Consider the following 57,671-nt stretch of genomic DNA (forward strand, 5'->3'; position numbering starts at 1 on the left):
GCCGAGCCCGCCCCCCCAAGTCCGCCTGCAGCCGCCGCCCAATCTCCAGCGGAAACACGCAGTCATGCTCCCCCCAGATCAGCAAGGTCTCCTGCCGCACCTTCCCAGGCCGCCCACCAAGCTCCCCAAGCTCCCTCAGCAAGCTAGACAGCAGCTCGACCTTCTCCTCACGAAACTCCCCATACATCGCCCGCAGCACCTGCCCATGCACCCACCGCGGCGTCTTGGGCGGCTTGTGGTACCCGACCTCCAGCAGCGTCTGAACGTCCTCGGGCGTGCGAGGGACCAGCAGCGCCCCGACGTCTGTCACCGCGAAGCGCTCGAGCATCTGCGCGTGATCCTGGGCGGTGTACGAGCGCCCCGGGCTGTCGAGGATCACCAACTTCTGCACGCGCTCGGGGTGCAGCGCCGCGAGCTCGTGCGCGATGATCCCCCCGTACGAGATACCCACGAAGCTGGCCTCCGCGATCCCCAGCTGATCGAGCAGCGCCGTCACGACCTCGAGCTGGTAGTCGACGCTGAAGTCGCGCCGCTTGGACCACGAGCCGCCAAACCACAGCAGGTCGGGGACGATCACCCGGTGGTTGCGCGCGAGCGGAGCGATCTGCTCGTGCCACTGCCACACCGCCGAGGCCCCGAACCCATGCAGCAACACGACCGGCGGACCCTCGCCGCCCTCGAAGTAGCGCACGTTCGCGTCGCCGAGCCGCACGCTCTGCGAGCGGATGCCCTTGCGCTCGAGCTTGTGGTTGAGCCCACGCTCACCCAGCCGGACCACGTTGAAGGCCCCGGCCAGCTCGAGCATCGCCTCGGCGCTCTGCATCAGCAGCGCGCCCGGACGCATGGGCGCCCGCAGCAAGCTCGGCTGCAGCATTCGTCGCAAGCGGTTGGTCGGCGCGCTCACCATCTGCATTGAAGCTAGATCGAGCCGAATCTCCAAAGATGTGCGGTGGATCGCTGCGCAGCGACCCACACACGGCCGACAGGATTGCGCATACCCATTCACCCACGCTGTCGCGAAATCACAACACTTGGGCCAATGCCCCCAAACACAAAGAGCGACGCATCTGCGCCGCCCTTTGGGTTTGCTGTGCCAGTTTCGCGCCTGCGCTAGCTGTTGCGCATCGGCAACTGCGGGGCCCTCAGGTAGCGGACCATGGGCGCCACGAACGGCAGCATCACCAGCATGGTCGCACCTGCGAACACACCCGCCTTGCCGTACAGCGCAGGCAGCGTGTCCGGGCCGAGCACGAAGAACCCGATCGTGGGCGGGCCAAACACGCCAAGCCCGTCGAGCAGGCACGCGGCCCCGGTCGCGCCGAGCAGCATCGGACCCCAGGTCTTGCCGCGGATCAGCGCGACGAAGCCGACCAGGCCAGCCGCGAGCAGGCTCAGCTGCAGCCACTCACCGCGCGGCGCGAGCCCGTAGATGATCAGCAGCGGGAGCGTGCTGCCGGCCGACTTCACGGCCCGCCGCATCAGCGCCATCGAGTCTTCCTGCAGGTTCCAGCGCTCGCTGGCCCGCTCGGAGTACTCGTACTTGGCGGCCATGCCCTCGCCCATCAGGCACAGCACGACCAGCAGGTGGGTCACCCCGAAGAACACGAAGATCGGCTCGGGGCCGATCTTGAGCAGCAACAACAAGAACAGGCAGCCGAAGTTGCCAACCCCCATCGCAAACCACCGCGCCCAGAACCACTCGGCGGCGACCCCGAAGAAGGCCAGGCCGTAGCACAGCGCCAGTCCGAGGTAGAGCGGGTAGAGCTCGTCGGGGCCGAGCCACGCCGTCATCCCGAACTGGATGACGAAAAACGACAAGATCAGCAGGGCGATGGCGCGTCGTGTTCCGATCATGGGCCAGCCAACCCTACTACCAATGCGCCGCGTGGGCACCTGCTCCCGCGCTCGCGGTCACGATTGGTGGAGGGAGGCGGGCGCGGCGGTGTCCGCTGGCGGTCGACGGTCCGGTGGCGCGCCGACGGCCCGCTGGCCCGGCGTTTGCGCCAGTCACGCGCCGACCACGCCCGGTCAGGTGGCGCGCCATGCCCAGGAACCCAGCGGCCCAGCGCCAGCCAGCGATCAGCCAGCCGCCTTGTCGGCCTCCCACTGGTCGAGGATCTCCCGGGCCCGGTTCTTGCTCGGATCCATGCCGTCCTCGTAGCCCTCGGTCTTGATCGTGAGCTCGATGATGTAGCCGTTCGGATCCCGGAAGTAGATCGACTTCAGATACTCGAGCTGGGCCGGCCCGTGGACGCCGATCCCTTCGGCGATGCCCTTGTCGTACATCATCTTCAGCGTGCGCTCGTCGACCTCGAGGGCGATGTGCAGATCGGACGGTTCCTGATCCTTGAAGTCGAACTCGAGATCCGGGACGTCGAAGAACGCGAGGTACGAGCCATCGCGCATCTCGAAGAAGATGTGCAGGAGCGGGGTCTCTTCGCCGGTCTCCGTGACTTCGCGGCGCAGCGAGCAGGCCAGCGGGAGCCCGAGGAAGTCCTCGTAGAACGCGCGCGTCTGCTCCGCGTTGCGGCACCGATAGGCGTTGTGGTGGAGTCCTTGGATGAGCAGTGGTTTCTTCTTCACGGGGCGGTCCTAGTTCGAGAGGTCGTGCCCAGCTGTCGGGCTGGCTCTCGAACGCTACCAGAAGCCGCTGCGCAAAATCTCAGCCACCCGTTGTGCAGAACTCGGACACCCGCGCGTCGCGTTGGCTATTTAGCGACCACCCGCGGCGTCGCGTTGTCCTCTTCGCGGTACTCGTTGAGCCGATACTGAATCTTGCGCGGCGAGATACCGAGGATCCGAGCGGCCTTCGAGGTCGACCCGCCGACGTGCTCGAGCGTCTGCAAGATCGCAAACCGCTCGAGCTCGCGCAGGCTCGCCCCTGGCACGGTCGGCAGCCCGTTGCTCGACCGCCCCGAGTTCATCAGCTCGCGCGGCAGCTCGCGCGGCTCGACCTCTTCACCGCGCGCGAGCACGACCGCGCGCTCGATGCAGTTCTCGAGCTGGGTGATGTTGCCCGGCCAGTCGAAGTTGAGCAGCACCCCCAGCGCCCGCTCGGCGAAGCCCGTGACGGCCTTGCCGCTGGTCCGGGTGTGCCGCTTGAGGAAGTGCATGGCCAGCAGCGGGATGTCGTCCCGACGCTCGCGCAGGGTCGGGACGCGCACGCAGATCACGTTGAGCCGGTAGAACAGATCCTCGCGGAACGCCCCAGCCTGGACTTCGTCGTGGACCTCGCGATCGCTGGCGGCGAGCACCCGCACGTCGATCGGCACGCTCTCGGTTCCGCCCATCCGCTCGATCGAGCCCTCTTGCAGCGCGCGCAAGATCTTGGCCTGGGTCGGCATGGGTAAGTCCGCGACCTCGTCCAGGAACAAGGTGCCGCCCGCGGCCTGCACGAACCGACCCTCGCGCCGCTCGACGGCCCCCGCGAACGCGCCTGCCTCGTAGCCAAACAATTCGCGGTCGAGGGTCTCCTCGCTCATCGCCGCGCAGTGAACCGGCACGAACGGGCCCTTGCCGCGCTTGCTGAGCTCGTGAAGGGTCACGGCCACGCTCTCCTTGCCGGTCCCGTTCTCGCCGATCAGCAGCACCGACGCGTCGGAGCCCGCGACCTGCTCGACGAGGTTCATCATGTCGCGGAACGCCCGCGAGCGGCCGATCAGGTTGTCGTAGTCGCACTCCTCGTCGAGCCCGTCGCGGCGCGCGAGCTCGCTGCGCAGCCGCTCCGCCTCCAGGCGCAGCGCACGGTGCTGCAACACCCGCTCGACCACCACCAGCAGCTGCCCGAGGTGGAGCGGCTTGGTCAGGTAGTCGTCGGCGCCCTGCTGGATCGCTTCGACCGCGCTCTCGACCGTGCCGAACGCGGTCATGACGACGACCGAGACGTCGGGGATCCGCTCGCGCACCTTGTCCATGAGCTGGATGCCGTCCATGCCGGGCATCTTGAGATCGGTGATCACGATCTCTGGCGTCCATCCCTCGATCCGCCCGAGCGCCTTGAAGGCGTCCCCAGCGGACTGCACCTCGTATCCCTCTTCGCGCAAGAGCTCGGTCAGCGCGGATCGTGCAGCGCTCTCGTCGTCGACGACGAGAATTCGGGCAGGCACATTTTTCTTGTCGACCATCCTGTTATCCCTGCCCCGAAAACCGAGAGAAGAGAACGCTCCGTTCGCGCAAATTATGCACATGAATGGCTAGAGCGCACATCTTTCGGGAATTGCGAATTTATTGCGGGGAGTCGCGGGTTTCGCCGACACCGCGGACGAGGTTCAGTACCATTGACCCCGAAAGCCCCCATGACCTCGAGCACGACCTGGACCCTTGGCCTGGACCTCCGCGAAGGCGCGGAAGGCCCTCTCGTTTTCGCTCGCTGGCTACGCGATCAAGCCGACCTCACCCTGGTGCCGATCCACGTGATCGAGCCGGACCAGCATCGGCTGTTGGCCAGCGCCGAGAAACACGAACAAGCGGTCGCGCTGGCCGAGGACGCGCTGGCCCGCACGCTCGAGCGCGTCGGCAGCAGCAGCCCGCTCGAGGATGTCCGCATGATCGAGGTCGGCAGCCCGGAGGACGTGCTCGCCAGCGCGGCGCTCGACTCCGACGGGTTGATCATCGGCCGGCTGGCCCCGCGCGGCAAAGATCGCCTGTTGCGTCTGGGCGGTGTCGCGCGGCGCCTGCTTCGCAGGCTGCCGGCTCCCACGATCGTCGTCCCGCCCGACACCCGCGCGCAGAACATCGGCAAGGGGCCGATCGTGCTGGCCGCCGACACCCACGAAGACTCGGTCGGCGCCGCTCGGTTCGCGCTGCGCATGGCCGAGCTGCTCGGCCGCGAGCTGATCTTGGCCCACGTGGTGCCCATGCCGTACGGCTGGAGCATCGGGTATCTCCCGGCCGAGTCGGTCAAGCAGGTTCGCGCTGATCTGCGCGCAGGCGGCGAGCGCACGCTCGAGCGCTGGGCGAGCCAGCACGGGATCACCGGGCTGCGAGGGGTCGTGACCGAGGGCATCGTCACCGAGGAGCTCGGCCGGCTCGCCAAGGCCGAGGACGCGCTGATGCTCGTCACGGGCTCGCGCAAGCTCAACGCGCTCGAGCGCCTGTTCGTGACCTCCGTCGGCAGCGAGCTGAGCGCCAGCGCCCCCTGCCCCGTCGCCGTCGTCCCCCCGGATTACTCGTGAACGAACCCAGCAGCCTCGATCCCGTCGCCTCGTGGACCCTGCAAAAGCGCAAGGTCCTGGTCCCCTTCGACTTCTCCGACGCGTCCCGCAAGGCCCTGGCCGTCGCCCGCACCTTCGTGGCCGACGCGGGCCTGCCGAACGGCGGCACGGTCTCCGTGATCCACGTGATCACGCCGCCGCCCATGACCGCGCCCGGCCGACTCCTGCGCGGGCCGTTCGACGAGGAGCGGGCGATCGCCCAGGGCTTCACCGCGCTGCGCGAGGCCCTGGTCGACGCGGGCGCACCGGAGTTCGAGCCGCACGTGCGCGTGGCCTCGAACCCGGCCGAAGAGATCGTCAGCTACGCCGACTTCGAGCAGATCGAGCTCATCGTGATCTCCTCCCACGCGCGCAAGGGGTTCGACCGCTGGCTGATCGGCTCGACCGCCGAGCGCGTGGTTCGGCTCGCGCCGTGTCCGGTGTTGGTGTTGCGCGGTCCCAAGCCCCAGTGAGCGCCGCGATGCCTGAACGACCCGAGATGCCTGAACAACCTGAACAACCTGAACAACGACAAGCCATGCGCTGGGTGGTCGGCCTCGACCTGCGACCCCACAGCCACGGCGCCATCAACTTTGCCCAGTGGCTGCGCGCGCACGACCAGCAGCCAGCGCAGCTGCGGATCGACGGCCTCCACGTGGTCGAGGCCCGGATGTTCAAGCTGCCCGGCGGCAAGTCGCGCGCCGAGGTCGTCGGTGAGGCGCTCCGGGCCGCGCGCGTGGCCGTGGCCGTCCGCGACGCCAGCGAGGCGTTCTCGAGCGTCAACGTGGTCGAGTCGATCCCGACCGTCGACGGCGGCGTGGTCGATGTCCTGACCAACGCGGCCGGGCTGTGGATCACCGACGGGATCATCCTCGGGCGTCGCGGCGCCGGGGAGCACGGCGGGCTGATCCGGCTGGGCAAGGTCGCGCGGAATCTGCTGCGGCGGCTCCCGGCGCCCACCTTCATCGTTCCGCCGGACCTCGAGCTGAACCACATTGGGCCAGGACCGATCGTGTGCGCGGTCGAGCTCGACGAGCGCGGCGTCGCGGTCGCCCGCTACGGCGAGCGCCTGGCCAGGCGGCTGGGTCGCAGCGCGCGGTTGGTCCACGTGATCGACAGCGGCGATCCGATCGGCCTGCAGTACCTCCCCGAGGGCAGCTGGGATGATCTGCACGCCCGGCAGCGCGACGAGGCCCAGAGCAAGATCGTCGAGTGGCGCGACCAGGCTGGACTCACGGCCTACACGCTGCTCGCTCAGGGCCAGACGGTGCCCAGGTTGGTGAGCGCGGCCCGAGAGCTGGACGCGTGCATGCTGCTGTGCGGCTCGCGGCGGCTGAGCACGGTCGAGCGGTTCTGGATCTCGAGCGTCGGCTCGAGCCTGGCCGCGGCCGCGCACCTGCCCGTCGGCGTGATCCCCTGAGCTATGCTCCGCCGCATGGCTCTCGCGCCCGGCATCCACTTTCTCGCGCCCACCATCCCGCTGTATGTGTTCGAGGCCGACCAGCCCGGGCCCAGCGCGCTGATCCAGGCGGGGATCCACGGTGACGAGGTCGCGGGCGTGCACGCCTTGCAAGAGCTGCTCGAGGCCGAGCTGCGGCCGACTCACGGGCGGCTGTTGATCTGTCCGATCATGAACCCGCGCGCGTACCGGGAGCGCCAGCGGGCGGCCACCGGTGGCCTGGACCTCAACCGCTGCTTCCCCGGCGACGCGGCGGCCGACGCCTGGGAGCTGCGGCTGGCGCGAACGTTCATGGACCTGGTCGAGGACGAGCGGCCCGCGCTCATGGCCACCCTGCACGAGTCGCACAAGCGCTACGACAAGGCCGCCGATCACCCAACCTTTGGCCAGACCCTGGTCTATGGGGTCGAGCCGATGCCGCCGATCATTGCCCGCACGATCGCGCGGCTCAATCAGCGGTTCCAGCTGCCAGACGAGCGATGGGACCCGCAGTACTTCCCGGTCGCGACCTCGTCGACGGAGGTCATCGTCGATGCGATCGGGTGCGTGGGGATCTGCGTGGAGACCTGGATGGCGTTCGAGGAGCGGCGCCGGATCGCCATGCAAAAGGCGGTCGTCGAGTACTTGCTCGACGAGATCGGCGTGCGCCGGATCTGAGCCGCGGTCGAGCTCAGGGCCCCTGCCCGATCCACTCTCCGCCCGCGCTGTCGATCTCCTTCTTCCAGATCGGCACGTCCTGCTTGAGTCGCTCGATCACCTCGCGGCAGGCTCGAAACGCCTCGTCACGATGTGGCGCGCTGGCGGCGATCACCACCGCGGTCTCGCCGATCTCGAGCCGCCCCACGCGATGCTGCAGGGCCACGCGGGAGCCCGGGATCTCGGCTTCGACGGCCACCGCGATCTCATCCATCTTGGCCACGGCCATCGCTGGATAAGCCTCGTACTCGAGCCACTGAACGACCTTGCCGCGACTGTGCTCGCGCACGTTTCCGGTGAAGGTGGCGACGCCGCCCGCACCGCGGTGCTCGACGGCGGCGATCACCTCGGCGAGCGACAGCGCCGTATCACGCAAGCGCGCGCGCTGACCGACCTGATCGATCGGCGCGCCCCCGCTCACAGGCGGAATCAGCGCGACCTCCTGACCGGCGAGGATCGGCTCGTCGTCGCCGACAAACTCGTGATCCACAGCGACGCGGCAGTGCGCCACGCCGGCCCCAACTTGTGGATGGGTGGCGCGGATCCGATCTCGCAGCTGCCCGACCGTGGCCGGCTCGGACAGCTCGATCTCGACCTGCGCCGCCCCAATTCGCTGCCGCAGCCCGGCAAACACCAACACTGTCACTCGCACGCGTGTCTCCTCGTGGTTCGTCAACCGCACCTTGTCTGGTTCAGATATAGTGGGGTGGTCTGGATCGGGCAAACTCGGCCCAAAGGTCCCCAGCCAGACCCACCCGCTGAACGCAAATTCGAGATGATCATCTCCGTCCCACGCTCGGGAACCGCGAAATTCGATCGCGCGCTAGCGCGCTCTCATACTGATCGCGCCACCCAGGCTCGGCGTCGCCAACCAGCGCCGAGCCGCGTCGGAGACTCACTTGGTACCCACCTCGCCGACCCTGAAACTGGTCTCGCGGACCACCGCTGCGCCCCTCCAGGCGCCCCCCTCGGTCCGCAACACCCCCATCACCCCCCTCACCTGTCTGTACAGCGCTGAAACGATGTCACGATCGAGCGCCGTCAAACGTCAGGCACCCTCCGCGTCTCTTCAGTCGGAGTCAGATGAACAGGCGTGGGCCGACCATGAACTGGTCCATGGGGAGCTGGCCCACGAGCTCACCAGCGAAGTCGAGGCGGGCCTCGAGCTCGAGCTCGCCGACGATCCCTACCCGCAGCTGCCCGCCGACCACCAAGAGGCCCTGCGCGCGGAGCTCCAAGATCGGCTGGGCGCGTATCTCAGCAGCGGCCGCGCCCGGGTGGTGATCACCGACAACCTGCGCACCATGATGTCGGTCAAGCGCGGCCACGGGGTCTACACCTTCCGGCTGCACCACATGTTCGTCGACGCGCCGCCGCTGCTGCTGCGGGCCGTCGTCGCCTACGCCGAGCAGCAAGACCCCGAGGCCTCGGAGCAGCTGCGCAACTTCATTGACGCCAACGAAGACGTGATCCGCCAGCGCGGCGGACCGCGGCCGTTCACCGTCGACGTGGAGGGGCGCTACCACAACCTCCAGACCATCTTCGACACGCTCAACGCCGACTATTTTGGCGGCGCGATCAAAGCCAGGATCACCTGGGGTCCCCGCACCAACCGCAAGCGCGGACGCGCGTCGATCAAGCTCGGCAGCTACACCGTCGAAGACGAGCTGATCCGCGTGCACCCGGTGTTGGACGCCGCCGACGTGCCCCGCCACTATCTGGCCTGGGTCGTCTACCACGAGATGCTCCACGAGGTTCACGACATGCCGATCGTCGACGGCCGCCGCGTGTACCACACCCGCGCGTTTCGCCAGGCCGAGGCCAAGTTCGATCAGTACGCCGAGGCCGTGCTGTGGGAGCGGCAAAACCTCGACAAGCTGCTCAATCGCTAGCGCGGGTCAACCAGCGAGGCTCCGCAGCTCGACGATCGACCGCGTGAGCGGGATCTTGCCCGCGTCGCTCTCGACCGAGATCGAGACCCGCCCGCGCGGGCCCAGCTCGATCCGCAGGATCGCTGCGGCCGCGGCTTCCGGCGCATCGGGGGCAGCCACGCAGGCCTTGTCGAACGCGGCGAACACCTCGTGCTCGTTGAGGCCGATCCTGGTCAAAAGCCGCTTGTCGCCGCGGGTCAGCCAGGTGATCTGCAGCTGCTTGGGCACGGTGTGGAGCTCATCGGGCGGCGGCTCCCGGGCGAAGTCATACACCTCACGCTCGCCGTTGAAGCTGCGCAGTGCCATGTGCAGGGGCACCTGCACGCCCTCGACGAGGATCCGCCAGCGGTAGCGGCCGACGTACTTGGTCCAGGTCGACACGGGCGGGCCGCGCTCGGCGTGGGACTTCAGCTCGACGTCGGTCAGGCGCGACCGCAGCTTGGCGCCGATGAAGCTGGACCTCGAGATGTCCGGGTTATCGAGGACCTTCGACCACTCGAGCTCGGCCGGCTCGAGCTGAGCGCGGACGACCTCACGCACGCGCCCGCTGCCCGCCAGCCACACGCTGCACCAACCACCGAGCCCCATGCCCACGATGATCTTGTCCCAGCCGACAGGCTCGCCCGTGACCGGCTCCTTGAAGCCGGCCCGAAACAGCTGCGTGAGCTCGGCGTGGGGCAGCGCGACGGTGCCCGAAAAAAATTGGTCTTCGGTGTACGAGAACCACGCCACGCTGAGCTGCTCGGGCACGGGCTTGAGCGGCTCACCCACGAGGTGGCGCGAGCCGATCTCGCCCCAGCCGTTGTTGACGATCTTGCCGGCCGGGACCCGCACGCTCTCGGCCCCGCTGCAGGTCAGCTGACCCGAGATCAGCTGCATGGGGTAGCGCTCGTCCGCGCACTCGGTCGGCAGCCACTCGAAGGTCTGCAATTGTGGTGTCGTCATGTCGGCTCTCAACCGGCTTGTACGATCCGCTGACGCTGACCGGTCATCGGCCCGCCCGCGCTGAACTGCGGCTGGTTGACGCTGCCGTAGGACGCGGAGAAGTGCAGGTAATCGTGACGCAGCCGGCGAAACGCCGCGCCCCGCATGCCGATCCAGTGCTGCGCGGTCGAGGTGGTCCCGGCGAGGTGGGCCGCGACGTGGGCGTCGATCGTGCCGCTCACGCCCGCCAGCGCCGCGGGGATCGGGTGGTGAACCGCGGGAGGATCGAAGGTCAGCCCGGTCTGCATCGCAAAGTCGGCCATGTGCTTGAGGGGGATCCGGTTGTAGGTGTTGCGGATCCCTCGTCGGGTGACCCTGAGCTCGTTCCAGAAATTGACGTCGGCGATCTCGGCCGGCAGGTACCAGCCCGAGTCGATCAACCACGCGCGCTCGCGCTCGAACCGGCGCCTCAGCGCCTCGTTCGAGAACTGGTCGAAGTCGAGGATCTGCAGGCCGACCTCCTCGGCGTTGTCTGTATATCCGCCGCCGACGTCGGAGTGGACGCCCGGCAGGTAGATCTCGACCCCGACCCCGGCCCCGATCGCGCTGGCGATGTTGGTGAGCCGGAAGTTCTTGCGGTGCTCTTCGGCGGCGGCCAGCTGCACGACCTTCTTGGCCGAGCGGATCGCGTCGAGGCTGAGATCCGCGGTGTCGTTGCTGTGCTTGACCCCGTACGACGCGACCGTGTCGAACAGCCCGATGAAGTTGACCTCGAGCAGCTCGACGGGGTGACCGAGGGCCTCGATCCTGGGCTTGAGCGGGTTCTCGGTCAGGACGAAGTGGACGAAATTGCGGGCCGCCGCGGCCCCGCGGCTGAACCCGAACGCGTCGAGGTGGATGCGCTCGATGATCTCCCCGCCCGCGATGCCGAGCTCACGAATGCCCCGCAGCAGCTCGTTGACGCCGGCCCTGACCTTGGCCGGGACCCCGGTGTCGCCCAGGCCTGTCCCCATGCCGTAGAGCGAGTCACCCTGGTGATTCTGGGTGCCGATGCCCTCGACATAGATCGAGTACGAGTGATCGAAGGTCGAGTCGCCCGTGCACAGGGTCTCGAGCCGCGACACGTTGGTGAAGTCGTTCTCGAAGCTGCCCTCGCCCTCGTTCGCTCGATAGGTCGCGTTGTTGCGCAGGCGGTCGCGGGTGTTCGCGCGGTTGTTGCCCGTGCCGTCGAAGAACAGGCTGACGCGGATCGTCGTCTTGGCCAGCGGCGGCGCCTCGTCCTCGGGCGCCTCCTCGGCCTCCTCGCGCTGTGGGGCCTCGACCTCGGGCTGCCTGGGGCGGACGACCCGATGGACCTCGGCCTGCTGCGCGCGCATCATCACCAGGTCGCCGCCGCTCGCCGCGATCCCGCCGATCCGACCGAGCGCCTTCGCGGCCACGTCCTCGGCCTCGTTGTCGCGCAGGTTGAGGATCGCGGACAGCTGCCGGATCAGGTCGGGATCCCGGCGGCGCAGCGCAGCTTCGAGCAACGCCCGCGCGCGGCCGGGCTCGACCTGCTCCGCCGCGCTGCCCAGCTTGGTGCCGCCGCGGACCAGAAAGTAGCGCTCTGACCCGTCGAAGATGTGAATGCGGAGCATCGCTGGTGCCTTGGGTAGACTATATGCTTGTTTGGACGGCCTGTGCGCCCAACCTGTCGGCGGGGCGATGGCTCACCCCTGAAACCCCGTCGCGGCGTTCTGGCTGCCGCCACGGTCGAGAACTCGCTCAGACCCCGGTTCCACGCTGAGTGATCCGTCCTCACCGCGCACGCTCCGTGCGATGCTCGACGGGCAGCCGTGCAGACCCTGACGACCAACTCGAACTTCGTGGACGCCGACGCCCGGCGACGCACCGAGGAGATCCTGGCGCTGGTCGTGGTCTGGTGCCGCGAGGCGCCCGAGCGGGTCGGCGAGGTGCTGGTGCCCGACCCCGAGGCCGAGCCCGCCGACGGCTGGCGGTTTGGACGTGGAGACCAGGGCCCGGATCGCCTGGCGCTGGTCCGTCAGCGCGGCGGCCACAATCAGATCGCGGGGCCGCTCGAGCTTCCGCGGGTGTCGCAGGAGCAGCTGCGGATCCGCAGCATCGACCGCGAGACCCTGGAGCTTCGCAACATCGGTCGACGAACCCTGTTGGTCGACGGCGGCGAGGTCAAGGTCTCCCGCCGGATCCGCGAGGGCGCGGTGGTCGAGCTGCGGGGGCAGCTGCTGCTGTTGGCCGCCCGGCGACCGATCGAGCTGCCTGCGCTCGAGCTCCCCGACTCGCTGTGCCCGGAGTTCGGGCGGCCCGACGCGTTTGGGTTGCTCGGCGAGAGCCCGCCAGCCTGGGCGCTGCGCGGGCAGATCTGGTTCATGGCCCAGCGCGACGTTCACGTGCTGATCCAGGGTCCGAGCGGGGTCGGCAAGGAGCTCGTCGCCCAGGCGATCCACTCGCTGTCGAGCCGGGGCGCGCGGCCGTTGGTCGCCCGCAACGCGGCGACGCTGCCCGAGTCGCTGATCGACGCGGAGCTGTTCGGCAACCTCCGCGACTACCCCAACCCCGGAACCCCCGAGCGGCCCGGCCTGGTCGGCGCCGCCGATCGCAGCTCGCTGTTGCTCGACGAGATCGGCGAGCTCTCGCACCAGCTGCAGGCCCACCTCCTGCGGCTGCTCGACTCCGGCGAGTACCAGCGGCTCGGCGAGGCGCAGACCCGCCAGGCCAAGCTCCGGCTGCTCGCGGCGACCAATCGCCCGGTCGCCGAGCTCAAGCACGACCTCGCCGCGCGCCTGCGCCTGCGGGTCAGCGTGCCGCCGCTCGCCGCCCGGCGCGAGGACATCGCGCTGCTGATCCCGCACCTGATCCGGCGGATGGCCGGCGAGGATCCGCTGCTCGCCCGCCGCTTCTTCGAGACCGGCGATCCGAGCGGGCATCCGCGCGTCGACGCGGGCCTGGTCCGCGAGCTGCTCGGCCGCGCGTATCCGACCAACGTCCGCGAGCTCGAGGGCGCGCTGTGGACCGCGATGATGCACAGCGTGGTCGCCGACCACAGCCAGGTTCAGGCGCCCGCGGCCACCGACCTGGCGGCCGGCTCGGAGGTCGATCCGCGCTCGCTGACCCGCGCGCAGATCGAGCTCGCGCTCGCCCACGCCGACGGCGTCCAGGACCGTGCCTGGCGCTTGCTCGGGCTGCGCAACCGCTATCAGCTGCTCCGCCTGCTCAAGAAGCACGGGCTCGGTTGAGCTTGTGCGCGCACAATTGACTGTGTGCGCGAATCAGCGGTGACCGGCTCCCATTCGGCGCCACCGCGGCTGTGGAGGGCTCACGTGGCTGGCATGTCGGTTGCACGATGGGCCGGCGAATGTTTGCCTGGTCCGCGCTATGCTCGAGCCGCGTCGTGGCGCCGCGCCCCTCCCCGAGGGCCCGCGCCGTGGCGACGCGCTCGACGATGGAGACGGTCGAACATGAGCCGCTGACCGAAGACCCAGGCGACGAGGGTGAACGCAGCGAGCGAGTCCGGCGGACTGACCACGAAGCGCGGCTGGCCGCGGCCGTTCGCGCCAACTTGTTTCCGGGCCTGGCCTCGGTCCCCAATCGCGCCACCGCAGTCGCGCCGGACGAGGCGGTGCGGATCGGTCGCTATCCGATCCTGCGCAAGCTCGGCGAGGGCGGCATGGGCGTGGTGTTTGCGGGCTACGACGAGCAGCTCGATCGCAAGGTCGCGATCAAGCTGCTGCGTCGGCGCTATCAGGATCGGGTCGCCGGACTTCGGCTCGAGCGCGAGGGCCAGGCGCTGGCGCGGCTGTCTCATCCCAACGTCGTGCAGATCTACGAGCTCGGCGAGCACCAGGGCGCGGTGTTCGTGGCGATGGAATTCGTGGTCGGCGAGACGTTGCGGGCGTGGCTGGCTGGCAGCACCACTCCCGACGCGGGCCACGACTCGGGTCACGACTGGCGCGCGATCGCAACGGTCCTGCGCCAGGCGGGGGCCGGACTCGCCGCGGCGCATGCGGCCGAGCTGGTCCACCGCGACTTCAAGCCGGACAACGTGATCGTCGGCGCCGACGGGCGCGTGCGGGTGCTCGACTTTGGCCTGGTTCGCGAGGCGGGCGGTCAACCCGACGCGCCTGACGACCCCGCGAGCGCCGAGCAGCTCGACGACATGCGATCGCTGACGCGATCCGGCGCGATCATGGGCACGCCGGGCTACATGGCGCCGGAGCAGTTCCACGCGCACACCTGCGACGCCCTGACCGATCAATTCGCGTTTTGTGTGGTCGCGTTCGAGGGCCTGTTCGGCCACCGACCGTTCGTCGGCGACAACCTGGCGGCGCTCCGCGAGCGGGTCGCGAGCGGGGCGATCGAGCCGATCCGCGACGGCTCGCGGGTCCCGGCCCGGCTGCGGGCGGCGATCCTGCGTGGGCTGTCCGTCGACCCGAGCGCGCGCTGGCCCGACATGCCGACGCTGCTCGCCGAGCTCGATCGTGCGCTGGACCCCGGCCGTCGGCGGCGGCGGCTCGGGTGGGCGGCGGGCGTGGTCGCGGTCATCGCCAGCGCCGCCGTCACGGCCGGAAGCCTGAGCGCGGAGCCAACCCTGTGCGTGTTCACCACGAGCGCGCTCGCGGGCACCTGGGACGACCCGCGCCGCGACGCGCTCGCTGCCGCGTTTGCTGCCCGATCGCTGCCGTCGGCCGAGCGGGCCCTGCCGCTGGTCGAGGGCGCGCTCGATCGCTGGCGCGCGCAGTGGTTGGCGAGCCGGCGCTCGGTCTGCGAGGCGACCCGCGTCGTGGGTGATCAGTCCGAGGCCATGCTCGATCGGCGCAGCGGGTGCCTCGAGCGACAGCGGCGCGAGGTCACGGCGATCGTCGACGTGCTGATCGAGCCCGACGGGGCCGGCGTCGACCGGGCGTTCGAGCTGCTCGATCGGCTGCCTGATCGGCGCGAGTGCGAGGACCCGCAGCTCGGCCAGATCGCCCACCCGCTGCCCTCACAGCCCGAGCGACGCGAGGCGGTGCTCGCTGCCTACACCCAGCTCAGCCGCGCGCGGGCGCTCGGGGCCAACGGACAGCCCGAGCGAGCCGACGCGATCGCCGAGGCCCTGCGCAGCTCGGCGCCCGACTACGTCCCGCTGCAGGTCGAGCTGCGGGCGCTCGCCGCCGAGCAGGCGCTGTGGCGCCAGGCCGTCGACGAGGCGGTGCCGCTGCTGCGTCAGGCGATCCGCGAGGCCGAGGTCGCCGGACTCGACGAGCTCTCGGCCTCGCTGCGGACCACGCTCGCAACCCAGGTGGTCGGTCAGTGGGGACGACCGGAGGTCCAGGCCGTCGTGCTCGACGAGGCCGAGACCGCCGTGACCCGACTCGGCCGGCCCGACGATCTGCGCACGCTCGAGCTCGACCTCGCGCGCGCGGCCTGGCTCGTCGACGCGGGCGATCACGAGGCGGCGCTGGCTGCTTACGCCAGGATCATCGCGGCGGCGTCGACCCTCGAGGCGACGGGCTTGCTCGGTCGGGCCCAGCGACGGCGCGCCCAGCTGCTGCTCTCGCTCGAGCGCCATGAGGCGGCCGAGCAGGCGTTCACGGCGGCCCAGACGTCGCTCGAGACCTGGCGGCCGGGCTCGTTGGTGCTCGCCGACATCGCGCTCGACCTCGGCCGACTCGAGCTCGGCCGCGGCCAGTTCGACGCGGCCGCCGATCAGTTCGCCCGCGCCCGCGAGCTGTACGAGCCTCGCGTCGGTCCCGATTCCGCCAACCTCGGTCGGCTCGAGCTCGCCGATGCCAAGCTCGCGCTGCTCCGCGGCGAGCTCCAGCAGGCCGAGGCTGGGTTTACTCGGGTCACGACCACCGTCACCGATGCGGCCGTGCTCGCCGACGCCTGGGAGGCGCTCGGCGTCGTCCGCTTCTATCGCGCGAACTTCTCCGGGTCGATCGCCGCGTACGAGCGCGCGCTCGACCATCGGCTGGCTATCGTCGGCGCCGAGCACCCCGACGTCGGGCTGCTGCGAGCCAATCTTGGCGAGTCGCTGGCGGCCGTCGGCGATCACCAGGGCGCGCTCGCGGCCTACGCCGAGGCGCTAGAGATCCTGACCACGGCGTGGCCGGCCGACCACTCGGATCTGGCGATCCCCTACAAAGGCCGGGCGCAGTCCCGGCTCGCGCTCGGCGATCCCGCGGGTGCTCGCGTCGACCTCGAGCGGGCGTTGGCGCTGCACGAGGCCAACCCGGGCGAGCCGATCGAGCACGCGGACGTCGAATTCAGCCTCGCCCGCGCGCTGCTCGAGCTCGGCGAGCGCGAGCGCGCCTTGACCCTCGCAGTCGCGGCGCAGCGGCGGTTTGACGGGCTCGGGCAGCCCGAGTCGGTCGCCACGATCGCGGCCTGGCTCGCCGATCACAACTGACAGCTTGCAGCAACGAGACACCGAAACACTGATCATGTCGAATACATACTACATCTCCACTCCCTTCTATCTGCAATGGCACGATCAGGGTCCGCTCGGCGGGCAGTGGAACGGCTCGAGTACGAACAGCGATTATTACGAGCTCGATGCGTGGTCGCTCCCCGCGACCTCGAGCGAGACCACCTTCTACTTCACGGCCAAGCAGAGCTCAGGGCATACCGGCACGTCGCAGCCCCAGGTGTTCGCAACCATGGTCGACCGCGGCGGCGCGCAGGAGATCACCTACGGCGCCAAGATCGACCCAACCGCGCCCGCACAGGCGACCGCGCTGCGGTTCACGCCGCTCGGCACGGAGCTCGAGTTCACGGCCGGTCGGCTGATCTCCGGAGACCCCAAGATCAAGATCAGCGAGACGACCACCGAGCCGACCTGCGCGCTGATCTGGACCGGCAGCCAGTGGCTGTACTCCTACGACGTGAACGCGCCGCTGACCGCCTACCGAGTGTTCGACTGCGTCAGCGACCCCAGCGCGGTCATCACCCTCAGCCGCGGCGCCCACACGATCTACGTCACCGACCAGACCGCCGACGGCTCGGCGCATGTCTGCGCGGTGTTCTACGCCGACGCCGACGCTGCTCCCGGTACCAATGTCGGGTTGGTCCAGAGCGAGACCTCGCTGCTCCGGACGACCGCCACGCCTGTGCCCCTCGCCGGGCCGACCGATCGCGACTGGCAGTGCACGCTCGAGCTGTTCTTCGCGCTGACCAACTACAAGAGCGCGGTCCTGCGCCAGCAATAACCGGTTAGTTCTTCGGCGCGACTCAACGCGCCGGGCTATCTACATTTCGTAGTTCCCCGGGTCGCCGCTTCGGCGGCGGGCCCTGGGCATTCCTTCGCTCACTCATCAAGACAAGGCAGATCCAATGACAGTCGCAATTCAGACCCTCAGCACCCTCCCCAACAAAGAGATCGTGTTCGACTTCGGCAAAGGCACGAACGTGCTCCATTACGTGGTCGGCATCTCGTACTGGAAGTTCAGCTTCGACAACACCGATCAGCGCATTGACACCATCACGCTGAATTTGACCTCCAACTCGGCTGGTTCTCAGGTGACGACCTCGATCGCCGCGCAGCTGCAGGGCGGCGACCACAAGATGGGATACAAGAATTCGTCGGTCACGCTGTCGTGCGTGGCGATCCTCAACGACGACAACCGCAACTACACCTTCGGCAGCGGCCTGGGGATCCCAAATGGCGGGCGCAGCTCGCCGATCACCCTGTGCAGCAGCACGCCGAGCGTCTCGAGTGCGTTCTTGTCGGGCTTCTCGCTCCGCTACTCGGGCAGCAAGCACCACGTACAGACCATTCAGACCACCGCCGGAGTCGCGACCGACGGCTCGACCGGCTACATCACCAGTCAAGCCAACATGAACGATCACAGCAATAACTGGGCCCAGAATCCCACGATCGACGGCGGGCTGATCTACGTGGACAAGAGCCAGACCGGGCTGCTCGCCCAGGCGCTGCCCAATCAACAGGCCGCGTCGCCGGTCTCGGTGAAGTTCCCCGGAACCTCGCTCTCGGCCGCAGCCGTGATGTTGCAGAGCCTGACGGTCAGCTACGGCAGCGGCCACGATCACGACATCAAGCATGTCGGCGGCGGCGCGCCCAACTGGACGGTCGGCGGAGACACGGTCGTGCTCGATTCAGCTCAGGCCTTCATGAGCGACGACTCGCATAATTCACAGCAAAACTCGGACTCGCGGGTCTCGCTGATCGTACTCGGGATCCCCGCCTGAGCGCCGCGCGAGCGGTCCCGGGCGTGCCCCGCCCGGGTCCGCGTTCGCGCCTTCGTCTCACTTCAATTTGTCTCGTACACGCACTCGGATTCACCGTCATGACCAGCCCCTCGACCAGCCCCTCGACCCAGGCCCCCGCGATTCGCACGTTTCAGATGGACAGCAGCGCCGACGGTAATCCGGCGAACGCCGTCAATTTGTTTCGTGGCGACGTCAACCTCACCCAGACCCTGTTCACGCTCGCGGGCCGCTCACAGGACGACCCGTTGCAGGTGTCGGTCGCCCTTCAGTATCAGAGCAACGTCGCCCGTGCGGCGGGGACCTGGAACGCCGACGCCCCGACCGGGCCGCTCGGGCTCGGCTGGAGCTTGCCGGTCACCTACATCGCGGCGACGCCAGGCCAGTCGCCAGTCGCGACCACCCGGCAGTACGCGCTCTATCAGAGCGGCGTGCCCAATCAGCTGGTTCGCCAGCCGATCGTGCCACTGTTGCTGAGCGTCGATGGGACCGTGGCCACGCAGCTGGTCGACGGGCAGACTGTCCCCGAGGTTGTCTGCGAGGCGCTCGCCAGCCATGGCCATCGACTCTCCAGCGCCGCGACGGTGGTTGGTTCCGGGCCCTGGAGCGTGCGTGACGACGCCAATATGCAGCTGCTGGATCTGCAGCTAGTCGGTAGCCAGCTCGAGATCCGCGACGGCGGCGAGCTCTACCAGCTCCAGAATTATCAGTTCTCCAAGATCGTCTACTATCCCGCTTATGAGCGCTGGCTGGTGGTCGGCGCCAGCGGGATCCGCCGCTCGTTTGGCGGCCGCGCGCCCGACCATGGACAGTGCGCGGCCGCGGTCGCCAACAGCATCGTGTGGTCGGTGTGGTCGACCAACGCGAGCGGCCGACCGATCGCAATCAGCTCCGGGATCGAGACGGACGACCAAGTTCAGGTCGCTACCGCGTGGTACCTGACCGAGGCGTCCGACCGGTTCGGCGGCGCGATCCGCTGTCGCTACAATGACTGGCCGCGCGACCCCAATGGCGTGGTCCCGGTCGTCGAGCAACAGGTCGGCGAGGGTGGGCGGCCGTACACCAAGGCCATCTACTTGAGCGAGATCGTCGACGCGCTCGGTCGGGTCGTCCGCTTCAACTACGCCGAGAAGCTGTGGTCGGCCGCGCCCGAGTCGCCGCGCGAGTACGCCGATCCCCACCGCGCAGAGCCGAGCAGCGCGCCCGGGCCCTACCAGGATCGCTACGAGACCTACTATCTGCGCGAGATCACCGTGAGCAGTTCGACCGCCGCGGTGATGTTCAGCTTCGAGTTCAACTATGCCGTCGCCAATGTCACGGGCAACACGGGGAGCCTGCGCGGCGACACCTACAAGCGGCTGTTGACCTCGATCGTCCAGCGCAACGCAGACGGCGTGGCGCTGCCGAGCATGCGCTTCGAGTATGATCTCGCGCCCGACAACCCGCACGGTCAGCCGGGGGCGCTGCTGGCCGTGACCTCGCCGCAGGGCAGCATCACCCGCTATCAGTACACCCGTCACGCGCTCGACCTGTGCGACCGCACGGCGACGATCGAGCGCCCGAGCCAGCTAGCCGCGGGCGCCTCACCGCGGGTGTTCTTTGGGACCGACTATTCGGTGGTGACCTACTATCAGCCCGACTCGGCCAAGCTGAGCCTGCAGATCTTCACCTGGGTTGGCTCGTGGCTGAGCTGGCAGCTGGATCCCGACAGTCCGGTGATCGACACCAAGGGCCTGGACATCGAGACGCTCGAGGTCCTCGCCGCTGACGACTTCGTGGCGTTGACCTTTGCGCGGTCCCAGGGTGGGCGCGCCGTCTATGTGCTGCAGCGCGACACGGCGCGGCCGGGGCAGTGGCAACCAGCGACGATCGGCGAGGTGACCACGGCCTGCGATGTGCCGACCCTGAGCTACGTCGGCCAGGCCAGCTTCGCGGGCGGGGCGAGCTTCTTCGTGGTCGCGCAGATGGACGTCGACCACATGCGGGGTAGCTACGATCGGCTGACCTGGCGGTGGACCCGTCAGTGCTGGACCCGAGAGACGACGACGACCTCGTCCTACGCGTGGGTGACCGCAGGTGCTGAGTATTACGCGGTGCTCGACGCGACCGGTGCGCTGACGCTGCAGGCGCTCGATGGGGAGCAGGCCTGGAGTTGCGTGGCGACCACGAGCCTCGCGGGTCTAAACCACAGCGACGTCGACAATGTGGTCCTGGTGCCGGGGGCCGCCCTGCTGGTCATCGCCAACCTGCAGTCGGGCAATTCGCAGCAGAACACCTACGCGTTGACGATCGTCGAGTGGGACGATCAATATGCGATCGGGACCAGCGCGTTTGGGCCGTTCACCGATGGGTTCGGCGATCGCGGCCAGCCGCTCTCGTGGGTGCCACAGATCGTGTCCGACACGATGATCGGGGCCAACGGCAACCTGATTCGTCGCGCTGGCGGCGGCTGGTCGGTCAACACCGCGCTGAACCTCGGCGAGAACCCTCCAGCGCGCACGGCCCAGCGCTACGCCTATGGAACTGACCACGCGATTCAGGTGATCGATCCGCTCGACGGCGCTGGCGCGCCCACGGCTTCGGTCGTCGCCTACGATCCGACCCGCGAGAATCCCTGGGTCGGTCCGACGAACATCGGCGCGACGCTGCCGAGCGACCGCGCCAACTACCCATCTGTCGCGGGCGGCGACTGGGCGGTGATCGGACCGTTCGTGTATTGCCGCGGGACCGCGACGGACTGGACCGACGTCTTCGCCGGATCCCCACTCGCCGACCTGCGCGAGCTCGCTGGCCAGGCGTTCGTGTCCGAGTCGCTGGTCAACGAGGGGCCAGGCTTCCTGGCCTACTCGGTCGGCGCGCCCGACCAGTCGTCGGCCCAGGCGGTCGTGCTCCACAATGGCGCGCTCGCGCCAGCGCCGACCCGGTTGGACGACGAGCGCATCTACGTCCCCAGCGAGGGCGGGCGCCCCGGACCGGGGATCTCGCCGCAGGGGCCGTCCACCTTCGTCACCTTCCCGGCCGCCGATAGCCGGTTCGACGTCGCCCAGACCGTGCTGCTGCACCGCTACGCGGGCGAGGCGATCGAGGGGCCGATCACCCACTACACCGTCACCTTCGCCGAGCTCGACGACGGCCTCTCGGGTCCGGTGCCGACCGCGTTCGAGCCCGAGCTCGACACCGCTGGCTGCGACCCCAGCGGCGACATCGTCAAGTTCTATCAAACGACGGTCTACCCGGGCGCGCGCAGCTCGGGCGAGGCGACCCAGGGCAAGGTCGTGAGTCGCTACCACAACGGGATCGTGCGCGCGCAGCCGGGCGTGGACGACTTCGACATGCTCGACGGGATGCTGATCTCGACGACGACCTACGCGCAGGACCAAGCCGAGCCGGTCGAGGCCACGAGCACCAGCTGGGCGGTGGTCCAGCAGGTCGCCTCGAGCCCGACCGATCCCGACGCGCCCCCGATCCAGCTGCGCGGTGGCTGGGTGACCCAGTCCCGTCAACAGCAGCTGCGCGACGGGGTCACGACCACGACCGACACCGAGTTTGTCACGCCCGACCTGCGGCTGCCGTACACCGGGAAGCCGACGGTCCAGCGCCGCGCGCAGACCAACGCCTCGGGCGAGCTCGAGACCTTTCAACGGACGACTCGCTACGGCGTCGAGTTCGACAGCGCGCTGGTGGCCATCCACGCGCTCGCGGATGTCGCGTTGGTCACCGATGTCCGCGTGGTTGGGGCGCGGACGACCGTGCTGTCCTCGACCGCGACCAGCTTCTCGAGCTGGGCGACCGCGATCGATCCACGGGTAGTGGCGCCCGCACCCGAGGCGCAGTTCGGCCTGCTGTCCAGCGACGACCCCGCGTTCCCGTTCGCCGACTACCAGCCTGGGACCACGCCGGCTGGCTGGCAGTTGGTCTCCCGCGTTGACGCTCGGGGTCGCTACGGGCTCGAGCGCGAGGTGACCGACGGACGCGGCGTCGCGACGGCGACCTTGTTGGGTGTCGACGAGCGGCTCGCGGTGGCGACGGTCATCAACGCGACAACCTTGGGCTGCGCGTACCTGGGCTTTCAACCCTACGAGGACAGCCGCGGCTGGACCCTCGACCAGGTCGAGCTCGATCCGCAGCTCGCGTTCGCGGGGACCCAGTCGGCGCGACTGCCCGGTGGTGCCTCGATCTCCGTCGCGGTCTCGCCGGGCGATACCCCGACCTACGTGATCGGCTACCGGTACCGAACCGCGTCGGGGTTCGGCGGCGGCGGAGGTGTTCGGGCCTGCGTGACCGTCGACGGCGTCGAGCAGCCCGCGGTCTCGCAGGCCTGGACCGACACCGCGCGGGCCTGGACCTACGCGACCTTGGCGGTGCCGATCCCGGTTGGCTCGCAGCGCTCGCTGGCGGTCGAGGTCCGCAACGTCGCCGACTTGGATGTCCACGTCGACTCGATCCTGATCGTGCCGCTGCCGAGCGGCGCGACCGTGCAGACCTTCGATCCGGACTCGCTGCAGGTGCTCGCGAGCATGGACGCCAGCGGCCGCACCAGCCGCACGGCCTACGACCGCAACCAGCAGCCCACGGTCAGCGTGGGCGTGGCGGGTCGGGTCCGCGAGCTCACCCTCGAGTTCGCGTCGCGGCTCGGCAACGTTGGCGATCGCTTTGATCCGACCTCGCCCAACGCCCAGCTGATCCTCGACGCCGCCGCGGGTGGCGTGCTCGAGCAGTTCCGCGACGGCGGCGGCTGGGCAACCCGCTGGGCCCCCTCCGATCCCAACGCGTGGGTGGCGATCGACGGCGCGCTCGAGCACCGCAGCGCGAGCCCGGGCTCGATCGTCTGGCAGGCCGAGCCGGGCGCCGACAGCTGGGCGCTGTACTTCGAGATCGAGCACACCGACGCGACGCCCAGCGTGACCGTCGGCGACATCCGGATCGCCTGGACGGGCTCGGGCTATCTCGGCGCGCAGGCTGGCGCGAGCTGGACCGCCCTGGCGACCCCACCCAACCTGGCCCAGCGCTGGCTGCTGGTGATCGGCGACGGCGTGGTGCTGTTCTTCGCCGACGGCCAGCTGCTGTTCGCCGAGAAGACGGCTCCGGCCGCCGGCTCGCTGGCGATCACCGCCGCCGAGATCACGCTGCGCAACCTGACGGTGGTCGAGCAGGTCCGGCTTGGCTCGACCTACCTCGACGGCGCCTCGCGCCAGCGCCAGCTCCATCAGCTGCACGGCGCCGACTCGTACGTGCGCGAGCTCGTCTACGACCCGCTCGGCCGCCAGCTGGCGACCACCAAGTGCGCGCCCGGAAGCTTCGGCGCGGGCGCGAGCGTGCCGGTCATGGGCTTTCGGCGAAGCTTCGTCGACCTGCCCGCGTTCGTGGCCGCGACCGCGTCGAGCTGGCGGATGACCGGCGACGTCGCCGACTACCACGCCGACGACGCGGGCTACCCGTACTGGGGCACCCGCTACGAGGCCTCGCCGCGGTCACAGCGGATCGAGCTCGGCCAGCCCGGTCAGCCCGACGCGATCAACCTCGAGCTCGAGCCCGCGCGGCGGCGCACCTTGATGTTCGAGTTTGGACCCAACCCCGGACCCGATCTGGCGGCCGGACAATTCAACCAGACGCGGGTGACCAGCGCGATCAAGGGCCGTGGGATCCGCGACACCGATCGGTTCGGCCAGGCCGTCGCGGGCAGCTGGCAGAGCGCGAGCGGTGAGCTGATCAGCCAGGCCGAGGGCCTGCGCAGCTACGACGATCCGAGCTCTGGCGCGACGACGACCCTCGAGGTTCGGCTGCCCAACGCGCTGATCCCCGGGCCGCAGTCCGGCGACAACGGCTACACCTCCACGTCGATCACCAACCCGCTGCAGCAGACCGTCGCGATGTCCGACGCCGACACGGGCGAGACCCGGTTCGTGTTCGACTCGGCCGGCAACCTCCGGTTCGTGCAGCCGGCCCTCGACGACGGCGAGGCATGGTTCATCTACTCCAAGTACGACGCGCTCAGCCGGGTCGTGGAGCAGGGCACGGTCGAGGGCAGCTGGGATCCAGACGAGCTCGCCCAGCTCGCTGATCAGCCGAGCTACCCGAGCGACGGTCGGCCAACGACCACGACCGCGTACGACGGCGACGGCGGCGAGCCGAGCCTGATTGGCATGAAGTGGCGGGCCACGTCCTCGAACCGGGCGCCGGATCAGGCCCCGGACGCCGGCGAGTGCAGCGTGGTCGAGACCTTCGCCTATGACGAGGGCGGCAACGTCGAGTCGGTCGCGCAGACGCTCGCGGGCGCGGTCACGGCCGCGGCCACGATCGGCTACGCCTCCAACACGCTCGGCGAGGTCGTGCGGGTCGACCTGCCCGACGGCGCACCGATCCGCGCGATCTGCTACGCGCGCGACGATCAGGGTCAGGTCATCGCGATCGGCACCAACCCCGGCGCCGAGGATCTCGGCGGCTTCGACTACGATCCCGACGGACAGGTCTGCACCCAGCGCTACGGCGGCGGCGCGTGGCAGCGCAGCTTCGACTACGCCTCGACCGGCTGGGTGCTGGGCTCGCAGACCCGCACGACCAGCGGCCAGCAATGCCTGACGCTCAGCATGGAGTACGAGGCCGACGGGCAGATGCGGTCACGCACCGTCGAGTCCGAATTTCAGGAGTCGTCGAGCTACGCCGATCGGTTCAGCTACGACGACCTGCGCCGCCTGACCGCCGCCGAGGGCAGCTCGGCGGTCAGCTACCCACGCTACGACGGCAACGGCAACCTGTGGACGGCGATCGAGGCCGGCCAGACCTCGACCTTCGAGTGCGCGCCCGGCAGCAACCGCCCGCGCACCGTCACGATCGCCGACGGCGATCCGCAAGTGCTCGACTACAACGCCCGCGGACAGCTGCGCGCGGGCCTGGGCCGGCGCCTGTCCTACGAGCGCAGCACCGCGATGACCACCGCGATCGCGAGCGGCGACAACCACATTCGGCTCGGCTACGGCAGCTCACAGCAGCGGGTGCTCAAGCAGATCATCGCGGGCGCGGGCGAGCAGCGGATCTACTTCAGCGGCGCCGGGCTGGTGCCGATCGCGACCCTGGTCGGCGATCAATGGGCGATCGACGTGCAAGGCCCGACTGGGTTGCTGGCTCGCGTGTCGGATCGGGCATACTTTCCGCTGACCGACACGACCGGCTCGATCTGGGCCGTGGTCGACGACACCAGCCTGGTCGGGGCCTCGAGCTACCGCCCGTTCGGTGAGCTGTCCGGCACCACCGGCTCGCCCGAGCGGATCCCCTACCGCTACCAGGGCCAGGAGTGGGACGGCGAGGTCCAGCTCTACAACTTCCGCGCGCGGATCTACGACCCGGTCTTGCGTCGGTTCGTGAGCCCCGACCCGCGTCGGCAATTCTTCAGCCCCTACGTGTTCGCTGCCGACGCGCCGTTGACCGCCGTCGATCCCACCGGTGAGTCGGCGACCTGGGCGGTGTACCTGGGCCTGGCCGCGCTGACCGTGGCGGGCGTGGCCTTGACCCTCGTGACGGCTGGGGCCTCCGACGCGCTGCTGTTGGCGGTGGATTCTTCGGTGCTGGCCGGGGAGGTCGCCTCCGGTGTCGCCGTCGAGGCGGGCGTGGAGGCGGCCGCGGGGGCGACGGTCGGATCCGTCGCGGGCGGGCTGGCTGGCAGCGCAGCCATGACGGCCGGGTTCAACGGCATCTGCTATGAGCACGCGCAGGGCGGCGACATCACGGCCGGCGGCATGTTCAAGACGCTCGGGATCGGGGCGGCGCAAGGGCTGGCCACCGGGCTGGTCGGCGGCATGCTCGGACCGCTCGCCGACGCCGCCAACGCCCGGGTCGCGGAGTCGTCCGTGTCCGCGTTCGCCAAGGCGGCCGGGCGGGCGGCGAGTGGGACGATCGCCGGGGTGGTCGGTCGGGACCTGCAACAGGTCTTGACCAACATCAGCAGTCAGCAACCCTGGTATCAGGGGCTGCTGCGCAGCTCCGGGACCGGTGCCATGTCGGGCGCCATGTCGGGCGGCGGCGGATCGCTGGCCGGCTCTGCGTGGGGCGAGGTCAAGCCGGTCGTCATGAACCCGGGGCCGACCTGGACCGCGATCACCGACTCGCTCGCCAGCCGGTACACGACGATCTTGAACCGGAGCGCGAGCGCGGTGCCATCGGCGTTCTCGAACGCGAGCCCGTACTGGGTCTTCTCGAGCCGCTGACGCGGGCCCAACCCTCGCGCCGGGCACGAGCCCGGCGCGAGGGCTTCACGTGCACGAGGCCCCGCGAGTCGGGTATCGTCGCCCGCCGGTCCACCGAGGATCGCGGGCGCCCGCGATGGACAGCGAGACCCAACAGTACGCGACGACCGATCCGACGGAAGAGCCACCCGATCTGGAGCCGGGACTCGAGCCGGGACCCGCGTGGACAGGCGAGCCCAAGCCCGATCACGACGGGGTCCTGCGAGTCGGCCGCTACCCGATCATCCGCAAGATCGGCGAGGGCGGCATGGGCGTCGTCTATGCCTGCTACGACGAAGCCCTCGATCGGCGCGTGGCGATCAAGCTGCTCAACTCGCGGGTGCGGTCGAGCTCGGCCCAGACTCGATTCGAGCGCGAGGCCCAGGGCCTGGCTCGCCTCTCGCACCCCAACGTGGTCCAGATCTACGAGATCGGCGCCCACCAAGACGCGCTGTACCTGGCGATGGAGTACATCGATGGCCAGACCCTGGGCGCGTGGCTGACCGAGGCGGAGCGAAGCTGGCAGGCGATCATCGAGATCCTGTTGGGGGCGGGGCGCGGGCTCGCGGCGGCCCACGCCGCCGGCTTGATCCATCGCGACTTCAAGCCCGACAACCTGATGGTCGGCGCTGACGGGCGGGTCCGCGTGCTCGACTTCGGCCTGGTCCGCGGCGTCTCGGAGGCGGGCTCGCTCGACCAGACCGACGACGACGCGCTGCTCGACCCCGAGTCCCGCGGACTCCTCGACCAGCCGGTGACCCGCGCAGGCACGATCCTCGGGACCCCGGCCTACATGGCGCCCGAGCAGCTCCAGGGCCGGCCCAGCGACGCCAAGACCGATCAGTTCGCCCTGTGCGCGGTCGCGTACGAGGCGCTGTTTGGGATCCGACCGTTTCCCGGCAACACCACCGAGGCGATCACCGCGGCCATGCTCAGCGGCCAGATCGCACCGGGTGAGGACCACCGCGGGGTCCCCCGTCGGGTCCGAGCGGCGATCGTCCACGGACTCGCCCGCGACCCTGATCACCGCTGGGCGAGCGTCGACGCGCTCCTCGACCAACTCAGGCGGGCGCTGGCGGGCCCCAGGCGGCGCCGGGCGGCGGTCGGTGTCGCGGCGGTGCTCGGGGCCGCGATCGCCGGGCCGTGGCTGCTCGCCGAGCCGGCCGTACCCGGGCCCAGGTGCAGCCTCGATGACACAGCCCTCGCCGGAGTCTGGGACGAGCCCCGCCGAGCGTCGGTCCGCGCGGCCTGGAGTCGGGGTGCGTCCGATCCCGCGCCCACCACCGCGTTCGTCGAAGCCAGCCTCGACGCCTGGGCCGAAGACTGGGTCCGCAGCCAACAGCACGCCTGCCAGGCCACGTGGGTCGAGGGCCGGCAGTCCGAAGCGATGCTCGACAAGCGCACCAGCTGCCTCGATCGTCAGCTGCGGGCGTTCGGGGCGGTGACCGAGCTGTTCGCCGACGCCGATCCCGAGCTGATCGCCCGCAGCCCCGAGCTGCTCGCCCGCTTGCCCGATCTCCACGCGTGCGCGAGCGCGGACCTGGTCGAGCTTCGCTACCCCCCGCCCGAGAACCCGGAGCGGGCCGCCGCGATCGGCCGCGGGTTCGAGACGCTCGCCCGCGCCCGCGCGCTGGCCGACGCCGGACGGCTGATCGACGCAGACGCGAGCGTCGACGCCCTGGCCGAGCTGGGCTCCGACTACCCGCCCTTGGCGATCGAGATCCAGGCGCTCGCGGGTGAGCGCCTGCTGTGGAACGGCGACCGCGATCGAGGGCTGCCCGCGGTGCTCGACGCGGCCCGGGCCGCCGAAGCGCTGCACCTCGACGACCAGGCCGCGAGCCTTCGTGCCCGGGTCGCGATCGACGCAGCCGGGACCTGGGGTCGCCCCGAGCTCGAGCAGTGGCTGGTGGCCGACGCCCGCGCGGCCGTCGATCGGGTCGGTCGCGCCAACGATCCTCGTCGGGTCGACCTGCACGTCGCCCACGGCTGGCTGCTGGATGCCCACGGCGAATACGAGGCCGCGCTCGGCGAATTTCAGGCCGCCGTGGCGACCGCGACGACGAACGGTCAGACGGTTCGCGCCGAGCTCCTGCGCGTCAACGTCGCCCGCATGCTCGCCAACCTCGGTCGCCATGATCAGGCGGCGCTCGAGTTCGAGGCGACCCGGGCGGCCGCCGCCCAACACCTCGGCCCAGGCTCGCTGCGACTCGCCGAGATCGAGCTCGACCTTGGCCTGTTCGCCGGCCAGCGCGGCGACTTCGAGGATGCCCATGTGCACCTCGACCGGGCCCGGGCGATCGCGGTCGCGGCGTTTGGGACCGACGCCACCCGCGTGACGCGGATCGATCTCGCCCGTGGCAAGCTCGCGCTCACGACCGGGGATCTCGACCGGGCGCGGGGCTTGTACGAAGACGTGCTCGCCGCCGGGGTCGGACCGCCCGAGTGGCGCGCCGACGCCCACGAGGCGATCGGTGTGCTGGAGTTCTACGCTGGAAACTACCCGGCCTCGCTCGCCGCCTATGGAGAGGCCCTCGCCCTGAGGTCGCCGATCCTCGCCGCCGACCACCCGACCCTCGCGATCTTGCACAGCAACATCGGCGAGTCGAAGGCCGCCCTCGGTGATCACGCCGGCGCGCTCGCGGCCTACACCCAGGCGATCGAAGCGATCGAGCGTCGGCTCTCCGCTGACCACTTCGATCTTGCGTTTCCGCTCAAGGGTCGTGGCCAGTCCCGGCTCGCGCTCGGCGATGCCGCGAGCGCCCAGGCCGATCTCGAGCGGGCCCTCTCCCTTCACCATGCCACCCCCGGAGAGCCGCTCGAGCAGGCCGACGTCGAGTTCAGCGCGGCCCGTGCCCTCGCTCAGCAGGGGGATCACGCCGCGGCCCGAGCCCTCGCTCAGCAGGCCCACGCCCACTACGGAGCCTTCGGACAAGCTGATCGAGCTGCGGCGATCAATCATTGGCTGATTGAGCTTCACCCCGCCGCCACCGGTTCCCATGTGCAGAGCTCACCATGACCCACTCATTTCGCATCCAATGGCACGACCCCAACTCCAACAACAGCGGCTCGCTGCGTGGTCGTCACGCCCGCCATGACGACTGGGAGTCGCTCGACGAATTCACCCTCTCCGCCGGCTCGAGCTACGACTTTTACCTGTCCGTGGTCGAAGGCGTGGACTACACGACCTTCGTCACGATCGAAGTTGGGGGCCAGATCTTCGGAGCCAAGGTCGCTCCGTTCATCCATGACGATCAAGGCAGCGGCAACCAGGACGCGATCCACCTCGGCCCGCTCGCGCTCAGCAGCACCGCGCTCACGGTCAAGGCGAGCGTGCTGGTCAGCGACGATCCCAAAGTCCACGTGACCTGGGGGAAGGGCGGCAGCAGCAACAACGCGACCGTCAGCCTGATCTGGACCGGCTCGGGCGGCTGGACCGACGGCGCCGGCCGTCCGATCCCCGATCCGATCGAGGTCGAGACCTACAACCTCGTCGTGATCCAGGTCAGTGATCAGAGCCACAGCGTCAGCACCGTGGCGATCTACGAGGCCCAGGCGCTGGTCGGCGAGCTGATCGACAACGGCCTCGGCCAGGCGTCCGCGACCCTGGTCCAGCCCACCGGGGCGTCCGACTCCACCTATACAGTCAACGTGTTCAACGTGCTCTCCGACTCCGGCATCCTCGCGGTCAACTGACGGCCACTCGCCCCCGTCACGAGCCGTCCGGCTGGTCGAGCTTGTGCTTCTTGATCAGGCGGAGCAGCTGAAACCGGTTGCGCAGCCCCAGCAGCCGCCAGGCTCGCTCCCGAACCCCGCCTGCCTGCTCGAGCGCGGCGCTGATCTGCGCGGCGGTCAGGCTCGCGTGATCGACCCTGGCGATCGGCGCAGGCGTGGGCTCGACCGTGGCTGCGGCCGCTGGATCGAGGTCGAGCTGGCTGCGACCTTCGACGGCGCTGCGCATCAGGGCGGTCCACAGCAACCCGTCGAGCTCGCGGACGTGGGTCTTGTAGCTGCGCCCGATCAGGTCGCGGATCAAGCTCGATTCGATCGCCGGAAACGCGTGGGCGGGATCGCGGCCGCCAAACAAGCGTCGCGCAGCGCTCGCGTCATCGCTGGCCAGGCGGCGCAGGAGCTCGACGATCAACAGCGCGATGTCCTCGCGCCGCTCGGGCAGGCCCGGGACCGCGATCTGAAGCCGGAACCGGGCCGCGAAGTCGTGCTTGAGCTGATTGAACCGGCGATTGGTCGCGGCGATCAAGCGCAGGTCCGCGCGCTGGGCTCGGGCGTCGCCAAGCCGTTGATACTCGCCACGATCGAGCACCCGCAACAAGTGGGCTTGCAGCTCGTGGCTGAGCTCGCCGATCTCGTCGAGGAACAGCGAGCCGTCGTGGGCCGCGCCGATCAACCCAGTCCGCGCGGGCATCCCTGGGTTGGGGTAGTCGCGGATGTTGCCGAACAGCTCGGCGTCGATCAGCCCCTCGGGGAAGGTCGCCGCGTTGCGCGAGACCAGGGCTTGGCGCGCCCGGCCCGACAACGCGTGCACCGCCTGCGCGACCAGCTCCTTGCCGACCCCGCTCGGACCGCCGACCAGCACGTGGACGTCGCGCTGGGCCGCGAACCAGATCTGCCCGCGCAAGGCCCACGCGGGCGGACTCTCGCCGACCATCCCGAACGCATCGGCGCGCCCGAAGCTGGGCAGCAGCTGCTCCGGTAGCTCGATCACAGGCAGCTCGGCCGGACGCTGGGCGACCAGCAAGACCAGCTCACCGCGCAGCTCGACGACCGCGCCCACCCGAACTGGAACTGGCCGCGTGGCGACCCTTCCGTCGATCTCGAGGGTTCGGCGGCCGAGGTTCTCGATCGTCAGCGAGTCGGCCTGGCTCGCGCGGATCCGCAGCTGGACCCGCGAGATCCGCGAGCTGGTCAGCGCGCCCGTCACCTGGTTGCTGCCCGGTCGCTGGCGGATCAGCGCCAGGCGCTCTTCCGAAGCCTCACCGGGACCCTCCCCGCGACCGAAGATCCAGCCACCGTCGGGCTCGCGCGCGGGGTCCGTGAGCAAGACCTCGCCGATCCGCTCGGGCTCGTCACGGCTCCAGACCACGACCAACGCGGGAAATTCGGGCACCCGTCGGACCGCGTCGGCCGAGCTCTGATCCGCGCTGATCGTAACCGTCTCCACCGCCGTTGAACGCTACACGCCGACGCTCTAGCTGTCGACGTGCGCGCACGTGCGGCGAGCGTGCGCGCACCAAGGCGAGCGTCAACCAGCGTCGTTGCGTGCGGTCTGAGCCCGAGTTGGACTGGCACGTGCGCTGCACCAGGTCTGGGCGAGCGCGAGGCCGCGTCGAGTTCGTCCCGAACCGAAGGTCTGCGCCACACCCGACAAGGAACCTATCGATGGCACTCAAAGCAATCTGGAAACGCACCAAACTCTCCGCTCTTCGCACCAACTCGACGGTCAACTTCGACTTTGGCCAAGCGGTGACCCCGGTGATGTTCGGCCTCAGCGGCTACTCACTCTCGTTCACCAAGGGCAAGGGCCACAACGTCGCCAGGATTCAGGCCTCGGCCGCCCTCGGGACCGGGGCCACCGGCGTGGTCCCCCTCGCGATGACCGCCCAGATGTACGACAACGGCGGCAACCAAGCCGACCCGGAGACCTCGTACGTCGACTTCACCGTGCTCGGCTGGACCGGCTCGAACACGGGGACGGTCAGCCTCAGCACCGGTGTGCTGCAAGCCAGCGGGAGCACCTACGAGCCCCGCTCGATCCCGTCGACCGTCTACTCCTCGGGGCCCGCGCTCGGCGGATTCGAAGCCCACTACAGCGAGGGCGACAATCAGGTCATGACGATCAGCATGGGCGCGACCCTCAGCGGGACCAACATCGCGCTCAGCGGTGACATGGTCGACAACAAGCGCCAACACGTCGCCGAGGTCGAGCTGATCGGCGGCGCGGTCCTGACCGGCGTCTCGACCCCCGGGTTCGCAATCAAGACCATCAGCAACCAACAGAGCGGCTCGAACGTGACGGTCTCGTTCGCGGACGCGATCCCGGCCAACACCAACCTGATCGACTGCGCGGCGTTCTTGAGCGGGTTCACGGCCACCTACCCGAGCGGCAAGGCCCACGACGTCGCCACGCTTCAAATTGGGCCCCAGACCGGCACCGGTCAGCCCTACGTGTCGGGGACCAACGTGATCGTGCCGGGCCCGAAAGCCTACATGACCGACAAGGGCCACCCGAGCCACGATCAGGACGACGACGTCAGCGGCATCAATATGACGATCATCGGAATCTACGCATAGTCACCCCGATCGCCGACCTCCCCTTCAATCCCCACATCACAGTCCATTGTCACGAGTCACGTGAGTTCGTGGCGCGAATGGTCGCGCCACGAGCTCACGTGCTGATTCGCTCTTTGCCCTCCGCTTTGGTGCTCCAATGTCAAAACAGGCCTCGTCCCCTTCGGTCCCCTCCATTCGCTCGTTCCAGTTCAACGCGACCACCGCCGGCAGCGTGAAGGACAGCGTCAACTTGTTTCGTGGCGATGTGAACCTCGAGCAGCCGCTGTTCACGATGCCCGGCCGCACCGAGGCCACCGACGTCAAGGTCTCGCTGCTGTACCAGAGCAACGTCTATCACGACGCCATGACCTTCAATCGCGGGGCACCCACGAGCGTCGTGGGCCTGGGCTGGAGCTGCCCCGGTGACGCGATTGAGCTTCAGGGCAGCCCGGCCGAACCCGCCGGGGCCCGCCGCTACGCGCTGGTCCGCAATGGTGGCTCGAATCTCTTGGTCCGCGAGCCCGAGCAGCCGAGGTTGTTCGATCTGAGCGCGGCCGAGGCCGGCTCGCTGCTCCCCGGACAGCCGGTATCCCAGGCGCTGATCAGCAGCTTTGGCCAGCGCGGGCTGGCCGTCGATCCAAGCGCGACCGTGGCCGCCGCGCCCGAGCTCGAGGGCGGGCTGCGGATCATCGACGCGGCCGAGCAGCGCGAGTTTGTCTTGGCTCCCGCCGGGAGTGGCTGGACCGCGTTCGACGGCGGCGAGGCGTATCAGCTCGTCCAGTTTCAATTCAGCAAGGTGCTCTATTACCCGACCTGGGAGCGGTGGGTGGTGATCGATGACGCCGGCCAAGTGTCGTCCTACGGCGGGCTCGCCGACCCCGCGGTCCAGGGATTCTCGCGCTCGGTCGGCGACAGCGTCGAGTGGGCGGTGGTCTGGAGCTCGGCGTCAGGCGGGGCCGCGCGGTGGTCGGGTGCGTCCTCGCAGCCCAACGGCCAACGCCAGGTCGCGCGCGCCTGGAACCTCGCGAGTCGCACCAATCTGTGGGGGGATCAGATCCGCTATGCCTACAATGAGCAATGGCCGGCCGACCCCAACACTGGCGTTCGCCCGGTCGTCGAGCAATTGGTGTGCAGCGGCGGGCAGCCCTACACCAAGGCCTGCTACCTGACCAGCATCACCGACGTGTTCGGCCGCCGCGCCGCGTTCAGCTACGCCGACAAGCTGTGGACCAGCGGCACGGGCAGCCCCCGCGAGTACGCCGATCCGCACAAACAGACGCCCGACAACGTCGCCAACGGCTGGCAGGATCGCTACGAGACCCAGTATCTCGCGTCGATCGAGGTCGTGGATCCCGAGGGCGAGCGGCTCTACGGGATCGCGTTTGGCTATGAGCCGCGACCGGGCAACGGCTCGGCCAGCGCGGTCGCCAACGTCAACCCGTCGCCGACCAACGGCGATTCTGGTGACTTCTACAAGCGCTACCTGACCTCGGTGACCCTGAGCAACGAGTTTGGCGCGGCCCAGCCACCGATCTGCTTCAACTACTATCTCGACGCCACGCAGGAGTCCGGCTACAGCCCCGGCGCGCTGGCCTCGGCGACCTCGGCCGTCGGTGGGACCAGCCGCTGGCGCTACACCGAGCAGCAGCTCGATCTTTGTGATCGGACCCTCGCGGTCGTGCCCCCGGCGGAGCTTGGTACCTCCGTGACGCCGCGGACCTGGTTTGGTGACGACTACGCGGTGACCATGTGGTTCGACCTGCTCGGCAACAAGGCCTCGCTGGCGATCCACACCTGGCAAGGCCGCTGGGACGCGTGGGCGCCCGCGTGGGGGCCGATCCTCGCGACCGAGGCGGCGGGCTTCGACCTCGACTCGCTCGAGGTCGTGACCGGGACCGACTTTGTTGCGATCTCCTACGTCAGCGCCGAGCAGCGCAAGGTCTACGTGTTCAACAAAGATCCGCGGACGACCGGCAATTGGTTGCCAGCCGAGATCGCCGACATCGAGACGGGACCCAGCACCCCGTGTCTGAGCTACTCGACCAGCTACGGGCCCGCCACCCTCGCCGCGGGCGGGACCTTCTTCCTGGTCCACTACGCCCCCGCGCTGCAGAGCTACGCCTATGATCGCTTGACGTGGCGGTGGTCGACGCGCGAGTGGTCGAACACGACCGACACGCTCGGCGATGGCGCCCAAGTCGTGGCCCGGGGTGAGTACTGCCTGACCCTCGACGCCCAGGGTCGCTACGCGCTGAGCTACCTCGACCCCCGCCTGATCTGGCGATCCGGGACCAGCGGGACTCTGTCCAACCTCAACGATCCCAGCAAGGCGGTGCTGATCCCCGGGGCCTCGGTGGTCGTGGTCGGCCAGCTCCTGAGCGCGGGCTCGACCAGCCTCAGCTACAGCGTGACGATGCTGCAGTGGGACGCCGACTACCAGGTCCAGGTCACCAGCTTCAGCGCCACCGACTCGGCGCAGATCGACTGGGTCCCGCAGCTCATCGCCGACACCATGGTCGCCGTCGGCGGTCGGCTGTGGCGGTTTGACGGGCTCGTGTGGCTCCTCAACGAGGCCCTGGTCATCGCAACGCCGAGCTCGGGCTGGAACCAGCGCTACGCCTACGGGCCCGACTACGCGGTCCAGATCTATGTCGACGCCAACGAGCACGTGGCCCCCGACGGGGCCCGGGTGGTCGGCTACGACGCGGGCGTGGTCGGTGCGTGGAACGGCGCCCGGGCGATCCCCAGCAGCGCGTCGTTTGGCAGCACCGACGCGTGGCCCTCGGCCGGCACCAGCGACTATCTGACGCTCGGTGAGTACCTCTACTACCGCAATGACGCGGCCGACTGGAGCACCGTGATTCAGGCGGGCCCGACCGAGAACCTCGCCGACCTGATCCCTGCTGGCGAGGCGCTCGAGACCGCCGCGACCATCAATCAAGGCCCGGCGTTCATCGCCTTCAACGCCACGGTCACCGCGACCGGCGCCCGTGCTCCGACCGCCGCGTTCGTGCTCGGCAACGGTCAGGCGCTGGCCGAGACCGACGTCGGCGCGGGCATGCGGATGATCGCCAGCAGCGATCCCGACTACGGACAGCCCGGGGTCAGCCCAGCCGGCCCGGCGACCTTGCTGCTGGTCCCCGACACCGCGATCTCGTTCACCCAGGCGCCCAGCTACGCGCTGTACCGCTACGTCGGCAACGAGCTCGACGGCAAGATCCGCCACTATCAGGTCTCGACCTTCGAGACCGACAACGGCTTCGGCCACCCGCTCGCCACCGCGATCAGCATTGACCCGACGACCGCGGCCTGTGACCCGAGCGGGCAGTTCATCAAGTACTACCGCTCCGTGGTCGCCCCGGGGGTCGCGACGCTCGTGCTCGATCCGGCGACCGAGGCCCCGGCCAGCGGCGACGCGCCCTACGGCTTCGTCGCTGTCCGCTATCTCAACGGGGTCGAGCAGGTCGTCGGCCAGGAGCTCGGCGCGTCGGCCCTCGATGGGATGATGTTGGCGCTCGAGGCCCACGACAGCCAGGGCCTGCAGCTGTCGGCGGCCGAGCTCGCGTGGGAGGTCTACCAGGACATCGCGCCCGACCCGAGCGACGCTAGCGTCCCCTCGCGACCGCTCCGGGGCGGCTTCGCGGTCCAGTCCGGCGGCAGCCTGGTCCAGGACGGAGTCAGCTCGACGCGGACCAGCAGCTACCGCGCCGCGGGCTTCGACGCGCCGTTCTCGACCACGCCGCTGAGCACGACCACCTCGGGCATGGGCTCGTCGGGGGTGATCGAGAGCCAGACCAGCGGCAGCTACCTGGCGATCCAGCTCGACGACGCGGTCAGCCAGGGAGTGTTCCGCACCCTCAACCTGCGCGCGCAGGCGGTCCAGACCACGACGCAGTGGCAGCGGGCCGGCGAGAATGCGCTGACGACCGCCGCGACGGCGACGACCTGGAAGGCGTGGGCCTCGCAGCTGGGCGCGAGCGTGGTGGTGCCGGCCAAGCAGGCCAGCTTTGCGTGGCTCGGCGACCCTGACCGCGCCGAGTTTCCGTTCGCCAGCTATCAGCCCAGCAGCTCGGTCCAGGGCTGGCGGCGGACCGAGTGCGTGAACGTTCGCAACGCACGTGGCCTGAGCATCGAGAGCCTCGACGCGATGGATGTGGCGTCCTCGGTGCTCTACGACAAGAGCGGCTCGCTACCGATCGCGGGCCTCGACAACGGCTCGATCACGGACGGTCAGTGGGCGTACCTCGGGTTCGAGGCCTACGAGGTCGACGCTGGCTGGACCCTGGCCGGGACCCGCGAGGTCGTCGGTGACGCCTACTTCGGCGGCCAGTCCGTGGGGCTCGGCGCGGCCGCGAGCGTGACCACCTCCGTCGAGGTGCTCCCGGGCGCCAACGGCTACGTGCTGGGCTTTGCGATCAAGACCCCGGTCGGCTTCGAGCCCGGCGCGGGCACCAGCTGGACGATCCGCTACTCGGGCGGTGGCACAGCCCCCGAGCCGATCCCGCTGACCGCGACCGACGGGACCTGGGCGTTCCGCTCGATCGGCCTGCCCTTCGAGGCCAACGCTCGCCCGAGCTCGATCACGATCGCCGCCAGCAACTCCACGAGCGTCGAGATCCTGCTCGACAGCGTCTACCTGATCCCGCTTGGCGCGACCTTCTCGGCCCAGGCCTACGAGCCTCGCTACAACCAGACCGTCAGCGGGATGACCATGAGTGGGCTTGCGACTCGCTCGCTCTACGACCCCTTCCGGCAGGTCACCGGGGCGATCGACGAGCGCGGGATCCTGCGCAAGGCCGGGGGCAAGAGCCTCTCGCGGGCCAACTCCAGCGACGGCCAGTTCTCGACCAGCGCCCCCAACGGTGCGCTTCAGGTGGTGCTGGCGGAGGCTGGGATCTGCGACGACTTTCGGCGCGGCGGCGAGTGGCGAGCTCGCTGGTCCCCCAACAACGCCTCAGCCTGGACCCAAGCGCCGGGCCTGCTGAGCACGACCGACGGCGGCTCGCTCAGCTGGATCCCAGGTCCGGACAGCCTGACCAGCGCGGCCGTCGTCGTCGGCATCGCGTCCCCCAGCGGGCCGAGCAAGTCGATCTCACTCGACTTCGCCGACAACCACACGATCGCGTGGGAGCCCGGCCTCGGGTGGACCGCGTCGGGACCGGCCTGGTCCCCGCGCGCGCTCGCCCAGCCGCCGAGCATGGCCGGCGACTGGCTGTTGGTGTTCGGTGACGGCCAGCTGCTGTTCTTCGCCGGCAACCAGCTGATCTACAGCAGCCCGTGGACCGAAGGGGTGCCCAGCGACATCACGCTGATCGCCACAGGCCCGCTCGCGCTGCGCTACCTCGGGGTCGGCGGTGGCCCGCGGGTCAGCCTCGACTACAGCGACGGCAACGGGGTCGCGCTTCAGTCGCAGACCCTCAGTGGCGGCGACGCTGCGGTCGCGGCCACCATCACCGACGCCCTCGGTCGGACCGTGGCCTCGACCAAGTTCGCGCCCGCGAGCTTCGAGAAGCCGACCGACCTGCCGATCCTCGCCTACCTGAACGGGTTCGTCGATCGTCAGGCGTTCCTGGCCGCGATGGCCGACAGCTGGGTGCTGACCGGGACCGTCGCCGACTACTACCGCGGTCAGACGATCGACGGCTACACCCCGTCCGACGACGGCGGCTACCCCTACACGGGGACCCGCTACGAGCTCGCCCCCCGCGGGCGCAAGCTCGAGAGCGGTCTGCCCGGGACCAGCACGGCGATCCACGACGTCAGCCAGCCGCCCTCGACCCGCCAGACCACGTGGAGCAGCTACGGCTGCAACGCGGCGATCAACCTCGGTGGCGTCGAGATCGCCGCGGGCAGCTACTACGAGGAGCTCACGACCGGGCCGCTCGGCAACGCGACCAAGCGCTGGCGGGCGTTCAACCGCAACCAGGTCGCCGCCGAGCTTGTCGACGCCTCGGCCGACGTCCTGACCCAGACCAAGTGTCTGCGAGAGTGGCTCGAGCAGCGCGGTCACGTGGTCGGCAAGACCCAGGCGCTGACACCCAACCACTTCACCAACACCCAGATCAACAACGCGGTCGGCGAGACCGTGGTCACCGAGAGCCCCGGAATCGCCGCGGGCTGGACGGTCCGCGATCCCGCCGGGCGGACCCGGATCGCGGGCATCGGCGACGCGACCACCGTCGCCTACTTCGTGTACGACGCGATCGGCCGCCCGCTCGAGTATGGCCGGGTCGAGGTCGACCGCGACACCCTCCCGCAGATGATTTCGGATCCAAGCTGGCCGCTCGCGGACTCGAGCCGGGTCGTCACCCGCAGCTTCGGCTACGACGGTGATGGCAGCGATCCGTCGATGCTCGGCCAGTGCGAGACGGTCACGACCACGACCGCCGCCGCGACCACCGTCGACCCCGCCGCCACGCCGGTCAGCGTGACCGAGACCTACAGCTACGATCGCCGGGGTCGGACCACGTCGATGACCCAGATGGTCGTCGATCAGCCGAGCCTGCCGAGCGCCTGCTTCCGCTACGCCTACAACAACACCGACGAGATCGTGTGCCTCAGCTACCCCGAGGGCTCCCCGATCCCCGAGGTCCACTATGGCTACGACGACAACGGCCGGCTGCTCGCGGTCGGTCGCGCGGCCGGGGCCACCGACCTGGCGAGCTACACCTACTCGCCCAGCGGTGACCTCATCCATGAGCAAGTCGGCGCCGGGGTCCTGGACATCGACAACGGCTACGGATCCCAGGGCTGGCTCGCCACGACTTCGGTCGCGATCAACGGCGGGGCCCCGTGCTGGGAGCAAGCCTACGTCTACAACCCCGACTCCACGATCCACGCACGAACCGACACCAGCGCCGCGCCCTTGCCCGCTGGCGTCACCACCCACGCGTTCGAGTACGACCCCCGCAAGCAGCTCGGCAGCGCCTCGGCCAGCGGCGCGCTCGAGTGGAGCGAGTCACTGTCGAGCACCGACCAAAGCGGCAATATCCTCGGCGCCGAGCTCGACGGCGTGACCATGCAGGCGACTCGGGCCCCCGACTCGGATCAGATCCTGTCCTTGCAAGTCGGTGAGCAGCAGCCCGTGGCGCTCGGCTACGACCAGTTCGGAAACCTCAGCTCGGTCGGCTCGACGATCACCGACTACGACCCGGTCTTGCTGCTGCCCTCCGGCTTCTCGGGCTCTGGCGGCGCGGCGGTGATCGGCTACGGCTCCGCCAACCAACGGCTGATCAAGCAGACCCTCGGGGCCAACGCGTCGACCCGGCTGTACTTCGGTGGGCTCTCGACGCGGCCGCTCGCGGTCTGGGAGAACGGTCGCTGGAGCGCGGCCGTCCAGGGCGCGACGGGCTTGCTCGCCACCATCGGGGAGCAGGTCTGCTACCCGATCAAGGACGCGCTCCAGAGCGTCCGCCACCTGATCGACGAGCAGGGCAACCCGGTCGCAAGCCTGGCCTACTCGGCGTTTGGCAGCGTGGTCGCCGAGTCCGGTGACACCGGGGCCCTGCTGTCGCGGTTCATGGGCCAGGAGCTCGACGGCGAGACCGGCTACTACGCGTTCCCGGCTCGGCTCTACGATCCGGTCCTGCGCCGGTTCCACGCCGTCGATCCCCAGCACCAGTTCCCCAGCCCCTACGTGTTCGTCGGCAACCAGCCGATCAGCAACGTCGATCCGACCGGCGAGGTGTCATGGTTCGGCCTGGTGGCGATGAGCGTGGTGTTCGCGGCCGGGTTTGCGCTGTCGCTCGCGAGCGCCGGACTCAGCGACGTCGCGGCCGCCGCTGTCGACTCGCTGCTCGGCGGCGCCGAGGTGGCCGACGTCGTCGAGGATACCGTCGTCGTCGGCAACACCGTGTCAAAGGTGGTGAAGACGGGCGAGCGGCTCGAGCAGATTGAGGGGCTCGAGGAGGTCAAGGACGAGACCACCGCGCTCGTCCGCACCGGTGAACAGAGCTATGGCAGCACGGGCTCGGTCGAGCCCGGTGTCGGCTCGGGGGCCCCGCTCCCCGAGGCCTCAGTCGGGTCGATCGCGGCATCGACCGAGACTGCCGCTTCTTGCCTGGGACCGAAAGCCATCACCGCGCTGACGACCGTCGGCCACATCGGCGCCCGCACGCTCGGGGGCGCAGTCATGGGCGCAGCCGAGAACGGCGCGCTCTACATGCTCAACCCCAGGAACAACTTCGACCCGAGCGACAGCGGCTCGCGCCAGTCGCTGCTGAAGGCGATGTTCGTGGGGGCGATCTGCGGCGCGGTGACTGGCTCCGCGGCCTCGCTGGTGGACATGCCCGTGAGCAAGGGGCTCATGCGCAAGTTCGTGACCGAGTCGCTGAAGAAGCAGTCCTTGATGGTGGTCGCGGGCAAGGGGGTGGTCGGCGTCGGCACCTCCGACATCAACCACCTGATCAGCGCCGGGTTTGCGCACGAGAAGCCGACCGTGCTCGGCATGGTGGTCAGCGCCGCCTGGGGTGGCGTGTCCGGGGCCGCATCGAGTGCGATGGGTGAGAGCTTCTCGATGGGCTTCGCCGCGCTGCCGAGCCGCGGCAAGATCCTGGCCGTATCGGCCGGGAGCGCGCTGGCGATCGGTGCCGAGCTGCAGATGGTCCAGCTCGGGATCATGAAGGCCGCGCGCAGCTAGACGCTCGACCCAAACGGGGGCCAGCCACCGTGACCGCGCTGCGCTCGGGTCAACCGAGCGCACGCGGTCGCGTCGCTACTGCGGGTTCGGGTTGATGACGCCGGTCCCGGTCCCGCCCAGGTACGCGTAGCTGTCGTACGAGTCGTAGCCAACCACCACGACCGCGAACTTCTGAATGCCGCCGTCGATCACGTGGACGCCGTCGGCGACCATGACCCGCGCGACCTCATAGTCGCTGTCGGCCACGGGCACGAACGCGTTGTCCGGCACCGGTTGCCCGTCGAGCACGATCTCCGCGTCCATCTCCCGCGTGATCACCAAGAAGTCATTGACCCAAGTCCCCGGCACCAACACCACATAGCGCGGCAGGTACTGCTCGACCGGGCTGAGCTGGACCATGGCGGGGTCACCCTGGTTGAAGTTGTTCTGCACGTTCAGCGCACCGGTCATGTAGTTGACCACCGCGATCGGCCGGTTGGCGACCACCTCGAAGTCACCGGGCACCGCGTTGACGCCGGTCGCGTAGAACTGCACGAGCTGGCCCGCGCTCATGTTGAACGGGCTGTTGGGCAGGCCGGTGACCTCCATGTCGGCGTTGAGGGTGACGGTGGTGCCGTCCTCGGACGCGTAGATCTGCCAGAGCGTGGTCTCGGGCGAGTTGGGGACCCGCGGTGGCATCCGCGAGGCGACGAAGTGCTCCCCCCACAGGCGCTTGCCCGAGAGCTGATCCTCGAGGTGATCGCACGCGAACACGTTGGCTGGAATGAACGCGCACTCCTGGCCCGAGAACACGCCGATCGGGTGGTCCTGGTCCGAGTTGATCCGCGTGCCCGTGAGCCCCACGTTCTGGGTCTTGGTCATGACCTCGGCGATGTCGCCCTCGTTGAGCATGATCTGAAACGGCACGTTTGGCTGACCAGCCGGGACCCCGTTGCCGCCGAGCGTCGCCACGCTGGGCGTGACTTCGACGACCGTCCCGTCGTGGGCCGCGACGATCGTCGCGTAGGCGCCCTGCTGCTGACCATCGTTGGTCGAGACCCAGCCAACGACGTCGTTGAGGTGATCCCAGGCGCTGACCGGGTACAGCATCGAGGCGTCCGACAAGAATGAGGTCGAGCCGTCGACCGGGTTGAACTGGTACGCGATGATCGGCACGTCCGAAGTCACCCGATAGGCCCCACCCACCAGCTTGCCGCTGTCGTCGTGGTGGAGGTCAGGCAGCGGGAAGGTGTGCAGCGCCAGGGCCCCAACCGCGACCGGACCGGCGGCGTTGACCCAATTGTTGTTCTGCTTGCGCTCGACCACCACGTTGGCGTCTTGGTCTTGCTGCACGTTGGAGACCGCGATCGCGAACTGGCTGTTCTCGACCTGGTCGTGGGTGTCGAGATCGACGCCAAAGAACAGACAGCCGACCGTGCTCACCCCCGCCTGCGCGAGCTCGCAGGTCGACGGGATCGGATCGCCGTCGCCGTCGCCATCTCCATCTCCATCTCCATCGCCGTCTCCATCGCCGTCCCCGTCTCCGTCCCCGTCTCCGCTGGGATCGCCATCGCCGTCGCCATCACCCGAGGGATCGCCGTCGCCGTCGCCCGGGTCACCATCGCCGTCGCCCGGGTCACCGTCGCCGTCGCCATCACCGGAGTTGCTGTCGCTGGACTCGTTGGTGTCGCCGTCGCCATCACCCGCGGTCGTGGTGTCGGTCGTCAGGGTGTCGACGGTGGTGTCACCGACTTGGTCGTCGGCGCAGGCGGTGAAGATCAACAGGTAAACTAGGCTCGAGATTGCGTAACGGTTCATATCGGTAGTCCTCAGCAACGGCAGCATAGCGCGCGCGCGCGACCAGACGGCAGCGCCCGAACCCTGCACCGACCCCTCGACGAGCGCCGCCAGTGTGCGGGATGCCGCGCAGCCCAGATCGCGGCGTAACGGCGTGCACGGGCCCTGATCCCCGGGTCTGTCCGCACACCAACCCGGGTCGACCCGCGCTGCCGCCCGCGAACCCGGCCTGATAGACTGCGCCGCGGATGGCCAAGCTCACCCGCAAGGAAGCCCTCGACTACCACACGCAAGGACGGCCCGGAAAGATCGCCGTCGTCCCGACCAAGCCGCTGACGAGTCAGCGCGACCTGTCGCTCGCGTACTCGCCCGGCGTGGCCGAGCCCTGCCTCGAGATCGCGAAGGACCCGAGCAAGGTCAACCTCTACACCGCGCGGGGCAACCTGGTCGCGGTGATCTCCGACGGCACCGCGGTGCTCGGGCTCGGCGACATCGGCCCGCTCGCGTCGAAGCCGGTGATGGAGGGCAAGGGCGTGCTGTTCAAGAAGTTCGCCGACATCGACGTGTTCGACCTCGAGATCGACGCGAAGAAGGACCCCGACGCCTTCATCGCGTGCGTCGCCGCGCTCGAGCCCACGTTCGGCGGCATCAACCTCGAGGACATCGGCGCGCCCGAGTGCTTCTACATCGAGCAAGAGCTCAAGCGGCGCATGAAGATCCCCGTGTTCCACGATGATCAGCACGGCACCGCGATCATCTCTGGCGCCGCGCTGCTCAACGCCGCGGAGCTGACCGGGCGCAAGCTCGGGGACATCAAGATCGTCGTCAGCGGGGCCGGGGCCTCGGCCGTGTCTTGCTCGCGCTTTTACGTCTCGCTTGGGGTCGACCCCAAGAACCTGATGATGTGCGACAGCAAGGGGGTCATTCACACCGGCCGCGAGAACCTCGACGCGACCAAGCAGGAGTTCGCCCGCGAGACCGACAAGCGGACCCTGGCCGAGGCGCTCGACGGCGCCGACATGCTGCTTGGCCTCTCGGTCGGCGGGCTCGTCAAGCCCGAGATGCTGGCCGGCATGAACAAGGACCCGATCATCTTCGCGCTGGCCAACCCCGAGCCCGAGATCCCCTACGACGAGGCCCGCAAGGCCCGGCCCGACGCGATCGTGGCCACCGGTCGCAGCGACCACGACAACCAGGTCAACAACGTGCTCGGTTTCCCCGGCATCTTCCGTGGCGCGCTCGACGTCCAGGCCACCTCGATCACCGAAGAGATGAAGCTGGCGGCCGCCCACGCGCTCGCCGACCTCGCCCGCAAAGACGTCCCCGAGGTCGTCAGCCGCGCCTACAACGAGGACTTCAGCTTCGGCCGCAACTACATCATCCCCAAGCCGTTTGATCCGCGCGTGATCCAGTGGGTCGCGCCCGCCGTGGCCAAGGCCGCCGTCGAGTGCGGCGTCGCCCAGATCCCGTTTGACGAGCCCGCCTACCGCGAGCGCATGCGAACGTTGCTGGGTGGCTCGACCGCCGTCATGCGCCGCTTCATTCGCCGCGCCCAGCAGAACCCCAAGACCCTGGTGTTCCCCGAGGGCGAGGATCCGCGGGTCCTCGAGGCCTGTCGGATCATGATCGACGAGCGCATGGGTCGGCCGATCTTGCTCGGCGACATCGACAAGATCCGCGAGATCATGGCCAAGCAGGACATCGAGCTCGAGGACGGCGCCTACGAGCTCATCAACCCGCAGACAGACTCACGCCTGCAAGCCTACGCCACGCAGTTCTACGAGCGGCGCCAACGCAAGGGCGTGGACCCCCACTTCGCGCTCAACGTCATGCGCCGCAACAACTTCTTTGGGACCATGATGGTCGAGCGCGGCGACGCCGACGGTCTGGTCTCGGGGATTCAGTACTCCTACCCGGAGACCATTCGCCCCGCGCTGCAGATCATCGGGCTCGCGCCCGGGGTTCGTCGGGTCGCGGGCATGTACCTGATGCTGCACAAGCGCGGCTTGTTGTTCTTCGCCGACACCACCGTCAACTTGCACACCAACGCCGAGCAGCTCGCCGACATCGCCGAGATCGTCGCCGACTCGGCCAAGAACACCTTTGATGTGACGCCCCGGGTGGCGATGCTGAGCTACTCCAACTTTGGCTCGGCGGAGGGTGAGACCAGCGACAAGGTCGCCCACGCTACCCGGCTGCTGAGTGAGCGGCGGCCCGATCTGAAGGTCGAGGGCGATCTGCAGGCCAACGTGGCGCTGGACTACAACATGCAAAAGCACAGCTACCCGTTCACGCGGTTGGACGGGCCGGCGAATGTGTTGATCTTTCCGACGCTCGAGGCCGGGAATGTGGCGTACAAGCTGATCCGCGAGCTCGGCGACGTGCCGGCGGTCGGGCCGGTGCTGCTGGGGATGGCCAAGCCGATCTCGGTGCTGGAGCGGGACTGCTCGATCGACGCGATCGTGCACATGGTCGCGCTGACGGTCGTGCAGGCGCAGATGAAGGGGTAGCCGCGCAAAACGGGTGGGGCCGCGAGGGTCTCACCAATGCAGCCCTCGAGCACCGCGGCGAGCACCGCGACCGCTCGGGGGCCGACATACTCCGAGCGCCGAGTCGACAACGGCAGGAGCGGCCCCAGCTGTGCCTGGAGGCTTGAATTCAAGCTGATTGGTGCTCTAGAAACGGGGTAGCACCCCCGCAAAAAACACGTCGAGGTCCGGTGGACGAAGAGGACGACCCATCCGACCATGCGTGGGTGCCAAGCAGCGAACAACCACCGCCCTTCAAGTGGGCGATCGGCGTCGAACTCGACGAAGACCACCTCGGGCCGCTGCGATTTGCGGCCGTGCTGGCCCGCGCCGATCCCCGCGACGTCACGCTTGGGCTCCACGTGCTGCCCAGCCACGAGCTGCTGCACCCATTGGTCACCCACGCCGAGGCCGCGCAGATCAACGAAAAGGTCGCCAACCGAGTTGCGGGGCTCATGGCCCGCGAGGGGCTGGCCGAGTCCCAGGTCCGCGTCGAGCTAGTCGAAGATGACGAGGTCGAGCATGGGCTGGCCGAGGTCAGCAGGCGGCTCGGTGTCGACGCGCTGATCGTCGGTCGCCGGGCCAAGCGCGACGAGGATCCAATCGTGCGCCTCGGTGAGGTCACGCGCAGGCTCCTGCGCAAGCTCCCGGTTCCGATCATCGTCACCCCACCGGACTTCGGCAGCGCGGACGAACCTGACATCGGGAGCGGACCGGTGATCGTTGGCGTCGATCTGAGCGAGCACTGCGACGCCGCTGTCGCGTTCGCCAACACGCTGGCCGCGAAGCTCGGGCGCCCGCTGCTGTTGGCCCACGGCACCCCCGCGTTCAGCTGGGGTGTGTCGTACATCCCGACCGCCAGCATGGAGCAGCTGCAAGCGCAGACCCGCGAGGCGGCGGCGGACAAGCTGCGCGCGTGGGCGCTGTCGAGGGGGATCAGCGCCGACCAGCACGTGTTCATGGGCGACCCCGCGAAGATGCTGCTCGCGCTCGCGCGCAGCAACGACGCGGCGGTGTTGGTTACCGGTTCGCGTCTGCTCGGTCCGGTCGAGCGATTGTTCTTGTCGAGCGTCAGCAGCGAACTCGCGGCCGCGGCCAGGTGCCCGGTCGCGGTGGTGCCGGGCGACTGACCGCGCAGGCGCATGCCGTCCGTCCGGCGATCGCGGCGTGGCTGCCGCTGCCGTGGGTGGCCGCGTGGCGATCCCAATCCGGACGAAGTTCTGGATGAGCGCTCGTGCTGAGCAGCCCTGCTAGACTGACCACATGAGCGCGCGTGCCTCAGTCCAACAGATGACCTACGCCGACTATTGCGAGCTCGAGCGCGCCGCGACCGTGAAGCACGAGTACCTGCGCGGTGAAGTGTTCGCCATGACGGGGGGGACGCTCGAGCATGCTCGGCTGATCGGCCGGGTCATCCACCTGCTCAGCCGCGAGCTCGCCAGCGGGCCGTGTCGCGTGTTCTCGTCCGACGCTCGAGTGCGCGTCGAGGAGACCGACCTCGACACCTACCCCGATGTGTCCGTGGTCTGCGGAGAGCCCGAGACCTCCGAGCGGAGCGAGCTCGCCCTCGTCAATCCGGTGTTGCTCGTGGAGGTCTTGTCCGACTCGACCGAGGCGTACGACCGGGGCCAGAAGGCTGCGCACTACCGCAGGATTCCGTCGCTGCGGGGCTACCTGCTGGTCTCGCAGCACGAGCCTCGGCTCGAGCTCTTCGTCCGGCGAGATGACGGTGGTTGGTCGCTGTTCGAGGCGAGCACGGGCGAGCGGTTGAGCATCGAATTTCTCGCCGTCTCAATCGCTGTGGATGAGGTCTATCAGGCTGCACTGCCCCGGTGACACGCTCAGGACGAAGGCCGCTCTCCCTCCCGCGAACCGACCAGACCCAGATCCGCGAGCAGCACGTACGCCGCAGGCAGCAACACCAGCACCAACACCGTGCTGGCCAGCAACCCAAACACGATGCTCGTCGCAACCGGGATCAACATCTGCGCCTGGCGACTGGTCTCGAACATCAACGGCACCAGACCGGCAATGGTCGTGGCCGAGGTCAACAGCACGGCGCGAAAGCGGTCGCGGCTCGCTGTTCGGGCGGCGTCAATAACCGACATTCCCTCGGCCCGCGCCTTCTTGATGAACAGCATCAGCAAGATCGAGTCATTGACAACAATACCGGCCAACGACACGAACCCCATGATCGACTGCGAGCTGAGCGGCGCGCCGATTGCCAGACTCCCAACAACGACCCCCACGAACGCGAACGGAATGGCGAGCATGACCAAGACCGGCTCGACCAAGGTGCGCAGCTGCAGGCTCAACACCACGAAGATCGCAAGCATGCCGAGCACGGTCCCGCGGGCCATTGACCCGAGCGTGGCCTCGGAGTCCTCGGTCTCGCCGCCGACCACGAAGTCGAGGTCGGGAAACTCAGCCTCGAGCTCGGGCGCACCTTGCTCGCGGAACTGGGCCATGAGCGCGGCGAGGTTCTGCTGCTCGCGGTCGAGCCCGCCGGTCACGGTCACGGTCCGCATGCCAGCCTGACGACTGACGCTGCCGTAGCTGCGGCTTTGCTCGACGATTGCGACGGACCCGAGCGGGACCCGAGTTCCGTCGGCGAGGAGGATCGGCAGCACCTCGAGATCAGCGACGGTGTCCCGATTGTGCCGCTCGAGCTCGGCGAACACTTCGTACTCCTCGCCATCTTCGTAGAGGGTCTCGACCGACACGCCAGCGAGCGCGGCCTTGACCTGACTCGCAACGCTGGCGCCGGTCAGGCCCGGCGTCCCGACGCCGGGCCGCAGCCGAACCCGGACCTGCGCGGTGCCAAGCTCGAGGTTGTCGCTCAGATCGGTCACGCCCGAGAACCCTGCGAACCACGCTTCGACGCGCTCGGCCGCCTCGTCGAGCCGCTCGAGATCCTGACCCAGGACCCGGACTTCGATCGCGTTGCCGCCCGGTCCGCGGCGGCCGCCCGCGCCAAAGCTGGCCCCGATCGCGTTGGGGATCGGACCCAGCTCTTCGCGCCAGGCCTCGGTGAACTCGGCGAGCGTGGTCGCGCGGACCTCCACCCCGAGCAGGTCGATGGTCACCGTCGCAACGTGCGGTCCGGTGGTGTCGACGCTCGAATTGTAGTTGAACCGAACGGAGGTGTTCAGGACCAGGTCCTGCTCGTCGGGTTGCTCGGGGCGCAGCCGATCCGACACCCGCTGGGCGGCCGCGATCACGCGCTCGGTCTCCCGCTTGGTCGCGTCGAGGGCGGTACCCGGCGGCAGCTCCAGGCGAAATTCGACGACGTCTCCCTCGGTGTCCGGGAACGCCTGGTAGCGGAGCTTGCCACCTTGGACCGCGCCGACCGACGCGAGGAATGCAGCCAGCGCCAATCCGACCGCGACGTAGCGCAGACGAATCGCGCCGTCGACGAGCCAGCCGAGGCCGCGCTCGCGCAGGGCCGCGAACCCTGCGTCAAACCGAACGCGCAGCCGGTTTGGTTTCGACTGGGGCCCAGTCCCGTGGCCCAACGCGTGACCGAGGTGATTGGGCAGGATCAAGAACGCCTCGATCAAGCTCATCGCCAGCACCGCGATCAGCACGGCCGGGATCACCTGCAAGGTCCGCCCGATTCGACCGTCGATCGCCGACAGCGGGACGAACACGCAGATCGTGGTCACGAACGAGGACACGACCCCACCGGCGACTTCCTTGACCCCCTCGATCGCGGCCTCGAGCGCGGGCTTGCCGGCCTGCCGGTGGGTGGCGACGTTCTCGGCGAGGACGATGGCGTCGTCCATCAGCAGCCCGAGCGCGACCAGCAGGCCCATCATCGTCATCATGTTGAGGCTCTGGCCAGTGATCGACATGACCCAGAGCGCGCTGAGGAACGAGACCGGGACCCCCGCCGCGACCCAGAACGCGAGCCGCAGATCGAAGAACACCCACAGCGTGAAGAACACCAAGATCAGGCCCATCACGCCGTTCTCGATCAGCAGCCCGAGCCGGTCTTCGATGACCGAGGTGCTGTCGTTGGTGATCGAGAACTCGACGCCATCGGGCTTGACCAGCTCCTGCTCGGCGATGAAGCGCTCGATCGCGGCGAACACCTCGAGGCTGTCTTCGCTGCTGGCCTTGCTGACCACCAGCATCCCCGCCCGCTCACCGTTGAAGTAGGTCTGCTCCGCTTCGACCGAGAACGCGTCTTTGACCGTCGCCAGCTCACCAAGCAGGATCTCGGCGCCGCTGTCTCCGGTCGCAACGACGATCGTCCGCAGCTGGGCCGGCGTCACCCGCTTGTCTTGGTAGCGGACCAGCAGCGTGCGGCCACGCATCTGCAGCTCACCCAGGGGGCTGTCGAGGCTCTGGACCGCGATCGCATCCGCGACCGCAGAGATGTCCAGGCCATAGCGGGCCAGCGCGGCCTGGTCGAGCGAGACCTGCAGGCGATGCGGCGAGAACCCGGCGATGCTGACCTGTGAGACGTCGGGGTCGGTGAGCAGCCGCCGCTTCAGTCGCTCGAGGTAGAGCTTGAGGTCCTGGCCCGACATCGGCCCGGTCACGGCGATCGTGGCGACGCTGCGCGAGCGCGACTGGGCGGTGACCGTCGGCTCGTCCATGTCGGTCGGGAAGTCATTGATCGTGTCGACGGCCGACTTGACCTCGGTCAGGACCGCGTCGATGTCAGCCCCGTCCGCGAGCTCGACGGTGACCGTGGCCGAGCCCTCGCGCGCGCTGGCGTTGACCGAGGCGACCCCTTCCATGCCGCCGAGCACGTCCTCGACTCGCGCGACCACGGTCTCGTCCATGGTCTCGGCGTCGGCGCCCGGGTACGAGGCGCGAACCTGGATCGCGTCGGCCTCGAACTCGGGATAGGTCTCGCGGCGCAGGTCCGGCAGCGCGAGGACGCCGAGCAGCAGCAAGATCCCCATCAACAGATTGGCGGCCGTGGGGTGCCGGGCGAAATACGCGATCACGACGGGTCCTCGCTGGATCCAACCAGACCGGCGAGGCGCTCGGTCTCGAAGCGATCGACGGTCGGGACCACCCGCATGCCATCGACGGCCGGGGACACGTCGCTGATGATCACCTGGTCGCCCGGGCTGAGGCCCGAGCCGACGCATACGAAGTCCTCTTGCGCCCAGTCGATCTCGAGCGTGCGCAGCTCGAGGTGGTCGTCGTCGACCACCACGTAGGCGACGCCGTCGTGGACAGCCTCGATCGGGACCGCCAGACAGCCGGGCTTGGGCGCCCCGAAGAACTCGACCGCCACGTGCATGCCCGAGGACAAGCGCACGTCGTTGGAGCCCGACCGTCGCTGGCTGCGATCGAGCTCGACCACCACACCGGTCGTGCGCGACAAGGGATCGACGCCCGCAAACCGACTAAAGCGCGCAGGCCAGGTCGCGTCGACGCCAGCCATGCGCAGCCGAACCACAGGAGTGACCGCGTCAGCGATGCGCTCGAACCAGCCGCCGCCGGTCCGCGCGACGGGAGGCGGCGCCGGCTCGGGGTCGCTCGGCGAGTCGGGCTTCGAATCGGGCTCGGGATCGGGCTCCGCATCGGGCTCCGAATTGGGCTCTGAATCGGGCTCCGAGTCGGGCTCCGCATCGGGCTCGGGATCGGGTGGCGGACGCTCGGGTCGCTCGGGCAGCAGCGGATCGATGCCGCCGATCGGAAGTCGCGCGGTCACCTCGAGGACGTCGAGCCCCTCACCGACCACCACGATCTGGCCGCTCGACACACTCTGGCCGGTGGTCACGTTGAGCTCGCGCAGGCGCATCGTGAAGGGCGCGACGATCTTGGTGCGCGCGAGCACGATCTCGGCCCCGGTCACGCCGGCGTTGACCTCCTCGAGCTGGGCCCGCAGGACCCGTCGCGCGGCGGGCAGCTCCTCGAGCGTGTTCTTCAGCGCCACGACTGACTTCTCGGCCCCGAGCACGGCCCCCTCGGCGGTCTCGACTTCGCTCTGCGCGGCGTTGCCTTGCCGGTAGAGCACCTGGGTTCGCTCGAGCTCTTTTTCGGCCAGGGCCAGGACCTTGGCTTCGACCGCGAGGCTGGCCCGCGTGCTCTGCTCGCGGGTCTCGAGCTCGGCGATCTGCGCCCGCACGCCCTTGGCGCTGGCGACCGTCCGCAGCTTCTCGAGCTCGAGCTCCTCGGGGTCGATCTCGAACAGCACGGTGCCCTCGCGGATGATGCGACCGACCTGCACGTCGGCGTGCATCTCGATCACCGTGCCTCCGACCTCGGCGACGCCCTGCCAGCTGCGCGAAGCTGCGACCTCGCCGTAGCCGGTGACACGGGGTACGGCCGCGACCTCGTTGACGACCACGACCCGCACGGGCTGGCCGCGCTCGCCCTTGGTCCTCGCCCGCGGCGACTCGCCCGATGCGGTCAGCCAGACATACACGCCGACGCCCAGCCCGGTGAGCCCGAGGAATGTGACAGCGCGACCAAGGAACGGCTTGAGCTTCGACATCCGGTGGGTCGAGTGTCCGCTGGAACACGGGCGAACGGCTCAGCGACCGGTAAACCTAGTGTAAAGTGCCCGAGTCGCTCGACCTCGCCGACGTGGCTGCCAGATCGCGGACAGCGTGGAGTTCGTCGTGTCCCCGAGCGATCTGATAGAATTACTGGATGGCGAAGAAATTTGGTTGGGGCGCCTGGGCTGCCGCGGGGCTGGCTGTGGGAGGCATCGGCGCGTGTTCCGACGACCTGGTCAGCTCGACCACGACCGACAACGCGCAGACCAGCACCGACACTGCCATCGGGACCAGCGGTGATGGCGATGGCGATGGCGATGGCGACGGTGACGGTGACGGCAATGGTGACGGCGATGGCGATGGCGATGGCGACGGCGATGGCGATGGCGAACCGGCATTCGACAACAAGCCCGATCTACGCATTCGGCTTCGGTCCCCCAACTTCGAGCTGATGACCCAGGAGTACGCCCCGGGCACCGAGCTGCGAGTCTTCGGCCACGCCTGGGCCTGTGGCGAGAACCCGATCGGGTGCTGGAATCGCTGGTCAGTCATCCGGCGAGCGAGCGACGCGACGATGCTCGCGGCCCACGTCGAGAAGGACTTCGAGGTCACCGAGGACGCGCTCGCAACCTTCGGCGAGTCGCTCGACACCTGGCTGGCGCCCTTGACCCTGGACATCACTGATCAGGGTTACTGCGAGCCCTACGACACATTCTGCGAGGACCGCCCCGACGCCTGGGCCCAGTCCGCGACCCTCGATCTGATCCACGCGGACGACGGCGTCGCGCGCTTCATCGATCAATCAATCGGAACGGCCGGCGGTGGCTATGCCGTGAGCGTCCCTCGCTGGCAACATGGTGAGGCGTCCTGCGTGTACGCGCTGTCCGGTAACCTCTACGTGTTCAATACGGACTGCGGCGAAGACTGTCCGGCGCCGACCTTCATCGACTCGTGCGTCGACGATCCGCCTATTAGCTACGATCACTATGATGTCACGTTCATCAATGAGGACGTGGTCTTCCCCGACGTTTGGGACCCCAGCGGGCTCTACGACGCCGACTGCCGGGTGCTCACCTTCGAGCAGAACATGCAGAGCGGCATCGACCGGGTCGAGCTCGACTGCGTGTTCAGCATCATGCCCGAATTCTGAGTTGGCCAGGGTCGACTTCGCAGAATCAGCACGGAGCAGTCGTCCTCATCGAGGTCGTCACGCGCGATTGGGACCCGGCTGGCAGGTCGTTGGGGTTGATGTCCCTGGCGCGAAGCGCTCGAACCCGACCTGATGACTGGGTGGTTATCGCTGGAAATCGCCATGAGCGATAGCGGCGCAGTGACGTCGACGCTCGCAGCCTCGGCGACCGCCGTTGCCGCGGTTTCCCGCTGGATACGTGCTCGGCCATGGCCAGCGCAGACAGGTTCTGGTCGTCGAGTTGGATGGAGCCAACCGACGGTCGCAGAGATTTTTTGGCGAAGTGTTGGTAGGTGGTTCGCGCACTCACTAAAATGGCGGCAATGAAACGATATTGCGTAACAACCGCCGTGCTCGCGACTCTGGGTCTTTGTTGGGTGCCAGCGTGTACCGACGACGCCACCACCGATGTCGGCGGCGCCACCGGGACTGAAACCGGGGACGGGGACGGCGACGGCGACGGCGACGGCGACGGCGACGGCGACGGCGATCCCGGAGACGGGGACGGCGATCCTGGAGACGGGGACGGCGATGGAGACGGCGACGGCGATGGAGACGGCGACGGCGACGGGGACGGCGACGGCGACGGCGACGGCGATGGGGACGGCGACGGCGACGGGGACGGCGACGGCGACGGCGATCTCGACGCAGACATGGACGGCATTTTCGACGACGTCGACAACTGCATCGACACACCCAACCCCGAGCAGCTCGACGGCGACCTCGATGGGTCGGGCGATCTCTGCGACAACTGCGAGTTCGTCGCCAACCCGAACCAGGGCGACGTCGACAACGACATGGTCGGCGATTGGTGCGACGAAGAGGCGATCACGGAAGGCATCCTGTACGTGCCCGAGGGCGTCGAGGTCGAGCTCGACGGGGACCTGTGCTTCGACGAAGTTCGGATCTACGGCGGCGTGACCGTCACGCCCTTCGACGGCATGATCGGCGGGGTGCTCAGCATCAAGGCGGTGGGTTCAATTCTCGTCGCCGACACTGGTTGGATCAACGGCGACGCAGCCGGACAACCCGGGGGTGCGCCGAGCGGGGCCGCCAACACGGGTGGGTTCGGCGGCGGTGGCATGGGGCCCGGTTGCGGTGGCGGCCCTGGGCAATCGGTCGGTCAAGGTGGCACGGGTGCTGCGTATGCGGGCATGGGCGGCACCCCCAACAACAGCTGGGGCAACGACAACGCCTGTGGCCTGTGCTCCCAAGCGGTGTTGGGCCACTGTGAGGGCGCCTCGGGGCCAGGCTATGGCACCGACGACGGACCCGACGCCGACATGGGCTCCGGCGGCGGCGCGGGCGGGAACTCGTCTGGCTGCACCAACGCTGGGGCGTTCGGCGGCGCGGGTGGTGCTGCGATCATCCTCGCAGCCAACGACACCGTCACCGTTGACGGGACGATCTCCGCCGCCGGCCAGCAGCCGGATCCGGACGCGAGCAATTGCGGCTACCGGCCCGGCGGAGGTGGTGGCTCCGGTGGCTCGATCGTGATCGCGGGCGGCATGATCGAGGGCGCCGATTCGGGGACGCTGGTGGCCACTGGTGGTCACGGCGGCGAGGCGCTCGGCTTCCAGGGCGACAACACCTGGGGCTGGGCCGGTGGCGGTGGCGGTGGCGGCCGCGTCAAGCTGTTTGGCGTGGAGGCGTTCGCCGGTACGGTCGAGGTGCTTGGTGGTGCTGGCGGCGTCGCGCCGATGACTGGCCAGAGCTTCGCGGGTGATCCGGGAACGGACGGCGTGGTCGGTGGCGCTGACGAGGTGCCGCTCGAGTACAGCGATCTCGTGTGTGAGTAACTGCGACTAGCTGATGCCCACGGTGTGTCCGGCCCGGATTGGATCGGACCACCGTGGATTTTACGTCTTGTGAGCCGCGCCGCAGTCCAGGCTGCTAGACTCTGGCCATGGCATGGCGTCCTCACTGGTGCGCGTGGCTCCCCGTCTGGGCGCTCGCGCTCAGCTGCAAGCTCGACAACCCGGCCTTCGACGAGGCGCGCAACAGCGTGGGTGAGGCCAGCGACGGCGACCCGACGGACGCCGAGACCGACAGCAACGATCTCGACGCGGGCGACGACGACCCAGGCGACGGCGACCCGGGCGACGGCGACGGCGACACCACCAGCGACAGCGACTCGGGCGACGGTGACGGCGACGGCGGCAGCACCGAGACGGACACCGGCTCGACGGACACCGGCAACGACATGCCATGCATGGGACTCGGCCCCGCGAAGTGCGAGACCACCGACGGCTGCATACCGGTCTACTACGAGCCACTGCAGCAACTACCCAATGACGGGTACTGCATCGAGCCACCGACCTACGACGGCTGCCTGCCAGAGTTCGAGTGCGACCCGCCCGCGAGCCCCTATTGGTGCAGCGGAGAGTTCTACATCAAGGCCGATGTCAACGGATGCCTCCCGAGCGTCGTCGCCGAGATGAACCTCGACACCTGCAATCAGCCTGGCAACGGCCTGGCCGCCTGCATGCCGTGACAACCACCGCGCACCATGGCGTCGGCCTGATCGTCAGCAACCACGCCCGCACCCGCTTCTACGTCCAGCAAAAGGACGCGAGCTACCCCCACTACCCCAGGGCCTACAGCCTGTTCGGCGGCTCGTGTGAGCCCGATGAGGCGCCCGCGCTCGCGCTCGCGCGCGAGCTGGTCGAGGAGCTCGAGCACGCGGCCCGGGCTCTACTCGCGGCCGGCCCGTGCTTGGTCGGCCAACACACCGTCGGTCCGACCCGCTTCGCCTACTCGCTGTTCGAGGTCGCGATCACCGACGCGCAGCTCGAGGAGCTCGGGCGCGCGCCGGTGTTCGAGGGTGAGCGTGGCGCGGTGGTCACCCGGGCGCAGCTGCGATCGCTGCCGTTCATCTGGGGGCTGGAGGTGGTGATCATCGCGTACCTCGAGCGTCGCTGAGCTCGTCAGTCAACCAACGCTCACTCTTCGCCGTAGAGCGTCCAGATCTCCCGGCCAGTCTTGAGCACCTTCTTCTCGATCCGCGCGCTGCCTGCCCCCTCGGCCTGAGCGATCGCCTCGAGCTCCGCGAGGTCGGCGGCCGTGCCGTCACAAAACCCCATCGGCCGCGGATTGTTGGGGAGGTTGAGCTGGACCTTGTAGTCGCCGCGATCCCAGCGGGTCTGTGTCTCGTTGGTGTGGGGGTAGATCATCGCTGGCCGCAACCTACCCGGCGCCCGCTACAAACGCGACCTGTCAGTCGCACCACGTGGGCACCGCGCCGCCCAGATTGACCCGCTCACGCACCGCCCTCATGGCAAAATCGCCAGCATGGTTCGCCCTCAGCTTTCCCTAGCCACCGTCCTCGCCCTCGCGCTCGCCTGCACCCCTGCCGCCGAACCTGGCGGGACCTTCGGAGAGTTCACGACCGCCGAGACCGGCGACGGCGATGGCGACACAGGTGACGGCGACACAGGCGACGGCGACACAGGTGACGGCGACACAGGCGACGGCGACGGCGACACCAGCTGCGGCGACGGCATCGTCCAGGCCGGCGAGCAGTGCGACCTTGGCCCCGGCAACTCGGCGGACGGCCAGTGCACCCCCGAGTGCAACATTGCGACCTGCGGCGACGGCTACGTGTACGTCAACTTCGAAGAGTGCGACGACGGCAACGCGTTGAACACCGACGACTGCGTGGATGGCTGCCTGGCCGCGACCTGCGGCGACGGCTTCGTGCACGAGGGCGTCGAAGACTGCGACGACGGCAACGACGACGACGCCGACGCGTGCAACAGCATGTGCATGCCCGGCAGCTGCGGCGACGGAGTCGTGCAGGCCGGCGAGCAGTGTGATGACGGCAACGCCGACACGACCGACAACTGCCCGGCCTGCGAGCTCGCGTATTGTGGCGACGGCTACCTGCAAGCGGGCGTGGAGCAGTGCGACGACGGCAACGAGCTCGCCACCGACGCGTGCCTACCGACCGTGTGCGTGCCCAACGTGTGCGGCGACGGGCACGTCTATGACGGGATGGAGACCTGCGACGACGGCAACGATCTCGACGACGACGCGTGCCCGAGCAGCTGCGAGCCAGCGTACTGCGGCGACGGGTTCACGCTCGCCGACGTCGAAGAGTGCGACGACGGCAACGACGTCGACGACGACGGCTGCACCAACGATT

Annotated in this window: 34 protein-coding genes (1 of these 34 running past the window's edge); 22 read left to right on the forward strand and 12 right to left on the reverse strand. The window is 68.9% G+C overall.

Going from position 1 to position 57,671, the window contains the following annotated elements; all coding sequences use genetic code 11:
• From ENSA7_RS02245 to ENSA7_RS02260, 4 genes are all read right to left on the reverse strand, one after another.
• Positions 1 to 904 (reverse strand): alpha/beta fold hydrolase (locus tag ENSA7_RS02245; RefSeq protein ID WP_181232971.1); only part of this gene is annotated, 904 nt, incomplete at its 3' end.
• A gap of 206 nt (positions 905 to 1,110) precedes the next feature.
• Positions 1,111 to 1,854 carry a hypothetical protein gene (locus ENSA7_RS02250; RefSeq protein WP_106087536.1) on the reverse strand — a complete coding sequence of 248 codons (744 nt, stop codon included), beginning with the start codon at positions 1,852 to 1,854 and terminating at the stop codon, positions 1,111 to 1,113.
• 225 nt (positions 1,855 to 2,079) lie between these two features.
• On the reverse strand, positions 2,080 to 2,583 hold the full coding sequence (locus ENSA7_RS02255) for a VOC family protein (protein ID WP_219907896.1): 504 nt from the start codon (positions 2,581 to 2,583) through the stop codon (positions 2,080 to 2,082).
• A gap of 125 nt (positions 2,584 to 2,708) precedes the next feature.
• Entirely contained in the window at positions 2,709 to 4,124 is a 1,416-nt protein-coding gene (locus ENSA7_RS02260; RefSeq protein WP_106087537.1) for a sigma-54-dependent transcriptional regulator, read from the reverse strand.
• A 171-nt stretch (positions 4,125 to 4,295) separates the two neighbouring features.
• Between ENSA7_RS02260 and ENSA7_RS02265 the strand changes: the two genes are divergently transcribed.
• The 4 genes from ENSA7_RS02265 to ENSA7_RS02280 are packed head-to-tail and all read left to right on the forward strand — an operon-like array spanning position 4,296 to position 7,308.
• Entirely contained in the window at positions 4,296 to 5,174 is an 879-nt protein-coding gene (locus ENSA7_RS02265) for a universal stress protein (protein WP_106087538.1), read from the forward strand.
• A complete protein-coding gene (locus ENSA7_RS02270) occupies positions 5,171 to 5,665 on the forward strand; it encodes a universal stress protein (protein ID WP_181232973.1) in 495 nt (164 codons plus the stop codon). Before ENSA7_RS02265 ends, ENSA7_RS02270 begins: the two co-directional genes overlap by 4 nt.
• An 8-nt stretch (positions 5,666 to 5,673) precedes the next feature.
• Positions 5,674 to 6,612 carry a universal stress protein gene (locus tag ENSA7_RS02275; protein ID WP_146157238.1) on the forward strand — a complete coding sequence of 313 codons (939 nt, stop codon included), beginning with the start codon at positions 5,674 to 5,676 and terminating at the stop codon, positions 6,610 to 6,612.
• 15 nt (positions 6,613 to 6,627) lie between these two features.
• The gene (locus ENSA7_RS02280) at positions 6,628 to 7,308 is read left to right on the forward strand and encodes a M14 family metallopeptidase (RefSeq protein ID WP_181232975.1); all 681 of its coding nucleotides are present in this window, start codon (positions 6,628 to 6,630) and stop codon (positions 7,306 to 7,308) included.
• A gap of 13 nt (positions 7,309 to 7,321) precedes the next feature.
• Here ENSA7_RS02280 and ENSA7_RS02285 read toward each other — a convergent pair whose 3' ends face one another.
• Positions 7,322 to 7,999: a molybdenum cofactor biosynthesis protein gene (locus ENSA7_RS02285; protein WP_106087660.1), complete on the reverse strand. Its 678-nt coding sequence runs from the start codon at positions 7,997 to 7,999 to the stop codon at positions 7,322 to 7,324.
• Positions 8,000 to 8,369: 370 nt separating this feature from the next.
• Between ENSA7_RS02285 and ENSA7_RS02290 the strand changes: the two genes are divergently transcribed.
• Positions 8,370 to 9,239 carry a SprT-like domain-containing protein gene (locus ENSA7_RS02290; RefSeq protein WP_106087542.1) on the forward strand — a complete coding sequence of 290 codons (870 nt, stop codon included), beginning with the start codon at positions 8,370 to 8,372 and terminating at the stop codon, positions 9,237 to 9,239.
• Positions 9,240 to 9,245: 6 nt separating this feature from the next.
• On the opposite strand, the gene ENSA7_RS02295 is transcribed toward ENSA7_RS02290, so the two are convergent.
• Together ENSA7_RS02295 and ENSA7_RS02300 are read right to left on the reverse strand one after the other, a co-directional pair.
• Positions 9,246 to 10,223 carry a DUF2931 family protein gene (locus ENSA7_RS02295; protein WP_106087543.1) on the reverse strand — a complete coding sequence of 326 codons (978 nt, stop codon included), beginning with the start codon at positions 10,221 to 10,223 and terminating at the stop codon, positions 9,246 to 9,248.
• 8 nt (positions 10,224 to 10,231) lie between these two features.
• On the reverse strand, positions 10,232 to 11,839 hold the full coding sequence (locus ENSA7_RS02300) for a phospholipase effector Tle1 domain-containing protein (RefSeq protein WP_106087544.1): 1,608 nt from the start codon (positions 11,837 to 11,839) through the stop codon (positions 10,232 to 10,234).
• 198 nt (positions 11,840 to 12,037) lie between these two features.
• Here ENSA7_RS02300 and ENSA7_RS02305 point away from each other — a divergent pair, with 198 nt between their 5' ends.
• From ENSA7_RS02305 to ENSA7_RS02335, 7 genes are all read left to right on the forward strand, one after another.
• Positions 12,038 to 13,456, forward strand: coding sequence for a sigma-54-dependent transcriptional regulator (locus tag ENSA7_RS02305; protein ID WP_106087545.1), 1,419 nt, complete (start codon positions 12,038 to 12,040; stop codon positions 13,454 to 13,456).
• Positions 13,457 to 13,644: 188 nt separating this feature from the next.
• Positions 13,645 to 16,608, forward strand: coding sequence for a serine/threonine-protein kinase (locus ENSA7_RS02310; protein ID WP_181232977.1), 2,964 nt, complete (start codon positions 13,645 to 13,647; stop codon positions 16,606 to 16,608).
• Positions 16,609 to 16,642: 34 nt separating this feature from the next.
• Positions 16,643 to 17,407, forward strand: coding sequence for a hypothetical protein (locus tag ENSA7_RS02315; RefSeq protein ID WP_146157239.1), 765 nt, complete (start codon positions 16,643 to 16,645; stop codon positions 17,405 to 17,407).
• A 124-nt stretch (positions 17,408 to 17,531) separates the two neighbouring features.
• Positions 17,532 to 18,407, forward strand: a complete 876-nt coding sequence (locus ENSA7_RS02320; protein ID WP_106087548.1) for a hypothetical protein — start codon at positions 17,532 to 17,534, stop codon at positions 18,405 to 18,407.
• A 98-nt stretch (positions 18,408 to 18,505) separates the two neighbouring features.
• Positions 18,506 to 26,626 carry an RHS repeat-associated core domain-containing protein gene (locus ENSA7_RS02325; RefSeq protein WP_106087549.1) on the forward strand — a complete coding sequence of 2,707 codons (8,121 nt, stop codon included), beginning with the start codon at positions 18,506 to 18,508 and terminating at the stop codon, positions 26,624 to 26,626.
• A 115-nt stretch (positions 26,627 to 26,741) separates the two neighbouring features.
• Complete coding sequence (locus ENSA7_RS02330; RefSeq protein WP_106087550.1) at positions 26,742 to 29,660, forward strand: serine/threonine-protein kinase; 2,919 nt, start codon at positions 26,742 to 26,744, stop codon at positions 29,658 to 29,660.
• On the forward strand, positions 29,657 to 30,337 hold the full coding sequence (locus ENSA7_RS02335; protein ID WP_106087551.1) for a hypothetical protein: 681 nt from the start codon (positions 29,657 to 29,659) through the stop codon (positions 30,335 to 30,337). The genes ENSA7_RS02330 and ENSA7_RS02335 overlap by 4 nt, the downstream gene beginning before the upstream one ends.
• A gap of 16 nt (positions 30,338 to 30,353) precedes the next feature.
• On the opposite strand, the gene ENSA7_RS02340 is transcribed toward ENSA7_RS02335, so the two are convergent.
• Complete coding sequence (locus ENSA7_RS02340) at positions 30,354 to 31,820, reverse strand: sigma-54-dependent transcriptional regulator (RefSeq protein WP_106087552.1); 1,467 nt, start codon at positions 31,818 to 31,820, stop codon at positions 30,354 to 30,356.
• Positions 31,821 to 32,038: 218 nt separating this feature from the next.
• Here ENSA7_RS02340 and ENSA7_RS02345 point away from each other — a divergent pair, with 218 nt between their 5' ends.
• Positions 32,039 to 32,950 (forward strand): hypothetical protein, encoded by a 912-nt coding sequence (locus ENSA7_RS02345; protein WP_106087553.1) that lies wholly within the window; start codon positions 32,039 to 32,041, stop codon positions 32,948 to 32,950.
• Positions 32,951 to 33,086: 136 nt separating this feature from the next.
• Complete coding sequence (locus ENSA7_RS02350) at positions 33,087 to 41,567, forward strand: RHS repeat domain-containing protein (RefSeq protein WP_106087554.1); 8,481 nt, start codon at positions 33,087 to 33,089, stop codon at positions 41,565 to 41,567.
• A 75-nt stretch (positions 41,568 to 41,642) separates the two neighbouring features.
• On the opposite strand, the gene ENSA7_RS43045 is transcribed toward ENSA7_RS02350, so the two are convergent.
• A complete protein-coding gene (locus ENSA7_RS43045) occupies positions 41,643 to 43,364 on the reverse strand; it encodes an IgGFc-binding protein (protein WP_181232979.1) in 1,722 nt (573 codons plus the stop codon).
• A gap of 227 nt (positions 43,365 to 43,591) precedes the next feature.
• Between ENSA7_RS43045 and ENSA7_RS46295 the strand changes: the two genes are divergently transcribed.
• The 3 genes from ENSA7_RS46295 to ENSA7_RS02370 all read left to right on the forward strand — a co-directional run bounded on the left by ENSA7_RS46295 (position 43,592) and on the right by ENSA7_RS02370 (position 47,707).
• Positions 43,592 to 45,853, forward strand: a complete 2,262-nt coding sequence (locus tag ENSA7_RS46295; protein WP_106087555.1) for an NADP-dependent malic enzyme — start codon at positions 43,592 to 43,594, stop codon at positions 45,851 to 45,853.
• Positions 45,854 to 46,098: 245 nt separating this feature from the next.
• Positions 46,099 to 47,001, forward strand: coding sequence for a universal stress protein (locus ENSA7_RS02365; RefSeq protein WP_146157240.1), 903 nt, complete (start codon positions 46,099 to 46,101; stop codon positions 46,999 to 47,001).
• A 133-nt stretch (positions 47,002 to 47,134) separates the two neighbouring features.
• Complete coding sequence (locus ENSA7_RS02370) at positions 47,135 to 47,707, forward strand: Uma2 family endonuclease (RefSeq protein ID WP_106087557.1); 573 nt, start codon at positions 47,135 to 47,137, stop codon at positions 47,705 to 47,707.
• 5 nt (positions 47,708 to 47,712) lie between these two features.
• Here ENSA7_RS02370 and ENSA7_RS02375 read toward each other — a convergent pair whose 3' ends face one another.
• Positions 47,713 to 50,832 carry an efflux RND transporter permease subunit gene (locus tag ENSA7_RS02375; RefSeq protein ID WP_181232981.1) on the reverse strand — a complete coding sequence of 1,040 codons (3,120 nt, stop codon included), beginning with the start codon at positions 50,830 to 50,832 and terminating at the stop codon, positions 47,713 to 47,715.
• On the reverse strand, positions 50,829 to 52,334 hold the full coding sequence (locus ENSA7_RS43050; protein ID WP_181232983.1) for an efflux RND transporter periplasmic adaptor subunit: 1,506 nt from the start codon (positions 52,332 to 52,334) through the stop codon (positions 50,829 to 50,831). Before ENSA7_RS43050 ends, ENSA7_RS02375 begins: the two co-directional genes overlap by 4 nt.
• Before the next feature lie 158 nt (positions 52,335 to 52,492).
• Between ENSA7_RS43050 and ENSA7_RS02385 the strand changes: the two genes are divergently transcribed.
• The 4 genes from ENSA7_RS02385 (at position 52,493) to ENSA7_RS02405 (ending at position 56,449) form a co-directional block, all read left to right on the forward strand.
• Positions 52,493 to 53,488: a hypothetical protein gene (locus ENSA7_RS02385; protein ID WP_106087559.1), complete on the forward strand. Its 996-nt coding sequence runs from the start codon at positions 52,493 to 52,495 to the stop codon at positions 53,486 to 53,488.
• A 389-nt stretch (positions 53,489 to 53,877) separates the two neighbouring features.
• Positions 53,878 to 55,326: a hypothetical protein gene (locus ENSA7_RS02395; RefSeq protein WP_181232985.1), complete on the forward strand. Its 1,449-nt coding sequence runs from the start codon at positions 53,878 to 53,880 to the stop codon at positions 55,324 to 55,326.
• 107 nt (positions 55,327 to 55,433) lie between these two features.
• Entirely contained in the window at positions 55,434 to 56,021 is a 588-nt protein-coding gene (locus ENSA7_RS02400) for a hypothetical protein (RefSeq protein WP_106087561.1), read from the forward strand.
• Positions 56,018 to 56,449, forward strand: coding sequence for an NUDIX domain-containing protein (locus ENSA7_RS02405; protein ID WP_106087562.1), 432 nt, complete (start codon positions 56,018 to 56,020; stop codon positions 56,447 to 56,449). The genes ENSA7_RS02400 and ENSA7_RS02405 overlap by 4 nt, the downstream gene beginning before the upstream one ends.
• Positions 56,450 to 56,469: 20 nt before the next feature.
• Here ENSA7_RS02405 and ENSA7_RS02410 read toward each other — a convergent pair whose 3' ends face one another.
• Positions 56,470 to 56,700, reverse strand: a complete 231-nt coding sequence (locus ENSA7_RS02410; protein WP_146157241.1) for a hypothetical protein — start codon at positions 56,698 to 56,700, stop codon at positions 56,470 to 56,472.
• 118 nt (positions 56,701 to 56,818) lie between these two features.
• On the opposite strand from ENSA7_RS02410, the gene ENSA7_RS02415 reads away from it, so the two are divergent.
• Positions 56,819 to 57,671, forward strand: the 5' portion of a protein-coding gene (locus tag ENSA7_RS02415) for a DUF4215 domain-containing protein (protein ID WP_106087564.1). 314 nt of this gene lie beyond the right edge of the window; 853 of the gene's 1,167 nt are visible here — the first part of the coding sequence; it begins with the start codon at positions 56,819 to 56,821; its stop codon lies beyond the right edge, outside the window.

Source organism: Enhygromyxa salina (assembly GCF_002994635.1).
Classification (GTDB): domain Bacteria; phylum Myxococcota_A; class Polyangia; order Nannocystales; family Nannocystaceae; genus Plesiocystis; species Plesiocystis salina_B.

Bases quoted from the DNA above. Each gene is read 5' to 3' on its own strand.
- ENSA7_RS43045 (WP_181232979.1), bottom strand. From the start codon at position 43,364: ATGAACCGTTACGCAATCTCGAGCCTAGTTTACCTGTTGATCTTCACC.
- ENSA7_RS02315 (WP_146157239.1), top strand. From the start codon at position 16,643: ATGTCGAATACATACTACATCTCCACTCCCTTCTATCTGCAATGGCAC.
- ENSA7_RS02280 (WP_181232975.1), top strand. From the start codon at position 6,628: ATGGCTCTCGCGCCCGGCATCCACTTTCTCGCGCCCACCATCCCGCTG.
- ENSA7_RS02330 (WP_106087550.1), top strand. From the start codon at position 26,742: ATGGACAGCGAGACCCAACAGTACGCGACGACCGATCCGACGGAAGAG.
- ENSA7_RS02345 (WP_106087553.1), top strand. From the start codon at position 32,039: ATGGCACTCAAAGCAATCTGGAAACGCACCAAACTCTCCGCTCTTCGC.
- ENSA7_RS02400 (WP_106087561.1), top strand. From the start codon at position 55,434: ATGGCATGGCGTCCTCACTGGTGCGCGTGGCTCCCCGTCTGGGCGCTC.
- ENSA7_RS02275 (WP_146157238.1), top strand. From the start codon at position 5,674: ATGCCTGAACGACCCGAGATGCCTGAACAACCTGAACAACCTGAACAA.
- ENSA7_RS02350 (WP_106087554.1), top strand. From the start codon at position 33,087: ATGTCAAAACAGGCCTCGTCCCCTTCGGTCCCCTCCATTCGCTCGTTC.
- ENSA7_RS02295 (WP_106087543.1), bottom strand. From the start codon at position 10,223: ATGACGACACCACAATTGCAGACCTTCGAGTGGCTGCCGACCGAGTGC.
- ENSA7_RS02385 (WP_106087559.1), top strand. From the start codon at position 52,493: ATGGCGAAGAAATTTGGTTGGGGCGCCTGGGCTGCCGCGGGGCTGGCT.
- ENSA7_RS02410 (WP_146157241.1), bottom strand. From the start codon at position 56,700: ATGATCTACCCCCACACCAACGAGACACAGACCCGCTGGGATCGCGGC.
- ENSA7_RS02370 (WP_106087557.1), top strand. From the start codon at position 47,135: ATGAGCGCGCGTGCCTCAGTCCAACAGATGACCTACGCCGACTATTGC.
- ENSA7_RS02320 (WP_106087548.1), top strand. From the start codon at position 17,532: ATGACAGTCGCAATTCAGACCCTCAGCACCCTCCCCAACAAAGAGATC.
- ENSA7_RS02290 (WP_106087542.1), top strand. From the start codon at position 8,370: ATGTCACGATCGAGCGCCGTCAAACGTCAGGCACCCTCCGCGTCTCTT.
- ENSA7_RS02260 (WP_106087537.1), bottom strand. From the start codon at position 4,124: ATGGTCGACAAGAAAAATGTGCCTGCCCGAATTCTCGTCGTCGACGAC.
- ENSA7_RS02300 (WP_106087544.1), bottom strand. From the start codon at position 11,839: ATGCTCCGCATTCACATCTTCGACGGGTCAGAGCGCTACTTTCTGGTC.
- ENSA7_RS02335 (WP_106087551.1), top strand. From the start codon at position 29,657: ATGACCCACTCATTTCGCATCCAATGGCACGACCCCAACTCCAACAAC.
- ENSA7_RS43050 (WP_181232983.1), bottom strand. From the start codon at position 52,334: ATGTCGAAGCTCAAGCCGTTCCTTGGTCGCGCTGTCACATTCCTCGGG.
- ENSA7_RS46295 (WP_106087555.1), top strand. From the start codon at position 43,592: ATGGCCAAGCTCACCCGCAAGGAAGCCCTCGACTACCACACGCAAGGA.
- ENSA7_RS02325 (WP_106087549.1), top strand. From the start codon at position 18,506: ATGACCAGCCCCTCGACCAGCCCCTCGACCCAGGCCCCCGCGATTCGC.
- ENSA7_RS02250 (WP_106087536.1), bottom strand. From the start codon at position 1,854: ATGATCGGAACACGACGCGCCATCGCCCTGCTGATCTTGTCGTTTTTC.
- ENSA7_RS02265 (WP_106087538.1), top strand. From the start codon at position 4,296: ATGACCTCGAGCACGACCTGGACCCTTGGCCTGGACCTCCGCGAAGGC.